The following is a 45,167-nucleotide window of genomic DNA, read 5'->3' as shown; positions in this document are numbered from 1 at the left end:
CTCTATTATCCCTAACGGGGAAGAATCTGAACTCTACACTAAATGTAGGGGGCTCCACGGGAATTCCGGAAGAGCCGAAGTTTGTTGCCTGTTTGGAAAAATTTATAAGAATGCCAGGCCGTTGATGACACTAAGATGGGTGGTATCATGCACAATCCCAATCAGATCGTTTTGATAGTAGATAAACGTATCTGCCTGGTTACCGCCGCCAGCATTGCTATAACCGAACGAATAATCATTGAAGTTACCATGGACGGTAATCGTATCTCCTTCTGCCCTGTTGAAATCGGTGATGGTCGCGAAGGAATTACCCAGGTGATAGGCTTTTGAAGAATTTCCCAATATAAAGTTATCAGCCCCATCACCCAATACAGTTTGACCCGGCAGTGACCCCGGATCGTCGCCAGTCAAGATGTCAAAATTGTCAAACCCGCTGCCGTTGCCTGCTTGATACCCTGTCAGGGTGTCATTTCCTTTACCGCCCACGAGTAAGTCGTTACCAGCCCCGCCCAACAGAGAATCTTGAGCGTATTCCCCAAAAAGCTCATCGTCGCCTACGCCGCCAACGAGTCTGTCATTACCGTGACCACCAAAAAGCTCATCATTGCCTGCGCCGCCATATAGTTCGTCATAGCCGTAGCCGCCGTACAGGACATCGTCTCCATCGAATTGATCCCAGTAAGTGCCCCCATAGATAGTGTCGTTGCCAATCCCGCCGTACAAGGTATCACTGCCATTGTTGCCGTGGATGAAGTCATTACCCTCGTCCCCGAATAAACGATCATCACCATCACCACCGCCCAGGATGTCATTGTCGGCCCCACCATAGAGAGAATCATTGCCGCCTAGACCAAAGAGAAAGTCAATGCCTGCCTGGCCATATATAGTTTCGTTGGCCTCACTACCCTCTATGTGATCAGCCCCCTCAGTCCCATAAATAATCGGGAAAAAAAGGTCTTTGAGAAACAAGTTTTTGTGATATTGAAAATTGGTTAGGCTGTCTAAGGAGGAGTTTGTCCGGTTATTCTCACTGGTATTGTTGTAATTAGCGACTTGGATTAAGGCCATGGGGGTTTTCCTGAATTGTGAAGACTGACAAGATTTGGACAGAGATGATTGGCTCTGGGTAAATGCTTTTTTCCATTCAGTGATTACTCATGGAGTCGAACCGGGTTTTATGCAAAAATTTTTTTTTTTGCAATTCATTTTTGATTGAACTTGTAGGAAGTCCTGGCTGATGGCACCTGGTATCGAGGGGCATCCACAAGGGAGTGCCCCTACGGGATGGTCTATTTTTACCGGACGTGATGCATTTGGATTTGTTATGCGAAATCCTGGCTGATGGCATTCGGTATCGAGGGGCATCCACAAGGGAGTGCCCCTACGGGATCGTCCATTTTTTACCGGACATGATGCATTCGGATTTGTTATAGGAAATCCTGGCTGATGGCATTCGGTATCGAGGGGCATCCACAAGGGAGTGCCCCTACGGGATGGTCTATGTTTTACAGATGGTTAATCGACTCTGATCTTTTTGGTGAGGATGGCCATGACTTCGTTGGGGCGTCCGGTGGGTAGGGGTTTGCTCCAGTCGTTGGGTTCGGCGTAGTTGAGTTTGTGGAGCAGGGTGATGGTGTTGCGGATAGCGGTGAGGCTGCCGAGGAGGATATGGCGGACGGGTTCGAATTGGTATTCGGGTAAGGGGGCTGGTTGTTGTTTGGGGGTGTTGGCGTTGTCGGGGTTTGATGATTGAAACATGGTTCTGGTTTCTTTACATAGGGGACAGGTGCCCCGCAATAAAGCAGCGGGGCGGGTGAAACCAGAACTAAAAAGGCCCTGCAACCCCACAAAATGTAGTGCAAATCGGGGTTGCTAGGGCATAATCATCCTAGCCCGCAGACTGGCATGATCAGTTTGGGGGTCAGTCGTCGGTAGGTGGTTCCAGCACCTGCCGACGACGCTGGGTCTATTTAGTTCTGTTGTGTGGTTGCGATGGGCTCACAACCTTTGGGAAAGCATAGGGACTTTTTGCTCAGAAAGCAAGTCCTAAAAACAAAGTTATATACATCAAGTTTTCTTGTTGCATATTAGGCCTACAATCATGTTTTTTATTGTTCTCTAACGAGACTGCGGGCGAGGAGGAATGTCACAAACTGCACGGTCAGCATCACTGACCTCGTCTTCTGGACCATGGCGCAGATAGCCATCGAGCCAGGCGCAGGCATCATCCACTAGCTCATAAATGGTGCGAGCGATACCTCGCTGTCCGTATTGCCAGCCACGCCCATCCCCAATAGATCAGCCTCGGCCTCCACCTCAATTTCAGTCATCAAGAGCTTAGCGGCTCCTCGCAATAACCCCCGCAAACTCTTGGCGTCGCTTAGGTTCAGCTGTTCTAGACTATCGCTGACTCGTTTTGCGATCGCCAGCAGCACATCACCAATATCCACATCGGCCATTTCCAGGTCTTCGCTCGACTCAAAGTAAACGACATAAAAGCCCTCCACCTCCAGGTCAGCCTTGAGCCGCAGCAGCTCAGTCGATTTTCCACAGCCAATGTGCCCAGTAAACAAGGTGCAAGTAGGCTGCTCCGGTGAAAAGAACGTAATCTGACTTTTCAACTCCTCGATGATTTCTTCTCCCCGCACCGCCGAAAAATCAATATAGAGATTTTTATCTTCCGGCTTACTTAAATCCAGCGTCCGGCTAGGATTCGTCATCTGAAAGAACTGGCGAATATCAATCACACCACGGAACCTTACTACAAAGGAAGCTACCAGCCAGTCTATAAAGACCTCGCCCAGTTTTCAGAGAATTACTATGAATTATTAAGCTTCAGGGACATCAGACCAACCACTATGCGGTTCCCCTCAGCATCTGATCACAACAGAACGAACTTCCCAGTGGAATCAACTCTCTTGCCCGAGGCAAAGAGACTGCCGACCCATCACCATAGATTCCCAGGTTAAAGTCGGCTACTCTGTCTAAAAGAAAATCTACCAGGCAGATCTATGCAATTCGGACTACCGCTCCACATGCTCCTATTCCCCGTATTCAGTTTTGCCATCAGCGCCATTGCCTTGTTTGCTATCGGCACCATTATCTTGCACTGGATATGGAATACTACTCTTAGCCATATCTTCTCAGTCAGAAGAATTTCCTATTGGGAAGCATTTAAGCTGATATTGTTTAGCAAAATCTTATTTGGTTTTGGCATTCTCCCCTTTGGTTTCTGATATCACCTGCCAACCTTCATGAATAGCTACATAATCTACCTAAGATAGCCAAGCTAACTACCTCTTCAAAAATATCATCCGTATAAATACTCAATAGATCGTACAAGTAAAGAATATCTAAGCGTATTTACGCATCTTTCCAAAATTAGGGCATTATCAATGCAAGGTTCTGTGTAACACGTTTACCAGAACTCATTGCCCCCAGGATTAACCATCAACAAGCCAGCGGCCAGAGATCTGACTGAGCCCCTTGCAATCTGCCCCCTTTCAAATTTTGCAAACCCCAAAGCCCCATGGCTCGTGATGGTATTAATGCCCTCTTCCGTCCTCATTGCCTAAAAACAATGGCTTCATTGACTAGCATTTTGTCAATGACCCAGAGATTTGATTGATTAGCTCATTCCCCATCACCGTTAAACAGTTGGGGAAGCTGTTTTCTAAACCACGTCCAAGTTGAAACCTGTAGTTTCTCCCACGGTAAAACGACCGTTCTGGACGTGGACAAGGTTTATATCTTTGTCACAGGAGGTTCCTATGGGATTCTTACCAGCATTTTTCGTCTTTTCAATTGTCTTTCTATCTTTTTCTAGAACAGTATTGACCCCACCAGAAACCCCTCAAGAAATAATTGATCCTGCTCAAAAATTATCCGCCGCTCTGCTGGAATATCAAATTTTGCAAGAGCTCAAGAAAGAAGCAGAACAACAGCAAACTCGACCTAAATCGAGTATCGTACAGTAGCAGATTGGATCGAGGACATAGCCCATGGGTAAGGCAGTAAGCTAAGCCATGGGTGCATCGAAAGTATCCTCAGGGGCATCCCAAACTTTCATCCGTAATCCATGGGGTAGGGATTGTTGTAACAGAAAAAATGGACTTAATCACCATTGTGCTGATTGCCATAGCAGCAATCACCCTATGCATCAATCTATGGACCTATTGGACAAACTCTCGCTATCACCTGTCTGATTTCATGGGAGCGTCGATTAACTTCCATGCAGGTAACTTTATTGTGGGCTTGCTAGCGGGCCTTGGCGTGGCTCTGCACTCAAGCTGGGCCTGGTGGTTAGGCCTGGTGATCTTAGTAACATGTTGGCTCGGCAGCCTGCCCCTAATGTGGCTTGCCGATTGTCTATGCCGACCATTCCGTCGGCCCCATCCCAAGCTCAAGCTGGACAAGTCAGTCCAGCCTTATCAAAAAGTCAAAAAGTAGTTCGAGTTTTTAAGGTATTAAGGTATTAAGTATTATTTAAAATCGAGTTTTTCTGTATAGCTCAAAAAAGTGTTGGGCAATATTTATAACATCAGAACTATCCTATAATTAGCACCTCTACACAATGGTTAATCACTATATCTAAAATAAGCTAATCCTTTATACTCCAAACGTTACCAACATTTTTCACAAGCTTCGCCGTTGTTCAAACTCTCATGGCTTGTGAAAATTCAACAGGTTGGCAACATCCTGACCCGGTTAAATCGGTCTATAAACAGTATTAAGGTTCTGAACAATATGAAACAATCTGCTCAAGGAAATTAAGTAATGATTGGTAGACTCTTCACTGGCACCATATTAGGATACATTTCGCTACTTGCTCTAACCGCATCTAGCCATGCATCCACCGAACCCGTTACTGTCGATGTCTATGGCTCATCCTACAGTGTTGAGCTAGATCATGAGGTCACTGATCGGGACCTTCGCAACCAACCATGGTGGGGCAACAAGGAACTCGCAAGCGAGCTATGTGAAGCTTTGGTCTATCAGGGCGATGAGATTGCCAGCATAGGATTTAATAAGCTTGAAATAAATGGTGAAGATTATATTGAAGCCTATCTCGTCATGCCCCTTACTACCTGCAGTGGACCGGTCGTGATTGCACCAGCAGACATCGGACAAATGACTGGAGGAACATTCTTTGTTATTTCCGGTAATGTTTGCTTAACTAACACGACAGATAGTCTCAGTGCCCAAGTCCAGAAAAATCAAACTTCACAGCCAATACTGCAGAATGTTAGTATGCTTAACTGTCATTATTTCAATGACTTCATTCTGTATTAAAATTTTAAGACATTAAGGTTTAAACCATCAGGCGATAATCTCCATGGATTTGTTCCATATGGATCAATTGTCAAATGATCAATAGGATTGTATTGGGCACTAAATTCATTGAGAAAAGTAGATGAATGCAACAAGAGTCGTCCGAGCTAAAATGCAGTTGATTCGAGCCTGTATACTCAAAACTTAGAAGCCAGAAGTCATGGCCTTACTAACTTCTGGCTTCTAAGTTCCCACCTAGTCAGGATTTCTCGGCTTGAATTGATACCCGAAGTTTAAGCGTGAGAATGATTTTCGTGTGAGTCCAGAGACCGATTGAAGGACAATGGCCCTTTTAAGGAGAATGGCTCATTAAAAAACAATGGAGCACTAATCGCCCAGCATAGAATCGGACAAAATACGATGCAGTAGACTGTCAATACCACAATCAATTCAGTTGTGGTGAAAACATCAGATTCCATAAGAATCGCCTCCTAAAAATATGCGTTGAAGAGGCACGTCCCTTCGGGAAGATATCCCTACTTTTTATCCCTTAATGTTCAGTTTTTCCTAAACACAAGGATGAACGTCATTCACAGCCCTATTATAGATCATCCATACCCTAAATAGCCCAGGATAGCGACCAAAATACCTACAATTCATAACAGAATCGAGCTAAATTGGTACGCTAACAATATTGATTTGGCAGACAGCAAACTTAAGTTACAGACCAACACAATTGAGGTAAAGTTTCTTGAATAGAACTATCAAAGAATTCGACCCCAACGACATTGACCTAATGATTCACTATTTTCTACAAATTAAGTGAAGAAAAGTGGCGGCAGCCCCACAAAATATAAGCTAAAAAATATCACTGGGTATCTGGATTTAAGGGAGCGATATGTTGGTTATTAGACCGTACATAACAGGTCTGGACAACGGCAAAATCATCAGCCACCTGACGACGTAAATCCATGGCGCTAACATTTACTTTGAGCCAGGGTTGACCATTGATCGATCGAATGGCATCGCCATTGTCAAATACAGAGTCGACAATCGCACCATAGGCTAAGGTCAAAACAACAGTTCCATTCTCATTACGACAGTTGAGGCCTTCTACATCGGGTTCAACCACAAGCCATTGCCTATGAGAATAGTAGCCACGATTACCCCGCACTCTGGCAGAATGAAAATCTCCATCGGTATCAAAAGCTGGGACGTCACTCATCTGAGCCTGAGCGGCGGTGGCCATGGAAAAGACACAGAGTAACGAGGCCAGGAACCCACGAGTCACAGTCAGAATACTCCTAAAGTCAGCACAAGTCAGGATACCATTGTCCACTGACTGAAATTCAGTCGGTGGACAATGGATGGATGGGGGCAGCCGTAGTCTTTTCACCCAAATCTAGCCAGCCATATCAAACAGTAAGATTTCAGTATCATCCGACTGTCCTTGAATCATTAGAGCCTCAGCAGCTTTAACAGCGACGCCATCACCCGCCTTGAGGGATTGACCATTGAGAGCCATGCCACCACGCACGACTTGTATCCAAACAATTCGGTCGGATTGAAGTGTATAGTCAATCTGCTCATCTATCGTCAACCGAGCTGCGTAGAGATTGACATCTTGGTGAATGGTAATCGACCCATCTCGACCATCGCGGGAACCGACCAGGCGTAATTTTCCCTGATTCTCTTCGGGACTGAAGTAAGTTTGTTCATACCCAGGTTCGATGCCCTGTTTTTCAGGCAATATCCATATCTGGAGAAAGTGAACGGGATTCTCTCTAGAGGCGTTGTACTCACTGTGGCTAATGCCGGTACCGGCAGACATGCGCTGCACATCTCCAGGACGAATGATGGAGCCATTGCCAATGCTGTCCTTGTGTTCTAAGGCACCATCAATAACGTAGGAAATGATTTCCATATCGCGGTGGCTATGGGTAGGGAATCCCTGGCCTGGAGCTACCTTGTCTTCGTTGATGACGCGTAGATGACCAAACCCCATATGAGCTGGGTCGTAATAACTGCCAAAGGAAAAGGTATGGCGACTATCAAGCCACCCAAAGTTGGCATTACCTCTTTCTGATCCGGAGCGAATGGTGATCATAGGGTTTACCTCCCGCTAGTTCTATTGGATGGAAGTGATTTAGAACTGACTTAATTAATTATGGATTGAATCCTAAAAATAGACAATAATCAATTTAGTGGACATATTGTCTACTTTTAGTTGACAATAATAAACAAGCGTCATCCCCAAGATCATGGATAAATTTGCAGCCATTCATGCATTTGTACAGGTAGTTGAGGCCAATGGTTTTGCCGCAGCAGCACGGGATATGGGGATGTCACGTTCAGCCGTCAACAAATTAGTGATTACGTTAGAAACGGAACTGGGGGCACGATTGCTACAGCGCAGTACCCGGAAAGTGACCCCAACGGCCACGGGCACGGCTTTTTATGATCGCTGTTTGGGGATTTTGACGGACCTGGAAGAAGCGGAACTAGCTGTCTCCCGAGCCCAAGCAGAGCCGGTCGGAATCTTACGGGTCAATGCCCCCATGACCTTTGGAACGATGCATTTGGGGCCGGTGCTGGCAGACTTTATGGCGCAATATCCTGGGATAAAGGTACAGCTGACGTTAGAGGATCGGTTTATCGATCCCTTAGCGGAGGGATTTGACCTTACCGTACGGATTTCTCAACCAAAACCATCGTCCCAGCTGGTGGTACATGAGCTGGCAAAACTACAGTGTTTACTATGTGCTGCACCCAACTATTTATGGCATCACGGGATTCCAAGGACAGTCAAGGATGTAGATAACCATAGCTGTTTAGTCTATGGTGAGCTGTCAGGTCGCCACGAGTGGGTACTCGCTAAGGCTAATGGCGAGCGCAGGGTGACGATAAGTGACGCGACCATGTGCTCTAACAATGGTGAAGTGCTGAGGGATGCTGCCATCCGGGGTCTGGGAATAGTGTTGTTGCCTCGGTTTATCGTTCAGACGAGTATAGAGCGCTGGAAATTGCAAGAAATAGCCCTGGATTATCAACCTCAACCGTTATCTCTATGGGCGATGTATCCGACGAACCGGCATCTGTCTACTAAAGTGCAGCTACTAACTGCATTTTTACAAGAGCGTTTTGGCACTTTGTTTAGTTCATAAGCTTATGTCATGTTTCTTGGCGTAAAAATCATTGCCTCACAAACATCCCATAATCATAAAAAACAGATAAACCCAGCATAGTCCAGATACAAATCACCGAATAAAAGGAACATTTTCCACCATTAAGAAACATTAATAGATTAAGTTATCTTGTTCTCTTTACAGAAATCCCATCAACCTATGAGATTTCAAAAAAAGGATCTTTGTAGCACTAGTTACTATTACGTAGAAATTCTAACCTTTAGCCAGGGACATGAAACAAGACTGCTGGCTATCTAGACATATATCGTTGGCCATAGGTCCTATTTTCTCCTGAATGCCTTCGTCGAGAATGTCGCTCAGCTTATCCAAACTGATTAGTTTGGATAGGTTTGCCATGGGCTATCAGGTTGTTATTTGAGCAAAATCACAGTTATTCTCTTGTCACTTCATGTCAACAGATAATATCGTCCCCCCAGGTTCTCTACAGCCCACTAGTATCGCCTTTGTCGATAGCAATGTGGCCCAGGCAGACGACCTACTGCAAAGCCTGCAGACCGATAAAGTTTTCTTGTTGAATGATCGCTCCAGTGGACTTAAGCAGATCACTCAGACCTTAGCTGCATACACCGACCTAGAAAGCGTTCATATCTTCTCCCATGGCAGCCAGGGAGCCCTTCAGTTAGGGAACAGCATCTTCAGCCAGACAAATCTAAATGACTACAAAGCGGAGTTAGAACGCTGGCAATCCGCATTCTCCCAAGATGGCGACCTGCTGTTCTACGGCTGTAATCTTGCCGCCGCCGATGGATTTGATTTTGTCCAACAGATTGGCCAGCTCACCCAGGCCGATGTCGCCGCCTCTAACGACATCACTGGACATACCAGCCTAGATGGCGACTGGGACCTGGAGATAACCACCGGCTCTATTGAAGCAGCCATCGCCGTGGATCAAGCCACTCAAGTCGCTTACCGAGGACAATTAGATCTGATCCTGGGTACGGCGGGCAATGATGGATTGCTAGAAGGGACTGCCGGGGATGACACCTTAAATGGCCTGGGCGGCATCGATTTGCTTCAAGGTAATGGGGGTGCCGATCTCTTTATCCTGGGCGATGACACTGGCGGCTTCTATGACCAGGACTTTTTTAATGACTATGCCGACATCCTGGACTTTACGATAGGAGAAGATACCATTCAGCTTAGCGGTGTGGCAAATGACTACACCTTCCAGTCCGTGGGCTCCAACACTTGGATCTATAAGGGAGACTCGGGCAACGCTGAACTGGTCGCCGATATCTTTAATACGGATGGGGCCGATATCACCAGCAGCATTGACTTCGTAGAGGATAGTACGCCCACACCACCAAATCCGCCTACGCCCACACCCGGCAACACGATTGTGGGCACCACAGGTAATGATGGATTGCTAGAGGGCACTGCCGGGGATGACACTTTAAATGGACTGGGCGGCATTGATTTACTCCAGGGCAATGGCGGGGCTGATGTCTTTATCCTGGGCGATGAAACCGGCGGCTTCTATGACCAGGGCTTTTTCAATGACTATGCCGACATCCTGGACTTTACGGTAGGAGAAGATACCATTCGGCTCAGTGGTGTGGCTGATGACTACACCTTCCAGGTCGTGGGTTCCAACACCTGGATCTACAGGGGAGACGCAGGCGACGCTGAACTGGTCGCCGATGTCTTTAATACGAACGGGGCCGATATCACCAGCAGCATTGACTTCCTGGGGGATACCCCACCCACACCAAACCCAGGGGAATTTTCCCTGGAGTTTTCCACAGTTACCGTGGATGAGGGAGCGGCCTCTATTGATTTAACTGTCAATCGGCTTGGTAGCACCGAAGGCGTGGCTAGTGTGGACTATGAGACATCTAGTCAAACAGCCGTTGCCCTGGAAGACTTTATTCCGATTGTCGGCACCCTAACGTTTGGCGATGGGCAAGAGTCTATGACCATTCGGATTCCCATTATCAATGATGGGGCTGTGGAAGTGGATGAAACCTTTGCCGTGCAGCTCAGCAACCCCACCAATGGAGCAACGCTCGGTACCCAGCGTACCGTTATCGCCATTGAGGACAATGATCAAGTTGTTGAGGCAGGCACCCTCACCTTTACCGGCCCCATGGCCATGGTTAGTGAATCAACCGGTCTCGCCAGTATTAAGGTGGTACGTGTGGGCGGCAGTACGGGCACAGTTACCGTGGACTACACCACAGCCAACGATGGAGCCAATGCGGGTGAAGACTACACAGCTACCTCTGGCACCCTCACCTTTGAAGAAGGGGTAACGGAACAATTTATCACCGTCCCCATCCTCAACGACACCACCACAGAAAATAGAGAAGTCTTTTTACTGTACCTCGATAACCCAGTAGGGGGTGCTGTGATTGGTACTGAATCGATCATGGTGGCCATCAACGATGATGATGTTGCTCCGCCGCCACCCCCAGCCGATCCTGAATATCGCTATGTCCGATTTGTTGCCAACTCTGAGGTGAATGGCAACCCCTGGACCAGCCTGGCGGAGTTAAATCTCCTGGATGGCAATGATAATCTTATCAGCCAGGCAAACTGGACCCTTGAATCGGTCAACAGTGAGGAATTAGTGGTCAGTAACCGTCCTGCCACTAATGCGTTTGATGGGAATCCCAACACCTTCTGGCATACTGAATGGGCACCGCCTGGAAACGACAACGATCCTCGCCATCCCCATGAAATTGTCATTGATTTAGAAGCTGAATACGACATCAGCGGATTTAGCTATTTACCCCGCCAGGATGCCTCCCCAAATGGTCAGGTGGCTGACTATGCCTTCTATGTCAGCAACAACGGCATTGACTGGGGATCTCCTGTTGCCGTCGGACTCTTACAAAACATCAAGTCGGAACAAATTATTCGGTTTGAAGATTTCAATCCCGGCAATTTGATTCCCGGTTTAGTGGGGCACTGGAAACTAAATGAAACTGTGGCAAGTTCGCCCGTTGTGGATTCATCCGGTATTAGTAGCAACGGTACGGCCAACAATTTTACCGGCATTAATGGCCCCTATAATGCCGCTCCCATTTTCGACGGCGACAACCCACGCAGTTGGGACTTTGATGGGGCAGATGACTATATCAGCATTGCCAGTGATCCTGACCTGGATCTGAGCGATGGAGCCTTTACCCAATCTGTGTGGATTAACTCCGACAGTACTGACAATGGCTATCACGGCATTATCGGCAAACAAAATCCGGGTAGTTCCGTCAATCGCTACCCTGGCATCTGGGTCTATGACCAAAACAAAATCCATGCTGGTTTTGGCGATGGCACTAATTGGAATAATTTCACCACGGGCAATGTGTTGAAACCCAATGCCTGGAACCATGTTGTTACCAGCTTTGATGGCACCACCTATAAAGCCATTGTCAATGGGGAAGAGGTCTTTTCCACGGATGCTTTTGCCGGACGTAAGCCCTTGGCCCTAGACAGTTTTGACATTGGGCGAGTGGATAACTATTTTGATGGCCAGATTGATGATGTGCGGATTTACGATCGCGGCCTGAGCGATAGTGAAATTCAAAGTCTGTACCAGGTGCAACCGGATGCCGCTCAGGTGGGTTCCTGGGGTGAGGTGATTGAGTTTCCCAATATTCCGGTTTCCGCAGCCACACTACCCAATGGCAAGATTGTTACCTGGTCATCCTGGGATCGATTCCAATTTTCTCCCAGTCGATTTGCCCGTAGCTACACCTCTGTCTTTGACACGAATACTCAACAAGTCGATGAGTTTTTGGTCACTAATACCAATCACGACATGTTCTGCCCTGGCACCGTCATGTTGCCCGATGGACGCGTCTTGGTAAACGGTGGTGGTGGTGTTGTGCAATCCACCAGCGTGTATGACTTTAGAACCAATACCTGGTCCCTGGTGGATAGCATGGAGGCGAGGCGCTGGTATAACGTTTCGGTCACCATGGGAGATGGCAGTGTCTTTACCCTGGGCGGTAACCGCGCCGATGGTCGCAAAGGGCCAGGGGAACTCTGGTCGGAAGATACTGGCTGGCGGACATTGACCGGTGCCCCCATCGACCCCATCAGTAGTGCTGGCGGTCGCGCTGATGAACATCCTCAAATGTTCTTAGCGCCCAATGGCAATGTGTTTATTGCCGGTCCGAGTACGACCATGTACTGGTATGACGTCACGGGCAATGGCTCCTATACAGAGGCTGGTCTGCGGGGGGATGATACTTACTCCCAGAATGGTCTCACAGTGATGTATGACCAGGGTAAGTTACTGCGAGCTGGTGGTCAGAGTCAATATTCAGGGGGCATTGTTACCGATGTGGCCTATGACATTGACATTAACAATGACAACCAAGTCACCGTCGATAAGCAAGACCCAATGAACTATAAGCGGTCCTATGCCACTGGTGTAGTGATGGCGGATGGTCAGGTGTTTGTGGTGGGCGGTAGCGAGAAAGCGGTGGCCTTTAGTGATGACCAGGCGGTTTACCGACCTGAAATCTGGAACCCTGATACTGGGGAATGGACCCTGTTGGCGCAGCAACAAGTAGCTCGCACCTATCACTCTGTCGCATTGTTACAGCCTGATGGTCGTGTGTTCGTCGGTGGCGGTGGTCTCTGTGGTACTTGCTCCACTAACCATTCTGATGCCGAGATCTATACTCCGGCCTATCTGTATAACGATAATGGCACTCTGGCTGACCGTCCTGTGATTGGTGGCGGACCAGACCAGGCGGGCTATGGACAAAACATCGACATCACTATCGATAATGGCATGCCGATCACCGAATTTAACCTGGTGCGGTTGTCTTCTGTCACCCACAGTGTCAATACAGACCAGCGCTTCTTATCGGTGGACTTTACGGCCAATGGGGATGGCAGTTATGAACTAACGACTCCGGAAAATGGCAATGTGGCTCCTCCGGGATACTACATGTTGTTTGCCATGAATGATCAAGGTATTCCCAGTGAAGCCAAGATGATTCAGATTGGCTAAATGATACAAGTTGTTGCCTGGGGAACACCTTGTTAATGACTTAGATGCGATCGCAACTCCCTGATCTAGAGCAGTTGCGATCGCTTTTGCTTAACCTCATCAATATTCCATAACCATAAAAAACACGTAAACCCCAGCGATTTCAGATACAAACTACTGCATAAAACAAAAGCCTTGCACGATTAAGACAAATCAACACATTGAATTATCTTGTTCTCTTTACAGAACCCCTATCGATACATGAGATTACCAAAAAAGATATTTGTAGTACTAGTGACTATTACGTAGAAACCCTAATCTTTACCCAGGGACATGAATATAGACTGCTGGTCATCTAAACCTATATTGCTGACCATAGTCTTATTTTCTCCTGATCGCCCTCGTCGAGAACGTCGATCAGATCATCTAAACCCATGGGTTTAGATAGGTTTACTGTGGGCTATCAGGCTGTTTTTTAAGCAATATCACAGTTATTCTCTTGTCACTTCATGTCAACAGATAATATTATCCCCCAAGGTTCTCTACAGTCCACCAATATTGCCTTTGTCGATAGCAATGTGGCCCAGGCGGATGAATTACTGACAAGTCTGCAGACTGACAAAGTTTTCTTGTTGAATGATCAATCCAGTGGACTTGATCAGATCACTCAGGTCTTAGCAGCATACAGCAACCTAGAAAGCGTCCATATCTTCTCCCATGGCAGTCAGGGACAACTCCAACTAGGAAACAGCATTTTTAGCCAAACTAACCTCAATGACTATGAAGCGGAGTTAGAAAGCTGGAAAACGGCCTTCTCCCAGGAAGGTGATCTGTTATTCTACGGCTGTAATCTTGCCGCTGCCGATGGATTCGGCTTTATAGAACAGATTAGTCAGCTTACCCAGGCCGATGTCGCCGCCTCTGATAATATCACCGGTCATACCGGAGACTGGCAATTAGAGAAAGCCACCGGTTCGATTGAAGCAGGAATAGCCGTAAGCCAGGCGACTCAAGTCTCTTACCAGGGACAATTGAATCTGATCCTCGGGACAGCGGGCAATGATGGAGTACTGGAGGGTACCGCCGGAGACGATACATTAAATGGGTTGGGGGGTATTGATCAGCTCCAGGGCAATGACGGGGCCGATCTCTTTATCCTCGGCGATGACACCGGTGGCTTCTATGATCAGGAGTTTTTCAGTGACTATGTCGACATCCTGGACTTTACCTCAGGGGAAGATACCATTCAGCTCAGCGGCGTCTTAGGTGACTATAGCTTCCAGGCAGTGGGCAACAGCACCTGGATCTATAAGGGAGACATCAGCAATGCTGAACTGGTAGCCGATGTCTTTAACACCGGTGGGGCAGACATCACCAGCAGCATTGACTTTGTCGGTGGCGGCACGCCGCCCCCACCGCCGCCGCCCCCCACGCCCACCCCTGGCAATGACATTGTGGGCACTCCTGGCAACGATGGCATCCTGGAAGGCACCACCGGAGATGACACCTTAAATGGTTTAGGGGGTATTGATCAGCTCCAGGGCAACAGCGGAGCTGATCTCTTTATCCTCGGCGATGAAGCCGGGGGCTTTTATGACCAGAACTTTTTCAATGACTATGCTGATATCCTCGACTTTTCGATTGGGGAAGATACGATTCAGCTCAATGGCACAATTGATGACTATAGCTTCCAGACGGTGGGCACCAGTACCTGGATCTATAAGGGAGACATCAGCAATGCTGAACTAGTGGCCGATGTCTTTAATACGGATGGGACAGATATCACCGGCAGTATTGAATTTCTGGGTGATGGACCTAACCCTCCAGTTGCCGGACAATTTGCGTTTTCCGCAACCGAATACACCGTCGATGAGCAGACGTCATCCATGCAGATTCGTGTCGATCGGCTTGGTGGCACCGATGGAGTAGTCAGCGTCGATTATGCCACGGTGGACGGCACCACCACACAGTTGGAAGACTATGTCCCGGTGGTTGGTAAGCTGACGTTCGGCGATGGTCAGGCATCCATGTTGATCACGATTCCGATCATCCAGGACCCTTATGCAGAAAGTGACGAGACCTTCAACATTCGCCTGAGTAACCCAACGGGCGGGGCGACAATCGAGACAGCTGAAACCACGGTCACAATTGTCGATGATGACACTCAAGCTCCGGCTGGACTACTGCGCTTCGGACGGCCCATGTACATGACAACAGAAGGAAATCCTTCTGTTGCCGTGACGGTGCTGCGTGATGGTGGTGCCAACGGAGAAATAACTGTCGATTACTTCACCGACGATGACGGAGCGACTGCAGGACAGGACTACACTGCGGTTTCGGGCAAGCTGACGTTTGCCGATGGTGAAACCGAAAAGACAATTGTTGTTCCTATTCTGGAGGATCAGACTGTTGAGGATGACGAGCGCTTCTGGTTGTATCTGGATAATCCTACCGGCGGCGCATCCACGGTGGTCAGCGGCGCTCAGCTGATCATCATGGATAACGAACCGCGACCGGGCAGTGGCAATGGGCTCTACGGAGAGTACTACAACAATTTAAATTTCACCGACCTGACCCGCGTTTCCATTGACGAGAATATTGCATTTGACTTTGGTAACAGTGGCCCAGCAGGCATCGCTCCGGACACCTTTTCCATTCGCTGGACCGGTGAAGTTGAGACCCTCTATTCGGAAGAATATGTGTTTCAGACAACTAGTGATGACGGCATTCGGCTGTGGGTTAATGACCAGCTGCTGATTAACAACTGGACCGACCATGGCCCCACTGTGGATACTGGCTCCATCGTGCTGGAAGCTGGGCAACGCTACGATATTCGCGTCGATTACTACGAAAATGGTGGTAATGCCACCGTGGATCTCAAATGGAGCAGTGATTCGCAAGAGCTGGAACTGATTCCTCGATCTCAGCTGTATTCCAATTCTCGATTTGAGCGGGGCGACAGCGAATACTTACTGACACCCACTCAGATGACCTGGCAGGAGGCTCAGCAGTATGCTCAGCGTCTAGGAGGCAACCTCGTCACCATTAACGATGCGGCAGAAGAAGACTGGCTGCAGTCAAGGTTTGGCAAGGATGAGAGATTTTGGACAGGCCTAAATGACGTTAAGTCTGAAGGCAGCTTCGTTTGGGCCAGTGGCGCAGACGTCACCTACACAAATTTTGCTCCGGGCGAACCGAATAATTCTGGCGGTAACCAAGACTTCGTCACGATGAACTTCGGTGCGAATGACCAGTGGGATGACGACGGTCTGAACAGCGCTTACTTCGGCATCATTGAAGTCACTGGCGACAATCTGCCGTCGCAGAATGCGATCTTCGGTAACTGGAGCGGCGTGATCGGCATGCCCAACATTGCCGTGGCGGCGGCCCAGCTACCCGATGGAGAGATTGTCACCTGGTCTTCCTGGGATCGTTTCAAATTTGGTGGCAATAATCCCAGAACCTTTACTTCTGTCTTTAATACGGCATCTCGAGAAGTTGAAGAGTTTCTGATCACCAATACTCAGCATGACATGTTCTGTCCTGGTACAGTAATGCTGCCCGATGGCCGGATTATGGTCAACGGCGGTGGTAGCACCGTGACCTCAACCAGCATCTACGACTTTAAAACCGACACCTGGACCCGCGTAGAAAACATGAACATGCGGCGTTGGTACAATACCTCGCTAACGTTAGATGACGGCAGCGTACTGACATGGGGAGGCAATGCCCCTGATAGCCATGCTGGCAATGCAGAAATTTGGCGGGAAGGAGAAGGTTGGACCACCGTTGACGGCATGAATATCAATATTTACCAGGGCACGGGTGATCAAACTTCCTGGCACCCACAAATGTTCCAGGCACCGAATGGCAAGGTCTTTATCGCTGGCCCCGGACCTGAAATGTACTGGGCTGACCTGGACGATGTCGGCAGCGTGTTGGAATCAGCCGGACAACGACCTGATGGTTATTCTCAGCATGGGTCTTTTGTCATGTACGACGTGGGCAAGATCTTGAAATTTGGTGGTGCCGACCGGGAAGCCAACAGCGGCACAGTCACCAACAAGGCTTACATCATTGACATCACGGGCGATACACCAATCGTCACCGAAACTGGCGAGATGAACTATGACCGCAAGTTCCTCAACGGTGTTGTTTTGCCCGACGGTCGAGTTATGGCTGTGGGTGGCAACACATCTGGCAAGAAATTCAGTGATGAAGGCACTGTCTATGCCGGTGAAGTCTGGGATCCGAGTACGGGCGAATGGTCTGTGATGGATTCCATGGATATTCCGCGAAACTATCACTCTGTTGCGTTGTTGCAGTCTGACGGAACTGTCTTCGCAGCCGGTGGTGGATTGACTGGAGGAGGGGCCGCCGATCACCCGGATGCGCAGGTCTTTAGCCCAGGCTATTTGTTTAATGACGATGGCTCTCTGGCTGACCGCCCCGATATTGCAACCGTGGATAAAGCTGACTATGGAGATACGATCAATCTGGAGGTGACGGATGATCAGGATATCGTCCGGTTCAATCTCATCCGGATGTCCACAGTCACTCACTCTATCAACACGGATCAACGGTTGATCTCCTTGGAATTCAGTGATCTGGGGAATGACGAGTATGCATTGCAGATGCCGGAGAGCGGTTACATTGCCCCTCCGGGATACTACATGCTGTATGCATTGAATGCTGATGGCACGCCAAGTGAAGCAGCAGTCATCAATCTCAGATAGAGTAACGTTGCTCTAAACCATGTCCACGTCCAGCACGGTTGTTTTGACCTATATGAACTGCCAGGGTTGAACGTGGACATGGTTTGCTATACGACGCTGTCAGTCTTTTACCGAAAAAGGTTTGTTTGACTGGAACGTTGTTCACGACTTGCGATCGCATTGATTTACTTGACGTTCCCCCACCCGATGCAGCTACCTATCGGTTTGATTCTGTTGCTGTCAAGGAACCTAAGTTTGAAATTGATGGAGTATTTTTACCACCGGAACACAGTGATATCAAAAAAGAGATGGACCAGCGATAGGTTTCGTCTGGTTCTAAAGCAGGGTTGTCACCGGGTAGGCGAAAGCCAACAACAGACTTAGTATAGGCTGCAATTATAATTTCGTTAAGAAAGGACATCTACCCCTTAGCCAACCGCTCACAGACAACCTCTTCCATCTCTTCGTAGAGAAACTGCAATTTAAGGCCAGACTCCACATCAAACGCTCGACCGCTCAGCTCCATCAGCTCACCCACCCGGTTAGCAATCACCTCACTGGAGTCATACAGGGTATCAGGGGCCACCCCTCCCCGGCGTCCAGCTTCTAGAAATGTGGCTTCTAAATCTTCACGCAAATAGGCCGGATCAATAATGCCATTGGGAAAGCTCACCGCCAAATAGGCCCGGCACTCTAACTCCATGCGATCGACACTGTCACCCAGCATCACCGAGTAACCATCTTGATTTACGGTGGTCGCCACTTCAGGCGTATCTTCAGCCGGAATCACCTGTGCGATCGCAGGCACAACGCCCACAGTCAAGGTACCGAGAATGGAAAACAAAAATGGCTTCAGTTTCATCATGAAACGGGTGGTTAGGAGAGCATGCCAGGATTAGGACCTAACCAGATACTATATCTTTACACTGATGTAACCACGGGTTTTGCCTGGTTTTTAGCGTGTTCTTTAGATTTCTTTAATGTATTACATCGTTCATGCAAATCACTCCACCCCAAAGTCCAGAAACCCCAATTCATCCAATTTTTGATCGCCCCTGGTATCGTCGTTTTGAAGCCTGGTTAGGTAACGCCTCTCCCCTGGGAAACGCGCCCATATTTCCCACTGACATATTCCCATGGGCCACCAGCCTAGAAAAAAATTGGACCATGATTCGTCAGGAACTGGACCAGGTATTGGCAGATGTGAATGATCTGCCCAGCTTCCAAGACATCATGCCTCGCCAAAACCGCATTAGCCCCGATAACAAGTGGAAAACCTATTACTTTTGCGCCTTTGGCTTTGTGGCTACTAACAATTGCCAGCAGTGTCCCCGCACATGGGAGTTGCTCAAGGATATTCCAGGGCTAAAGGTGGCCTTCTTTTCTATCCTGGCACCGGGAAAACATATCCCTGAGCATCGCGGTAAACACAAAGGCCTGATTCGCTATCATCTGGGATTAAGGGTGCCTGAACCCAAGGAAAAATGTCGAATTCGGGTGGACAACACTATCACCCACTGGGAAGAGGGCAAAAGTCTGATTTTTGATGACACTTACTACCACGAGGTGTGGAATGAGACCGACGGCTATCGGGTGGTCCTGTTTCTCGATATTGAGCGACCTTTTACATTTCCGCTGTCGTGGGTGAATGCTGCGGTTTCACAGATGCTGACGCTGTCACCCCAGGTGAAGCAGGCGAAGGAAAACTACGAAAATTTTGATTCGTAGGGACGTTCTATGGAACGCCCCTACGGACCTTACCACCAGCGTACGGCCAGCATCGACGCCTCAGGAATGTCATCTTCGGCTGGCCACTCAACGGGCTTATAGGTACCAAAGATGTGGTCCCACCAGTCTAAGCCCAGACCAAAGTTGTGCTCCCACATGCCGTACTTATGATGCACATAGTGAACGGGCATTTTCATCCAAAAGCACTTGCGGGGATTTTCGTGCTGGAGCTGGTGGGCATAGGCGGAAAAGGCGGCATAAAATAACGCACCGCTGGCCCAGCCTAGACCGACGATGAGGGAAAAGATAAAGGGAATGGCCATTGCGATCGCGCTGCCCAATACATAGTCCCGAAACTCCCAAAGCACCCCCTGGCCTTCATTACGACGATGGTGATCGCGATGGCGCTGCCCCACCTTGGGAGATACATGCATCAGCCGATGTAGCCAGTATTCAACAAAACTAGCAAACACAAAGGCCGCGACAAAGCTAATGGCAAACACAACGGGCTGGGGCATCGGTAACTCCACTAAGGGTATAAAGCATGGGAAAAAATAGGTAAGCCCACTGCTTCATTCTATTATTGTGAAATATTTTTAAGTTTACAAGACGGATTGTGAAGTAACTTATGGCTCAGCCGGTCTTATCTGTGTTTGCAATGGCCGCCCAATGGCAGCAACGGGCATTTACACGTCAGTTACCTCAGGCAAAATCTATCCAGGCTCGATTCCTTAAAACACTGATCAAAGAACAGCAGAGCACAGCCTTAGGACAGGGGCTCAATCTAAATCGGATCAGCAGCATTGATGAGTTTCGGCAACAGGTCCCTCAATGGAGTTACGACGATTATGCCCCCTACTTTGAGCGGGCCACCGCTGGCGAAGCTAAAGTCGTATCGCCCCGGTCCGTTCAGGTTTTCAACATGAGTAGCGGCTCTACCGGTAGCCGTAAACTCGTTCCCATTACCAAACGAGTCCAGCAAACCCGAGCCTATGCCAACCAGGTAGCCATGGGCTATGCGTTTGAACAGGCCCAGGCCCAGGGGCACTCTGTCGGTCAGTTACTATTGACCACACTGATTACGCCCCTGGGCCAGACCGAAAAGGGACATATCACCTATGGTCACGTCAGTGGCAATCAGCTTAGAAGTACTCCATCGTTTGTATTCAAGCAACTATTTGTCCAGCCCTATGACGCCCTGCTAATTAAGGATACCGCCGCCCGTAACTATGTCTGTCTACTGTTTGGTCTGCGGCAGGAACGCCTAGCTTACCTGGCAGCAAATTTTCCTTTGATTATGCTGCAGTTATGTACCTATCTAGAACGATTTGGCCCAGCTCTAGTGGATGATATGGGTCGGGGGACAATTTCCCAGGACATCCCCCTGGAACCGGCCCTACGGCAGAAACTACAGTCTCGGCTCTCTCCTCAACCGCAGCGGGCCAAACAGCTCCAAATGCTATTAGAGCGCCATGGTCGTTTGTTGCCTCGCCATGTGTGGCCTCATTTGGCCTTTTTGATTACCGCCCAGGGGGGACCGTCCGACTTTTACTTTGAGCGTTTTGGCGAATACTTCGGCGACACACCTATTTTTGGAGGGACTTATTCATCGTCAGAAGCCGTCTTTGGGAGTTGTTGTAACCTCGGTCACGATGGGGCAATTTTAGCTCTAAAGACAAATTTCTTTGAGTTTATTGCCCCTGATCAGTGGGAAAAAGACAATCCGAGAACGTTGTTGCCCCATCAGTTAGAAATCGGGGAATACTATCGAGTCCTCGTCACCAATTACTCGGGTTTCTGTCGTTACGACATTGGCGATGTGTTGCAGGTGATCGACATGCGTCACGGCGTGCCTGTAATTATCTTTCGTTATCGCCAGGGAGGAACTCTCTCAGCCATTTCGGAGAAGACAACTGAATACCATGTATCTCAGGCGGTAGCACCACTACAGAACAACTTATCAATTGAGGATTTTTGTGTCACGCTTTCAGAGTCGCTTGTAGATCCCTACTACGTTCTCAATATTGAGCTAACAGAGTCGGCCAAGCTACCTGATCCGAAAGAGTTCTTGCAAGCTTTTGACGACAAAATGCAACAGGCGAATGAGTCCTATGGCTTTAAGCGACAGAAAAATGACATCATAGCGCCAAGGCTAAATATCTTAGCGCCGGGCAGCTTTAAGCAACTGCGACAGCGCAGGTTAAAACCTGGCATTTCTGATGATGCCCAGGTAAAATTGCCCCATATTAGTTGCGATCGCACCCTGCTAGACGGCATCACTATTACCCAACAGATACAATAATCCCTGCATATTGACAACAATCTGCCAAACACATTATTTGGCAGATTGTCCTACCCATAGGAAAAGACATTACTCGCCAATGGCTCTAAACAACAAAGCTAGCATCAAAAACTTAGCCAACAGCAATAGGCAAGGCCTGATTATCTTCTAAAGGCCTCTGGCCTGAGGCTGTTGTCACCGCTACAGATGGCTGATATTCGGGCACAAGCTCTTTCAAAAGGTTACGAACAGCAGCTAGATCATTTAATGAGGCATGATAAATCAGATCCTTTAGCATCGGCTCCAGGATTTCCCATGGCAGAAAATATTCCTGACTACAGAAGATTTTAGGATGTGTAGTTGACTGAGCATTTTCACTATCAATCAACAACTCTTCATAGAGTTTCTCCCCTGGCCGTAGTCCCGTAATCTTAATGGCAATATCTTTGTCGGGGATGAGGCCATTGAGGTGGATCATGCGAGCGGCCAAGTCATAAATTTTAACCGGCTCGCCCATATCCAAAAGAAATACTTCTCCGCCCTCAGACATGGCCCCGGCCTGAATGACCAATCGAGCCGCCTCAGGAATAGACATAAAGAAGCGCGTTACCTCTGGATGTGTGAGCGTAATTGGCCCCCCTTGTGCAATTTGCTGACGGAAGCGGGGCACCACCGAGCCACTGCTCCCTAAGACATTGCCGAATCTGACAATCGAAAACCGAGTACGAACTTGAAACTGATCAGACAGTGCCTGAATCGTTAGCTCAGCCACCCGCTTAGTTGTTCCCATAATGTTGGTAGGACGGACCGCTTTATCAGTCGAAATGAGTACGAACTGTCTCACCCCAGCATCGACTGCACTTTGAGCAGCTGACAGCGTTCCTAAAACATTATTCTCAACACCTTTAGCGATATTCGATTCGAGTAAAGGCACATGCTTATAAGCGGCAGAATGATAGAGCGTATCCACACCATAATTCTGCAGCAGTGCTCGAAGATAGTTTCTATCAGTAACACTCCCTAAGCAGGGAACAAACATGACGTCTGGATAGGCTTCCGACAGCTCTTGATGAATTTGATAAAGGGCAAATTCATTTAGCTCATATAAGATCAAGCTCTTTGGCTGTTGCTGAATAATCTGACGACACAGCTCAGAGCCAATGGACCCACCAGCCCCCGTTACTAACACAACCTGATTTCGAATCTGCTTTTGTAACAGACCCACATTTGGGGATACTTCTTCTCGCCCTAACAGTGCCGTAACGTCAATGTCATGGAGTTCATTGATGGCGACCTGACCTGAAAATATCCGATCTAAACTGGGTACCGTCTTTACTGGAAAGCCCCGTTGTGACAAGTCCTCAAAAATTTTACAACGAACACTCTGGGAGGCAGAGGGGATTGCTAACGCAACAACATCAAAGTAGTCATTGTCCCAAAGGTAGGGGAGCTGTTGTAACGAATAAACCTTACGTCCTTCAATTTGAGTGTAGCGTTGTAGGTCAATATCATCATCGACAAACCCAACTACCTTATATAAATGGCTGCCAAAAAGAGCTTGCAAAAGCGCAACCCCAGCCGAACCGGCCCCATAAATTAGTAAACGCTTTGGACAGTCCTCGGATAATGCGCGACGCTTCTGCGTCATAACTCCTGCACGAACGAACCAACGCAATCCCAGTCGGACAATAACCAACAGAACCACACAAAATAATGCGTCAATAATCAAAACTGACTTGCCAAGTATCCAGTCACTAAAGAAATATGACAGCGTCAATAACATGCTTGTGCTGATGGCTACAACCTTAGCTAAGTCTCTAACTAAAAACAGATTGGAATGCCTTAATGAAATTCGATACAGCCCACTCAATTGAAAAACATAGTATTGAAATATCGGCAATGTAGCGGTTTGCCAAATATTTTCCGAGATGAATGGGAAAGGAAAATATGATTCGAGACGAGTTGCGATCGCTAAATACAAGGCAATAACCAGCGTGACTATATCAATAGTCATCAGCAAAAGCTTTCGCACTTGACGATCACCCTTAAGCGACAAACTGAGCCAAAAAGCGGAGTGGGAATTTAAATCGCTCATTTTTATAATGACATTGTCAACAGCAAGCGAAAGGAAATCTGCCCAAACAGTCTTATCTGCCCGTACAAATATGCCTGAGATATTCAGAAAAAAACTGAACGACTCAACGCCTAGAAAAAAATTAAGGAAAAATCAGAATGGCAGATTTTCTCTCCTAACCAACTTCTCTTACTATTTAATGTTAAAGCTACAAGCGATTGTCCTTAAAGGGGTTAGATTCGAACACGAAATCCATCTATGAACCAACTATAGTGTTCTTTAGACATCAAACAATCAATTATCGAATCGTAAAGTTGAAACCTCTATAATAAAAACAAAACTTACTAAATATAGCAGTAAACTGGTCAAGACATCCGATAAATTTGCGAAATCGAAGATTTTCTAGCTATTTGGTGTTTCTATTGAATAGGCATCAGAGTTATCGGTATGTCCTAGCCTAGTAGCCCCCATCTTGCTATATAAAGCGTACATAGCTGAATCCTAACAAGAATTCAGCTATTCCCCCATAGCCTTTATGTGAGCTTTACAAAACTATCTGGCTAAATCCAACGCATCCTTAAATACTGACTTAGTCGATGATGCAAGCAACACAACCATTTTAGATAAGGTCCTCAAGGTAAGCTATGAGCAACCGGGACAGGGGTGGGTGATATCGCTATATGTAAATGTATCAAAGTACACCGTTTGTTCATAGACCAAATACTAAGTGCATAGAAATACTTACTAAATGTACGCTACCTAACTTAAGAATTTAAATCTTGAACAAAGACTAATTGCTTTTGGTTGACTGGGACGGTCAGTTCAAGATAGGAAGATTAGAACATATACAGATACAATGATTAATATTTGGGCGTACAACTTTGGCATAAGCCATTATCAGGAGTTCGTAACTGTCACTGTTAAGTCAGTGGTTTTAGCCTGACGATATCTAAGGTTTTAAAATCGTAAGATGTTCAAGTTATATATAAGCTATAAAGATCTATCACGACAAACGTTTTAGTGCTTTTTAAAGGTCCATTACACAACAGATACTATTAGATATAGCTTTATAACTTTCCATGCATATTTTAGTGATTCCGTCTTGGTATCGTGCCTCTAAGAAAGATACCCAGGGGAGTTTTTTTCGTGAGCAGGCATTGGCCCTTTTCAAGCATGGTCACCAGGTAGGTATCATCCATTCCCAGCATCGCTCTATGCGTCAATGGCAGAGTGTTGTATCGGGCCGGTATGGATTTGAGCACGAAGACGATGGCGGCATTCCTACCTTGAGAATGCATAGCATGACTTGGTTCCCTAGGCAGATTCCCTATCTTAATTATCTTCTCTGGGTCCATGATGGCTTAAAGCTCTATAGGCGTTATGTAAACACCTATGGTAAGCCTGATGTAATCCATGCGCATGCCATGATTTATGGAGGGCTGTTGGCCTGGAACATCCAGACTCGCTACAAGGTTCCCTTTGTTGTTACAGAGCATGGTACAGCCTATGCCCGTGGACTGTTTGCCCCATGGGAGATTCGTTTAGCGTCTAAGGCTGTCGCTGATGCAGATTGTCGCCTAGCAGTGAGCGAAGCATTTTGTGATGAGATTTCAACGTTTTTAGGTAGTCATTGGCAGGCTTGTCCCAATGTTGTGCCTGTAGCCTTCACCCACTATCCGTTGGCTCCCCAAAAAAAGGCTGATGAGCCATTTGTTTTTATTAAAGTTGCGTATCTCTCCAACAAGCGCAAACGTATTCATCTTTTAATTACTGCATTTTCCCAGGCATTTAAGGATGATCCAAACACCTATCTAAAAATTGGCGGTGATGGTACGGAGCGAGCCAATTTGGCAGCCTTAGCCAACGATCTGGGTGTGGCTGATCGGGTGATTTTTTTGGGCGCATTGGAGCGTCATGAAGTGCGAGACCATGTAGCTGAATCGGACACACTTGTGCTAGCTAGTCAGTATGAAACCTTTGGTGTCGTAATTATTGAGGCCCTGGCCTTGGGCAAACCTGTGATTGCCACTCGCTGTGGTGGCCCCAATCGAGTGGTCCGGCCCCAGGATGGATTATTAATCCCGCCAGATGATGTGGAGGCCATGGCTCAAGCAATGCGTTATATCAAAACAAACAGACATCAATATGATGCCCAAGAGATTCGTCAGGCATGTATTGACCGCTATGGTGAAACCGCTATTGCAGAGCAATTAGAGGCCTTTTATGACCAGACAATCAGTAGAGCTGATGGCAAGCAGGAACTAGCTCAAAATTATGCATAAGCTTGGTCTAAAACGACTGATTCAGAATTCTGTTGGGACCCTGATTCGGCAGCTGGGTGCTGGAGTTCTGCAGCTTTTTACAGTTATTGTTATTGCTCGATCATTAGGGCCCGAGGGCAATGGTCAGTTTGCGATCGCACTCCTCCTCCCCACCATATTGTACCAATTCCTGGCAATGGGTATGCCTACGGCTAATGCTCACTTTATCAGTAGCAACAATGTATCTGTCCGTACCGCCTTTGACACCAGTGTCAGATGGTTCACGTTTTTAGTCCCAGTGGGTCTTGCCATCGGCGCTCTATCCATATGGCTAGCTGGGAGCCAATGGTTCCCAGGTGTTGCCAGCAACACCCTCTGGTTAGCCCTAGCTATTTATCCCATATTATTGCTACAAGTATTTTTGGTGTCCATCTTTCAGGGACTCCAAAACTTTAAGGCATATAACATCGTTCTCCTGTTGCAGCCCGCCATTGCCCTGGTGCTTTCCCTTGCCCTAGTAGCCATTGGCCTGGGAAATGTCACCGCCATGATGGCCGCTTACCTGGTGGGGGCACTGGTCGCCCTGGCAGCCTCCTACCTGATGCTCTATCACCAATTATATCGAACAGCATCAATTGACAGCGAGATTCAATCCTATGGCCAACGGATTATTCGCTATGCGCTTAAGTCTCATTTAGGCATTGCCCTGGCGTTTTTTAATTACCGGGTGGATGTCTATCTTCTTAATCTATTAGGAGATACAGCAGGTACCGGTCTCTATGTGATTGCCACACAAATGGTGGAAAAACTGTGGTTGCTCTCCGCTGCGGTTGGTGTGGTCATGTTACCCCTGCTATCCCAGCTGGCCTCCGAAGAGGAGAAAAGACGTAAGCTGACTCCTTTGATGTATATCTTTGTCCTCAGCCTTACAGGCTTGGCTGGCATTGCCACAGGCATCTTAGCGGTACCGATCATATCTATGCTGTTTGGAGCTGACTACGCTGACTCTGCCCTGGTTATGCAGCTGCTATTGCCAGGGGTGGTCGCCTGGAGTGGAGCCCGTGTTCTGGCCCATGACATTGCGGCTCGTGGCAAACCAGAGCTCAACATCTACATGAACCTTGGAGTACTGTTAATCAACGTTATTGGCAATATCCTATTAATTCCCAAATATGGAATGAGTGGGGCTGCCGTGGCCACCACGGTCGCCTATATTCTCTTTTCCGTCCAAATGACTTTTGTCTATACCAAGGTTGCTAAAACCAATTGGAAAAGTGTCCTAGTCGACTTCATTGCCTTCAACAAAGAGAAGATAGGTAGTTTACTATCATAGATATCAAGTTTTTACCTTAGATTTGAACAACATCAGATAATCCTGCCTCCTGGAAATCACTAGTCTAAAAATTATTAGACAATGTACTTATATCTCAAATTTATATTTCAACGGCCTCTCTCTTACCATGGGCAACATCCTATCTAAACTGGATAAAGAAAAGATATTTGTACTCCTAGTTTTAATAGGGTTATCTTCTGGTTCGTCATTTTTTATTGTCTCAAGTGCGCTCAAGCCATCCCAGAGCCTCCCCGTCATAGCCACCATGATTCTGCCCATGGCCCTGGCAGTCAGGTGTTTTCTCTATGACCGGTTGATGTTTTTGACAGTGCTCTATGTCTTGCTTGCCTTTGTTTACAACATCATTAACTCAGGCAAAGACCAATGGATCGATCTCTATTACATCTTGATGATCATCCATTCCTATATTGCGGCCAAGATCAGCGTCAATCTCATTGAAAAAAAGGAAACGTTTCCCTTTTTAGCACCCTTAATTGCCCTGAGCGTGGTGCTACTGCTCTATATCTATGAGTTAGGAACAGGCACTGTCCTAAATCTAGGGTCAACGGGTGTACCGAGTTCAATGTTCAACAATCCGAACGATCTCGCTACTTATCTCCTCGTCTTTACCCCTCTACTAATTTATTGTATCAAAACTTTATTTCCAGGATTCCTATCCACCACACTGATGTCCTCCTTCATCACCCTGTGGATTCTATCCTTAGGATCAAGGATTTGTATTCTAGTTTTACCAGTTCTTCTTCTATTAAAATTTCTTTACTCTGGCAATATTGTGCTGCTGTTTGTCACCATTGCAGTGCTCTGGTTTGGGGGGCTATTTCTCAGTCAAATGGACTGGGAAACCATCCTGGACAATCTCAGTTACGCAGACAACCCTTTCATTTCTAGAACCGCTGAACGACTTCACTTATTTTTGTTCGATACTGGCGGTGATAACTCCCTATCGTACCGACTTGAGAGCTATCAATATGCGTTTGGTCATATCCACACTACTGTCCTGGGAAGTGGCACCAAAAATTATGGGTCTTTTTACTATGACGGGTTTGGAAATGACGCTCTCCTAGCAATCAATCCCCATAGTTTCATCATTGAAAATATGATTGCGTTTGGTTGGTTAGGCACGCTCCTAATCGGCCTTTTATTAGGCTATATTTTCGTAGTTTTTATAACTAATAGAAAGTATGCTTACTATGGTGTCAGTACATTCATTGCATTTGCCTTGGCCAGCAATGTGCCATCAACAATTGTGAGGATCCCAATTTTATTTTTTCCTCTATTTTTCTTTGCCCATTTATGTAGATCAAGTACGATGGAACTGGATTAAATTCAAACGATCCAGCAACATAACTCTTTGGCAGAAAAAAATTTAGGCAAGAATATTAGCTATGTTAAAGAAAGAAATATTGAGAAAGTTAAAAAGAAAGGCAATATTGCTGAACTATATGACCTTTAAAAAGGTCATCAAAATTGAAGATAATGATATTAAGATTCCGACAATTTCAGACCTAAGTTGCACTCTAACAGAAGCTTGGATGATTGGGCTCTTAAAACATCTTTTAAGAAAAAAGCAAGGGGCTTTCTTTGATGTTGGCATAAATCTTGGGCAAACCTTGATAAAGGTAAAAGGGGTTGAACTCAAAAGAAAGTATATCGGTTTTGAACCAAATCCAACTTGTGTCTTTTATGTGAAAAAACTTATAGAAAAGAATCAGTTCGAAGATTGCACCATTGTTCCAGTTGGACTCTTTACTGAAGATAAGATGCTTTCATTGGAATGCTTGACTGATTCCGAGTTTGATTCTTCGGCTTCCTTAATTGAAAATTTTCGTTCAGGCCAAACGATTTATCGTAGAATTCTCGTTCCTTGTTTTCGCTTCGAGAACATAAGGGATACAGTGAATTCTGATAACGTTGGCATCGTCAAAATAGATGTTGAAGGTGCAGAATTAGAAGTTGTTAAAAGCTTATATCAATTACTTAAGACTCAGCAGCCCATTGTTTTGCTAGAGATTTTGCCGGTTTACTCAACTGAAAACACAATGAGAAAAGAGAGGCAAGAAGAATTAGAGAGGATATTTAATGAACTAAATTATTCATTTTTTAGAGTAGAGAAAGACAAGAATACCTTTGTCGGATTGAAAAAAATTGAAAATATTGGAATTCACTCTGACTTAAATCAATGCGATTATGTATTTATGCCAAACGAATTGGTTTCAGAAATTCAAAATATTGCAAGAGAATAATCTCTTACGATGGACTAACATCAAGCCTATATTTTCTTAAGGTAAGACTATTTCAAATGCTGCAGAGACAACTTATTTAAGATTTCTAGGAGACGCTTTTAAAAATTAACCATGCTAATTTTACTGATCAGTTCCATGAAGGGTTTGGGCGGCACCGAGCGATCCACCCAAACATTATCAGAACTTTTAACAGGCAAAGGTCATGAGGTTCATCTTCTGGGTGCTCATGGGCCACTTTGTGATGATATTGAGAACCTAGGGGTTAAGTATTTTGATGTGGAAACCCATGCTAATAGTGTGGGAGGTAATATTCAGTTTCTCAACAAGTTGGTTGAGTTATTAAAAACCTATCCCTATGACTGTGTTCATCTGCAAATGGCCAGACCAGTTCCCATAGCAGTTTTGGCAAAACAACTTGCAGGCTCCAAAACAAAAATCATCTGGCATTCTCGTGGTGTCCATGCTTCTACCTATCAATATGTACCCCGCTTGTTTAGCAGCCTGGGTGTACGGGCCATTGGCAATTGCAAGGCTGAACAAGAAAAGCTAGTGCGCTATGGTTTTCGATCCGACCGGGTAGGGTTTCTGTACAATCCTTGTCGGATTGAGCATGTCCGTGGATCGAGATCTCAATTTCGAGAGCAGTACGGCTTTCAAGACAAAGACATCGTCATTGGGTCCCTATCCCGTCTAAACCCTGCCAGAGGTGTCCACTATGCCATCAACTATTTTGATGAGCTTTGTCAAAAACATTCCCAGTTGGATCGCACCTATCTGTTAATTGCTGGTGATGGAGAAGAACGCAAAAACCTTGAAAAACTTGCGGCCAAGACTAGCGTCGCCAACCGGATCAAATTCATAGGTGGTATTAAAGACACTCAAAATTTCTACGCGGGCATCGATTTATTTTGGAACCCTGTCGCTTTTAAAAAAGAAGAGTCTGCAGGTACCGGAAATACAGTCATAGAAGCAGCCTTTCAGAGGGTGCCCATGGTTTCCCATGATTGGGGTGGAGTCACCGAAATTGTAATTGACGGGATCACGGGAGGCGTTGCTCCCGTTGGAGGGTCAACAGAGTTTGTTGAAAAAACAGTTAACTTATTAACGGATAAAGAGTTTCAAAACAGCGTTGTCGAAAAAGCTTTTGGCCATGTGTCTAAACTAGTCGGCAGTGCAGCCTGTGTGGAAAAAGTTGAGCACTACTACCTAAAGCTCTAGATCTCTATGAAAAAGATTCTTCTTGTTGCCCCCTTTGTCTCATTACCAGGGGAACCTTGCTTTAATCGCTTCTTGTATTTATGCTATCTCTGGTCGACAAACTATGACGTCACACTAGTAACCAGTGCTTTTTGCCATCCCACGAAAACAAAAAGAGAGCGAGGCAGCAAGGATTTTCAAGATCTACCCTTTAAACTCACTCTGCTAGATGAGCCTGGCTATAAAAGTAATGTCTCATTCAGCCGGATTTATAGCCATGATCGATTCCATAAAAACTTTGAGTCCTGGTTATATCAAGAACTTGAATCAAACTCAAAATTTGATATTGTCTACTCAGCTTTTCCTCTGATTGCTACCAATATCACACTTGGCAAAGTCAAAAAGAAGTTTGGATTTAAATTCATTATTGATGTACAGGATGTGTGGCCAGACTCGATTTTCGCTGCACTTCCTTTACTCAAAGAGTTTGACTTTTTACTTGCACCACTGCGAGAAAAAGCTCATCGTGCCTACGGATATGCGGATGGTATTGTGGCGGTTTCAAAAACCTACCTGGATATGGCTCAAGCACGTAATCCTCACACTCCAGGGTTTGTTGCATATCTAGGATCTGACTATCAGCTAATCGAGTCCATTCATCCCAAACCCTTAGATAACTCGATAATCAGGTTCGTATATATCGGTACACTCAGTCACAGCTACGATATACAAACTGTCATTAAGGGATTTGGGCAAGTTCGAGCTCAGTTTCCCAATGCAGAATTACACATTGTCGGGGATGGACCTGAGCGGCATCAGCTAGAAACAAAATCAGGTGACGGCGTATTTTTCCATGGCTATATGGCCTATGAAGACATGGCTGCTTTTGTCAAAGCATGCCATATTGCAATCAATCCAATTGTTGGCAATGCTCTCCAATCCATTACAAATAAGCTATCTGACTATATGGCATTTGGCTTACCGATAATAAGTAGTCAGAAAAACATAGAAGCTATAGAACTAATTAAAGCTAGAAATGGCTATCTATATGAAGCAGGTTCTGCAGAAAGTTTTGCAGAAATTGCTAGCAAGACAATAGTAGAGAATCCGCATCAGATTAACAATAAACACAAACCTGATGATATCGATGCTTTATTTGATAGGAGAGTAACCTATCCCAAGATTACAGATTTTATTGAAAGCGTGTAATTCTTAGTCAAATAAATACTATTTAGACTGGGACTTTAGACACTCTTTAAATACCGTTTTTTGTCCACCATTAGACTTAATATATAAATGGAAAAACGTTATGATATCTACACGGAAAGCGTTGTGTTATTTTGTAAAGCAGTTAGTAGATCGAACAATAGCCGCTATTTCTATTGTAATATTATCTCCTGTCTTTATTGTTATTAGTATACTCGTATACTTCTCTATGGGAAGCCCCGTCATCTTTACCCAAGATAGACCTGGACAAAACAATAGGATTTTTAAGTTCTATAAATATAGAACCATGACCAACGAACGAGATGCTAGGGGGATACTACTTCCAGATTCAAGACGCTTGACAGGCATTGGACAGTTCCTACGTAAAACAAGCCTCGACGAGTTACCTCAGCTTTTTAATGTCGTTAAAGGCGACATGAGTTTTATTGGCCCCCGTCCTCTACTAGTAGAATATCTACCGCTGTACTCCCAAGAACAAGCTCGTCGCCATGACGTTCCACCTGGCATAAGTGGTTGGGTCCAAGTCAATGGACGCAATTCTCTCGATTGGGAGGAAAAATTCAAACTTGATATTTGGTATGTAGATAACTGGAACCTATGGTTGGACATTAAGATTCTCATTCTTACCTTTGTCAAAGTTCTTAAGAGAGATGGAATCTCCCATAAAGGCCATGCAACAATGGACCGATTTAAGGGATCAACATCTTAAAATATGAATATAGAATCAATAGGAAAAAATTCTTATCATGAGAATTTACCTGTATGGATGTAGTGGTCATGCGAAGGTCATTTTTGACATTTTACGTTGTTGTAATCGAGAGGTAGCTGCGTTTTTTGACGATGCTCCTCCCGAAAATAGTTCTCACCTACATGATGTACCTATTTTTAACACAAGCCAGCTATCCAACATCGATCCTTTGCAAAGTCGTTGGATAGTGGCTATTGGCAATAATTCAGATCGAAAAAATATTGTTCAAAACCTAGCTTCTAAAGGATATACGTTTACAACAGCAGTACATCCATCGGCTCAAATCGCTAAAGAAGTTAAGATTGGAGCAGGAACGGTTGTAATGGCTAACACGGTTATAAATATTGATTCTGTTATTGGCCAACATGCCATTATCAATACAGGCGCAATTATTGATCATGACTGCCAAATTTCAGATTACGTACATATTGCTCCCTCCTGTTCGCTATGCGGCAATGTTTGCATCAAGGAAGGGAGTCTTTTAGGCGTAGGTACTAAGATTATTCCCAGTGTAGAAGTGGGAAGATGGACGATCTGTGGTGCTGGCTCAGTTGTCGTAAAATCAATGCCCTCCCACTGTGTTGCCTATGGAGTTCCAGCAACCCCCAGAAAATAAACCCTAGGAGACGACTGCCAGGACTCAAAGGGTAGATAGATTCATAGAGCATCTCAATAAAAGGTTTTTGATGTTCTCCAAATAGAGAGAGAAGCGATACAAAAATACTTCACTATTTCAATCGTCAAATAAGAGCTCGCCTCGCTATACAAGCCTAGTAAAAAGGGAATGTCAATGGATAAGCAAGAAAGTTCGATTCTTTTTCTGGGAAAGGAAGACGACTGGCATGTTAATAAAGCATTAGAGTTTTGTCAGCTAAATTTCACTGACGTTGTTGCTAGTGTTGGCAAATGGGGAGATCCTCTACCGGAAAGCATTCATTCTTGGCAAGGCGACTATATCATTAGCTATTTATCTCGATGGATTGTTCCAAAACATCTGCTAGAAAGAGCATGTGTTGCAGCAATTAATTTCCATCCAGCGCCCCCAGAATATCCTGGCATAGGCTGCAATAACTTTGCATTGTATGAAGAAGCTAAAGAATATGGTGTCACTTGCCATCATATGGCTCCTAGTGTCGACACAGGAAAAATCATAGCTGTTAAGCGTTTTCCATTATTAGCATCAGATACTGTTTCAACACTTCTTTCTAGGACATATGACTATCAGCAGATTTTATTTTATGAGATTTTAAATCATATTTTCAAAGGAGAGAAGATCCCAACTTCTGAAGAACAATGGACAAGAAAACCCTTTAGTCGAAAAGAGTTCAATAAGCTAAGCAAAATAGAGCTTGATATGCCAAAGGAAGAAATTTCAAAAAGAGTTAGAGCAACTAACTTTGGAATTTGGAAGCCTACGTTGGAAATACAAGGCTTTACGTTTGAATTAAAAAATTAAAGGCCATTTAAAGGATGCCTAATTTAATTATGAACTTACTATTTACTAGCGCTGGCAGAAGGGTCTCCCTCATTAGAAACTTTAAAACCTCTATGGAAAAGCTGAATATTAGAGGCAATATTATTACAGCAGATCGAAAAAAAGATGCTTCTGCATGCTTTGTATCTGATTATTCGGAGCAAGTCCCCCCAGTCAGTGATCCAACCTACATTGATGTCCTCTTAAAGATATGTCGTGACTATGAAATAACGTTATTAATTCCTCTGATTGATCCAGAACTAAGTCTACTATCTAGACATTCTAAACCCTTTGAGGATATAGGAATTAAGCTGCTAGTATCAAGTCCAGAAGTCAATAAAATCTGTATCAACAAACGGGTTACCTATGATTTCTTCAAATCTAATCATATTTCTACTCCACAACTATATTCTTTAGAGGAACTATCCAAAGAAAACAATAGGATTTCTTATCCTCTAATCATTAAGCCTGCTAACGGAAGCTGTAGCATCAATGTAAATAAAGTCCATAACTTCAAAGAACTGATTTTTTTTCTACATCACACTCAAAATCCTATTATTCAAGAATATATTTCAGGCGAAGAATATACTTTGGATATCTTAGTTGATTTTGAAGGAAAGGCCAAGGTTGTGGTTCCCAGACTTCGCATGGAAACCAGAGCCGGTGAGAGTAGCAAAGGCATAACAGTTAAAAATTCGGCTTTAATTGAAGCGGGTAAAAAAGTCGCCGAGTCACTCCCAGGAGCCATAGGTTGCATTACAGCTCAATGCTTTCTTACTAAGGAAGGTGACATAAAATTTATAGAAATCAATCCTCGTTTTGGGGGAGGATTTCCACTTTCCTATCATGCAGGTGCAGATTTTCCCGGATGGATTCTGGCTATGGCTCAAGGGCAAGAACTTCAGGTATCAATTGATGAATGGAAAGATGGAATAGTCATGCTACGATTTGACGATGCCATATTTACAACTAAGAATAAGATTTAAGAAATAGTCTATTTTTATGGTTTTTATATTGATTTTTATCCTCTAAAATCATCAAATAGAATAAGGATAAGGTTTGGCAGTTAAAGCTTAAAATAGCTAGCTTTCTATCCATAATTTTTAACCTTTACCTTAAGGGTGATTTATTCATTACCAGCAGAGTTTAACACCAGAGTGGCTGACTATGAAATTTTTAATTTTCGATCTGGATGACACTCTCTTTTCTGAAAAAGAATTTGTGTTAAGCGGGTTTCAAGCTGTTGAGAAATGGCTGTCTGATTCTTGTCAGATCTCTGGCTTTTACGAAGTCGCACTCAATCTTTTCGAAAGCGGTGTTCGAGGTAATACGTTTAACCTAACGTTACTTAAATTAGGTATTGCGGAAGATAAAAGCTTAATTCAAAACATGATTGAAGTTTATCGAAATCATAAGCCACGTCTTCATCTCCATGAAGATGCTCAATGGTCAATTAAGCGTTATCAAGATAAATCTCTTGGTCTGATTACAGACGGATTCCTGCAAGTGCAGAAAAATAAGGTTGAGGCGTTAGGCCTTAACACATATCTTGAAAATATTATTTATACAGATACTTATGGTAGAAAGAACTGGAAACCTAGCCCTTTGCCATATCTAGAGATGATGAGGATGAAGGATTGTCCAGGATCAGACTTAACTTACGTTGGTGATAATCCTAAAAAAGATTTCATAACGGCTAGGCAACTTGGTTGGCAAACGGTTCATCTTTGTCGTCCTGATGGAGAGTATTCTGGAGTAAGCGTTGACAAAACTCACCAGGCTGATGTTCAGATTGAGTCTCTCTATGAGTTGAGTAAACTTCTTTGATTTCGACATCTCTGATATCTTCTAAATTTTGATCCTTCCCTATTCGTCCCATGAAGCCTCACATCTTGCTTTCTCCGCCCCATATGGGTGACAAAGAGTTTGCTTTTGTCAAAGAAGCCTTTGACACTAATTGGTTGGCTCCTGTTGGCCCCCATATCAATGCCTTTGAAGAAGAATTTTGCCAAATAACTGGGGCGAAAGCAGCGGCAGCAGTGTCTTCTGGGACGGCTGCATTACACTTAGCACTGCGACTTTTAGACATCGGATCAGGTGATGATGTTATTTGCTCTTCTTTGACATTTATCGCCACGGCCAATCCCATTCTCTATCAAGGAGCAAAACCTGTCTTTATAGATAGTGAGTCGACATCCTGGAATATGGACCCTCAGCTTGTGGTCGACACATTAAACCAAAGAGCCAAGGCTGGCAACTTACCAAAGGCGGTTATTCTTGTCCATTTATATGGTCAATGTGCAGACATTGACCCGATTCTTGAGGTTTGCCAAAAGTATGACATTCCTCTAATTGAAGATGCCGCCGAAGCTTTGGGCGCATCCTACAAAGGGAAAGCACCGGGAATTCTGGGACAGTTTGGGATCTATTCTTTTAATGGAAATAAAATTATCACCACATCCGGCGGTGGCATGTTGGTCAGCGACAACCCTGATGCCATCACCAAGGCTCGTTTTCTAGCTACTCAGGCTCGAGATCCGGCCCCACATTACCAGCATTCTGAAGTTGGTTATAACTATCGATTGAGCAATGTCTTGGCCGGTATGGGGCGAGGGCAGCTCCAGGTTCTAAAGGATCGGGTTGCAGCCAGACGACAAAATTTTGAGTTTTATCGCTCAGCCCTCGAACATCTTCCAGGGATAACATTTATGCCTGAGGCCTCCTATGGCCAATCCACTCGTTGGCTAACCTGCCTAACGGTCGATCCACAGGCTACGGGGATCGATCGCGACCAAATTCGATTGGCGTTAGCAAAGGAAAACATTGAGTCCCGACCTGTTTGGAAACCAATGCATTTACAACCTGTCTTTACGGATTGCGAATACATTGGTGGCGATATCTCAGCCCAGTTATTCCAGCATGGTTTATGTCTTCCATCTGGGTCTGCTATGACCAAATCAGATTTGGAACGGGTTACCCAAGCGATTTTAGAGCTCTACTAAAATAAGCTAAGAGCCAGGTTTAGCGCACCAAGCGGCTGTGAGCAGGGCCTATATGATTCATAGAGCAATTACTACATCTCATTTTTCGCTCCTCTGCTAAGTAATAAACGTGATTTTCATTCCCTATAAAAACCAAGATAATGTCTTCAATCAGCATATCAATTGTTATTCCTGTTTATAACGGTGGGCAAGACTTTAAAAGATGCTTAGCTAGCATTCAACAGAGCGTTCGCCCTCCTGATGAGTTAATTGTCGTCTCCGATGGAGATACGGATGGGTCCTGGCATGTGGCCGAAACGTTTGGAGCAAACGTACAGCGATTACCAACTCCAGGGGGACCCGCTCGCGCTAGAAATCTAGGGTCTCAAGCAGCTGATGGAGACATTCTATTTTTCATGGATGCGGATGTTACAATTCATCCCCAAACCCTGGGCCTGATAGCAGATGCATTTAAGCATCGACCAGATTTAACCGCCTTAATTGGTTCCTATGACGATGAACCGGGTGCTAGCAACTTTTTATCCCAGTATAAAAATTTATTCCATCACTATACTCATCAGACATCTTCAGAGATAGCGTCTACATTTTGGGGAGCCTGTGGTGCCATCAGACGTCCAGTATTTCTATCGTTAGGGGGGTTTGATGAGCGTTATCGCAAGCCATGTATTGAAGATATTGAACTAGGATATCGTCTAAAGAAAGCGGGGTATTCGATTCGTCTGTGCAAAGATATCTATGTCAAACACCTAAAACGTTGGGAGTTTAAATCACTGCTAAGGGCGGAGATTTTTTATCGGGCACTGCCATGGACAGAGTTATTATTACGCGATCGCAACTTCAATGCCGATTTAAACCTCAGCCACACTAATCGGCTTAGCGTAGTATTGACCTTTTTATTAATAGGCAGTCTGATAGCTAGTCCTATATTTCCATGGCTTATCGTTTTCACCAGTGGTTTTGCCCTGGGATTAGTGTTAATCAACCTAGACGTTTATCAATTTTTTTATAACAAACGCGGTTTAATATTTACCCTGAGAGTCATCCCCTGGCACTGGTTTTATTTTCTCTACGGGGGAGCTACCTTTGCCTATGCAACAGTCAAACACTACCTGACTAAGTTGCGTCCACTTAATTCCCAAGCAACCTAGCGCCTCTAGATTTTATCCAAGTCTCAGTCACAGCATTGATGAACGGCTGCATCCTCGAATTCGCACGTCCAACCTGCTCGAACGTTTGTTTGAAGAGTTTTGACGAAAATCTGATGAGATTGGTGCGTCCCAAAATGAGCAAAGCTGTCCGACGGTCTTTTTTCTCGTTGTTCAACGTGACCATGCTAAACATGCCCGCTCAAGCATGACGAAAAACTAAAGAGACCAACGGTATTGGGATTAAACCTAGCACCACTGTATGCCGTTGTTAACCAGAGTCACCATCTGACTCAAACAGGCCAATCCATAACACCTTTTAATAACGTCTCGACACCATTACCTCTCGATTCGAATTGCCATTCAATTCTGGCGAAACAGATTTCTCTTTAAATTGTTTTCTAGCAATCTTTACTTTAAGCCAGGACAAAAGCTCTGATATCTCAACACCATTGACAACAAGGCCTAACATTTTCTCAGATTTCTGAGATTGTGCCATCAGACTCTGAGCATAGATAGAGTCTTGACCATGGGAAAGACCAGCACGTACGACCAACAACATGCCATCGACTAACGCTCCCCCCCCCGCAGCACTACCACTAAGACTTAAGGCAGGAGTATCGAGGATAACATAGTCATAGTCTCCCTTTAATCGCTCCAACAGAATTTTCATGGCCTGAGATTCAAGAATAGCTTCTGAATAATTGGCAAATCCTGTACCCGCAAGGAAAACATTGAGATTAGGTACGGCCTCAATAATACATTCCTCAGAAGTTGCTTGACCCATCAGCACATTAAGTAGCCCTGGACAATTATCGGGTTCTAAAATCCAAGGCTGAAAAATGGACTGCTGCATCGGCTGCTGAATATTTGCATCAATCAACAGCACCCTTTTACCTGTACGTGAAAGCGCCATGGCCAAATTGCTAGCAACTGTTGATTTTCCTTCTAAAGGAACAGAGCTGGTTACAGCTATTACTTCAGCCATATGTCCCGAACCCAATGTTGCTAAGTTAGCGGCCAACATGTAATACGATTCACTGAACAAAGACTTTGTTTCTAAACCACCAAATACCAAACGAGGAACAGTTACTGTCTCGGTATCTTTTCGCAGGGGATTAAACCTCAAAGTCTTCTGATGGGATGGGATTACCCCTAATATTGACAGCCCAAAGATAGCCCTTGCTTCAGCAACACCTCGAACGGAACGATCGCTGACTTCTAGCAGAAAGATCAGGGCCAGAGCCAATAACCCACCCAACATAATGCCGCTCATAACAAACAATTGCTGGTCAGGCTCAACTGGACCTCCCAAGGATTCAGCTTGCTGAATAACCTGAACATTACCAACATTCTGGTTTTCAGCTACGCGCACCTCCTGCAAGCGCTGCAATAGCAAAGAATAAGTCGATTGGGCTGCCTCTAATTGACGCTCTAACTCTCGCTGGCTCTGCTCTAGACGTGGTAAGTCACTCGCTCGCTCTAAGTAATCGGCTTCTGTACCTTGTAGGGTGATGGCCCGATCCTCAAGGCCACGTAAACGAGAATCAAGGCGAACGTAGTCGCTAATGAGTTCCATTTCAACTGAACCAATCTGCAAATTAAGATTGGTGGGACCAGTTTGAGAACCAACAACATTACTGATGCGTTCGTTTAATAGTGCCTCTAAATTTGCTTTTTGGGTCTCCAAATCAACAATGATAGGATGCTGATCCTGAAATCTGACCCGCTCAGTCGCCAGCTGAGTCTCAACTTGCTGATAAGATTCCAACACTTGCTGAACTCCCCTAGACTGACTAACAGCAGTTGCTAACAAAGACACTTGAGGACTAATCCCCCCTAAGCGTTCAGCCATCGAATTTAGCTGAGCTTGAATATCAGACAACTCAGATACAACGTCAGTCATCCTATTTTGTAACCCGTCTAAAGAGGAGACCATCGTGCGCGCTTCTGCATCTAGAGAAATCACTTGGTTCTCTTCTTTAAATTTTCGCAATGCCGCTTCGGTCCGACGCGCCTCTTGCTCAGCAGCCGGCAACTGGTTTTCGATAAACACTCTAGCAGCTGCTGCTTCAGCCCGATTAGATAACAAATGCTCCTCTAGATAGACCGCCATGATCGCATCGACCGCAAGCCTAGCCTTTTCAGAATCCGAAGACCGATATTGCACTTCAAGAATGTCGGTATCCCGCTTGAGGTCAATCTGCAAGTTCTCTAAAAACCAATTGGGGTCATATGGATCACCTTCTTCTTCTTCCCAGCCTAATCGCTCAATTGTTTTTCGAATAATAGGGACTGTGCGCATAATCCCAATCTCAGTAGTGATGGGATTTTCCGCTCTATCCAAAGATTCCAACTGCCCCAATTCAGCGCCTAGACCGGTTAACGCTGACGTAGAGTCTCGACTTTTGAACCGAAGCTTTCCTTCAGCCTCATAGATAGGCGTCTGGCGTAAACCATAGACACTGACAGCAGCAACGGTACTGACAAAAACAACAGACGCTGGCAACCAACGTCGCTTCAACATGTGCCAGTACTGAACAATACTGATGTTTGAGCCTACTGGTTGCATAAATTTGTCCTATAAAACTTTATAAATTTCGGTTTTACACATACGAAAAAGAGCAATGTTCGCAATCCGACTCATTAATCCAATAGATTAAGGAGCAGCCGAATGGGCGATAGAATGACTCCTAAAGGTGCCAGGGCTCCCCCAACATCATCTGCTAATGCCGTGCTGGCCGATCTCCCAACTAGAACAACATCGTTATTGCGCAATGATGGGTTGCCGTCTTCATTAATACCTTGATCAAAGCCCACAGCGATCTTTCGTTGGGACACAGTACCATCTGGGTTGAGACGGACCAACTCAACCTCGTCAGTCCTCGCTCGACGTGGGTCAAAACCCCCAGCTGCTAATAAGGCCTGGTTGAGAGGTGCATTTGGAGGAACATTAACCGCACCAGGATTTGGCACCTCTCCCACTACAGTCACGCGAATACTATCAGGTGAAAAGTTTGCAGCCGATAGTTGAGTTAACTCTTCCGGAGTCAGCGTCGCTGCAGTTGGTACATAGATAGCATCACCATGACGCAACGTAATGTCGTTTTGGATGTTTCCAGTTGTCAAAACATCCCAAAAATCAATCTGAATCACCTGCTCATCTGGTGAAGCTTGAAACCGATGAATCTCAACATGACGGACATTTGCTTGGTCAGTAATGCCGCCGGACAGCTGAATCGCGTCAACCACCGTGGGCCATTCATTACTACCATCAGTCAATGAAATTTCGTAAGCACCGGGTCGATTAACCTCACCAGACACACCCACTTTAATCGGACGTGGAGCGACCAGATCAATGGAGATTAAGGGAGTTCTTAAGTAGTTGGAGTAGCTAAATTCTAGTCTCTGTTTAGCTGCCTCAAGGGTGAGTCCGGCAATGGACAACTTACCAATTAGGGGAAGATTTACAGAGCCATCCACCAAAATTTGTTTTTCACCGTCGTACTCCGGAACATTAAAAAAACTCAGGTGCAAGCGATCTCCAGAACCGAGGACATATTGACTATCATCGGAAAGCGCAGCAGGCAAAGTGGGCAACGCTGAAACACTCGACTCAAAAGCTTCTTGAGCTTGCACTTCTACTGAGAAGAGGCTTGATAGAAATATTCCAAAGTAAATAAATATAGGAACAACTTTCATATCACTAAATAACAATGGGAAAATTAAATATTAAAGAGATTTCAGAGATCTCAAATTATTTTCTTAATCTCACACTGCTAAATAAGCAGGCTTAAATTAGATAAATTAAGTCTGAAAAAACCACCATTAACGATCATTTAAGATCTGGGTAACGCTTCACTGCTCCTTAAAATGATGACATCATCGGCAGATCATTTGGAATTTAAGTTGAAACGAGCTGCCAATCCCAATAAGATTTAGGCCTGGACCAACCCAAACAGAATTCTAGCAAACACCCGTAAAACCATTGTGACTTTCAGGACAAATAGTTCTACCTAAATCAGTGAATACACCCTATTGCAATATTAGCCCTAACCTAATTAGGTTGTTTGAAGAAACTGTAGTGATCTTTACTTTAGGGACATTTTCATCATCAAAGCTTTACATAGTACATATCTCTCGCGAAAGTTAATCACAAAAGGATAATCTATCACCCACAAGCCCTAGTCATATCCTATAAGGCTTGCCTCAAACCAACGGGCACTTTTGTACTGCTTGTGGACTGTCACTGCTGGTGGATAAGCCCCATCTAAAATGGTGTATATTGAATCGAAAAGTGTAGGCCACTGTCCTGTAAGCCATCATCCTCCGTATCTAAGTCCACAAGGGGGATACCCCAGTCCAGTCGGGCAGAAAAATTATCGCTTTGCTGCCACAGAAGGCCAAAACCAGTTCCGACTAAGGTGTCGACCCCAGGGTTATTGCCGTTGTGGTTCCACACTGTCCCCACATCGATAAAGGGAGTCACCTGTAGCACCCCATCCAATTCAGGAACCCTAGCAACAGGCCAGCGTAACTCCGCTGACAGCAGCGCACCGTTATCTCGCCTCAGGGCATCCTGTCGATAACCGCGTACACTTTGACCACCACCCAGGCTAAATTCTTCTTGTGATAGGAGGTCATCTGCAGCCAGCTGCACATCTCCTCGCAAAAAGAAGAGCCGATTGTCTTTACCCAACCGCTTCACCCACTGTCCTTGACCTCGCCAGGAAAAAAACTGGCTGTCAGGAGCATCTCCTTCATTGATGGTGGCATCTAATAGATCAAGGCCGACATTAAACTGCGATCGCAACGCTAACACATGACTCTGACTCCGCTGGGTCCACTCCTGAGAAAACCGCAACGCACTGATGCGAGTGCGACCGTTCTCATCAGCGCCAGGGGATAGGGGAAACGGGCCAATATCATCCAACCCTAAACGAGTTTGACTCGACTGATGGGACAGGGTCAACCCCAGGGCAGCTGCCTGGGTAGGGGTTTCAATCAATGGATGTCGATATCCCAATTCGTAGTAGGCACTGTCAGATGAGATATCTAGCACCGCAAAATCCGAATTGATCACCCGGCTATCAGAGTAGCCAGCAGCGAAACGTAGGGTGTCATTATTGGGACTGACCGGCAGCGTGTAACTAAAGTCCACACCGTCACTACCCTCGGTATGTTTGTAGTCCAATCGAATGCGATCGCCTATGCCAAATAGGTTGCCTTCATCTACACCAATGGTTACCTGAGTCCCACCAATATTGGGAGAGCGACTATTAGCTAAGCTCGTATTCACAGCAAAGGAATCAGCCTCCAGTACCTCAATCACCAAAAGGCTCGTTCCCTGCTGCACACCAGCCTGTAAGTCAGCAGACACCGTCTCAATTAGCGGATCTAGCTGTAATCGTTGCAACCCCGCTAAAAGCTTTTCCACATTGAGGGGAGGCTGGGCCACCAAGCCAACACGACTCCGAATATAAGCGGGATCTAACCGCCGCGTACCATTGACAACAATATCTTCTAACGTTCCTTCTATAACTTGGATGGTCACCGTGTCATCCACCACCGTCTGCGGAGGGATCAGTGCGCCCGAGGTCAGATAGCCCGCCTCCACATATCTATCCGTAATTGCCGAACGCAGCTGCAAAAGATCATTAAAGCTCACCTGGCTATCACGGTATGGATCAAGCAAATCTGCAAAATCCGCCGCATCAAAAACGGTACTCCCAATAACTTTTATCTCAGCCACATAAAATGTAGCATCGCCCTCACCCAGACCATCCTCCAAGGGGGGCGGTTCATCAGGAGACAGCAGCTCATCCACTGGTGGTAATGGTGGCAGGAGCTCGTCTGGTAGAGTTTCCTCAGGGAAAGTATCTGGGGGAATTGGCTCTGGCAATGTACGTTCAGGCAGAGTAGTCCCTGGTGGGATCGAAGGTACTTGAGCCAGAAGAGCATTGACAGGTCTCTGACTCATGGCCGGGTAGAAGAGCAACCAACTACATTGCCCCAAGCCGAACAGTACTTTAGCTACTAAATATTTGTTTAAATATTTCTCTACAATAAATGCCATAATCCAAAGGAAACGCTGTCTGAGCAAAATGGGAACCTGCTAGCTGCCTCAGGATGCCCCAGTCGCCTAGCTAAGATTCATGCCCTTCAACATATGATCTTTTGTGTGCGCGGTCCAGGTTAACAGAGAAATTACGGGGTTACGCCTAGCATCTTGTGCTTTCTTAAGAAAATACAGAGAAATCATTGGATTGCGCCGAACCTCATTCCACCTGCTTAGG

General features: G+C 45.6%; 34 protein-coding genes and 2 pseudogenes. 24 read left to right on the top strand and 12 right to left on the bottom strand.

What is annotated here, in order from left to right:
- Positions 1–102 precede the first annotated feature (102 nt).
- The 3 genes from IXB50_RS09625 to IXB50_RS09615 form a co-directional block, all read right to left on the bottom strand.
- Positions 103–1,068, bottom strand: a complete 966-nt coding sequence (locus tag IXB50_RS09625) for a calcium-binding protein (protein WP_215608743.1) — start codon at positions 1,066–1,068, stop codon at positions 103–105.
- 447 nt (positions 1,069–1,515) lie between these two features.
- Positions 1,516–1,848 carry a hypothetical protein gene (locus IXB50_RS09620; protein WP_326520763.1) on the bottom strand — a complete coding sequence of 111 codons (333 nt, stop codon included), beginning with the start codon at positions 1,846–1,848 and terminating at the stop codon, positions 1,516–1,518.
- Positions 1,849–2,231: 383 nt separating this feature from the next.
- A complete protein-coding gene (locus IXB50_RS09615; protein WP_215608742.1) occupies positions 2,232–2,747 on the bottom strand; it encodes a P-loop NTPase family protein in 516 nt (171 codons plus the stop codon).
- Positions 2,748–3,011: 264 nt separating this feature from the next.
- Here IXB50_RS09615 and IXB50_RS09610 point away from each other — a divergent pair, with 264 nt between their 5' ends.
- The 4 genes from IXB50_RS09610 to IXB50_RS09595 all read left to right on the top strand — a co-directional run bounded on the left by IXB50_RS09610 (position 3,012) and on the right by IXB50_RS09595 (position 5,292).
- Positions 3,012–3,236 (top strand): hypothetical protein, encoded by a 225-nt coding sequence (locus IXB50_RS09610; protein ID WP_215608741.1) that lies wholly within the window; start codon positions 3,012–3,014, stop codon positions 3,234–3,236.
- Positions 3,237–3,770: 534 nt separating this feature from the next.
- Positions 3,771–3,977 carry a hypothetical protein gene (locus tag IXB50_RS09605; protein ID WP_215608740.1) on the top strand — a complete coding sequence of 69 codons (207 nt, stop codon included), beginning with the start codon at positions 3,771–3,773 and terminating at the stop codon, positions 3,975–3,977.
- Between the two features lie 52 nt (positions 3,978–4,029).
- Positions 4,030–4,449 (top strand): hypothetical protein, encoded by a 420-nt coding sequence (locus IXB50_RS09600; RefSeq protein WP_215608739.1) that lies wholly within the window; start codon positions 4,030–4,032, stop codon positions 4,447–4,449.
- Between the two features lie 327 nt (positions 4,450–4,776).
- A complete protein-coding gene (locus IXB50_RS09595; protein ID WP_215608738.1) occupies positions 4,777–5,292 on the top strand; it encodes a hypothetical protein in 516 nt (171 codons plus the stop codon).
- Positions 5,293–6,139: 847 nt separating this feature from the next.
- Here IXB50_RS09595 and IXB50_RS09590 read toward each other — a convergent pair.
- Positions 6,140–6,562, bottom strand: coding sequence for a hypothetical protein (locus IXB50_RS09590; protein WP_215608737.1), 423 nt, complete (start codon positions 6,560–6,562; stop codon positions 6,140–6,142).
- Between the two features lie 111 nt (positions 6,563–6,673).
- Positions 6,674–7,378, bottom strand: coding sequence for a pirin family protein (locus IXB50_RS09585; RefSeq protein WP_215608736.1), 705 nt, complete (start codon positions 7,376–7,378; stop codon positions 6,674–6,676).
- A gap of 154 nt (positions 7,379–7,532) precedes the next feature.
- Here IXB50_RS09585 and IXB50_RS09580 point away from each other — a divergent pair, with 154 nt between their 5' ends.
- A complete protein-coding gene (locus IXB50_RS09580) occupies positions 7,533–8,435 on the top strand; it encodes a LysR family transcriptional regulator (RefSeq protein WP_215608735.1) in 903 nt (300 codons plus the stop codon).
- Between the two features lie 234 nt (positions 8,436–8,669).
- Here IXB50_RS09580 and IXB50_RS09575 read toward each other — a convergent pair whose 3' ends face one another.
- A complete protein-coding gene (locus tag IXB50_RS09575; protein WP_215608734.1) occupies positions 8,670–8,813 on the bottom strand; it encodes a hypothetical protein in 144 nt (47 codons plus the stop codon).
- 52 nt (positions 8,814–8,865) lie between these two features.
- Between IXB50_RS09575 and IXB50_RS09570 the strand changes: the two genes are divergently transcribed.
- The 3 genes and pseudogenes from IXB50_RS09570 to IXB50_RS22050 form a co-directional block, all read left to right on the top strand.
- A complete protein-coding gene (locus tag IXB50_RS09570; RefSeq protein ID WP_215608733.1) occupies positions 8,866–13,443 on the top strand; it encodes a DUF4347 domain-containing protein in 4,578 nt (1,525 codons plus the stop codon).
- Positions 13,444–13,931: 488 nt separating this feature from the next.
- Complete coding sequence (locus IXB50_RS09565) at positions 13,932–18,158, top strand: DUF4347 domain-containing protein (RefSeq protein WP_215608732.1); 4,227 nt, start codon at positions 13,932–13,934, stop codon at positions 18,156–18,158.
- Positions 18,159–18,283: 125 nt separating this feature from the next.
- Positions 18,284–18,427 (top strand): annotated as a pseudogene (locus IXB50_RS22050) (DUF2887 domain-containing protein); the annotation flags it as partial.
- A gap of 131 nt (positions 18,428–18,558) precedes the next feature.
- On the opposite strand, the gene IXB50_RS09550 reads toward IXB50_RS22050, so the two are convergent.
- Positions 18,559–19,002 (bottom strand): hypothetical protein, encoded by a 444-nt coding sequence (locus tag IXB50_RS09550; protein ID WP_215608730.1) that lies wholly within the window; start codon positions 19,000–19,002, stop codon positions 18,559–18,561.
- A gap of 131 nt (positions 19,003–19,133) precedes the next feature.
- On the opposite strand from IXB50_RS09550, the gene IXB50_RS09545 reads away from it, so the two are divergent.
- A complete protein-coding gene (locus IXB50_RS09545; RefSeq protein WP_215608729.1) occupies positions 19,134–19,865 on the top strand; it encodes an aspartyl/asparaginyl beta-hydroxylase domain-containing protein in 732 nt (243 codons plus the stop codon).
- Between the two features lie 29 nt (positions 19,866–19,894).
- On the opposite strand, the gene IXB50_RS09540 is transcribed toward IXB50_RS09545, so the two are convergent.
- Positions 19,895–20,383: a sterol desaturase family protein gene (locus IXB50_RS09540; protein WP_215608728.1), complete on the bottom strand. Its 489-nt coding sequence runs from the start codon at positions 20,381–20,383 to the stop codon at positions 19,895–19,897.
- A gap of 110 nt (positions 20,384–20,493) precedes the next feature.
- Between IXB50_RS09540 and IXB50_RS09535 the strand changes: the two genes are divergently transcribed.
- Positions 20,494–22,167 (top strand): GH3 auxin-responsive promoter family protein, encoded by a 1,674-nt coding sequence (locus IXB50_RS09535; protein WP_215608727.1) that lies wholly within the window; start codon positions 20,494–20,496, stop codon positions 22,165–22,167.
- A 112-nt stretch (positions 22,168–22,279) separates the two neighbouring features.
- Here the strand turns inward: IXB50_RS09535 and IXB50_RS09530 are convergent, their stop codons facing one another.
- A complete protein-coding gene (locus IXB50_RS09530; RefSeq protein WP_215608726.1) occupies positions 22,280–24,160 on the bottom strand; it encodes a polysaccharide biosynthesis protein in 1,881 nt (626 codons plus the stop codon).
- A 1,139-nt stretch (positions 24,161–25,299) separates the two neighbouring features.
- On the opposite strand from IXB50_RS09530, the gene IXB50_RS09525 reads away from it, so the two are divergent.
- From IXB50_RS09525 to IXB50_RS22940, 14 genes and pseudogenes are all read left to right on the top strand, one after another.
- Positions 25,300–26,502, top strand: coding sequence for a glycosyltransferase (locus IXB50_RS09525; protein ID WP_215608725.1), 1,203 nt, complete (start codon positions 25,300–25,302; stop codon positions 26,500–26,502).
- Positions 26,495–27,814, top strand: coding sequence for an oligosaccharide flippase family protein (locus tag IXB50_RS09520; RefSeq protein WP_215608724.1), 1,320 nt, complete (start codon positions 26,495–26,497; stop codon positions 27,812–27,814). The genes IXB50_RS09525 and IXB50_RS09520 overlap by 8 nt, the downstream gene beginning before the upstream one ends.
- A 127-nt stretch (positions 27,815–27,941) precedes the next feature.
- On the top strand, positions 27,942–29,159 hold the full coding sequence (locus IXB50_RS09515; protein WP_215608723.1) for a hypothetical protein: 1,218 nt from the start codon (positions 27,942–27,944) through the stop codon (positions 29,157–29,159).
- A gap of 61 nt (positions 29,160–29,220) precedes the next feature.
- Positions 29,221–30,078, top strand: coding sequence for an FkbM family methyltransferase (locus tag IXB50_RS09510; protein ID WP_215608722.1), 858 nt, complete (start codon positions 29,221–29,223; stop codon positions 30,076–30,078).
- Between the two features lie 111 nt (positions 30,079–30,189).
- Positions 30,190–31,296: a glycosyltransferase family 4 protein gene (locus tag IXB50_RS09505; RefSeq protein WP_215608721.1), complete on the top strand. Its 1,107-nt coding sequence runs from the start codon at positions 30,190–30,192 to the stop codon at positions 31,294–31,296.
- 6 nt (positions 31,297–31,302) lie between these two features.
- A complete protein-coding gene (locus tag IXB50_RS09500; RefSeq protein ID WP_215608720.1) occupies positions 31,303–32,484 on the top strand; it encodes a glycosyltransferase in 1,182 nt (393 codons plus the stop codon).
- 100 nt (positions 32,485–32,584) lie between these two features.
- Positions 32,585–33,211, top strand: a complete 627-nt coding sequence (locus IXB50_RS09495; RefSeq protein WP_215608719.1) for a sugar transferase — start codon at positions 32,585–32,587, stop codon at positions 33,209–33,211.
- A 37-nt stretch (positions 33,212–33,248) separates the two neighbouring features.
- Positions 33,249–33,866, top strand: a complete 618-nt coding sequence (locus IXB50_RS09490) for an acetyltransferase (RefSeq protein ID WP_216867632.1) — start codon at positions 33,249–33,251, stop codon at positions 33,864–33,866.
- A gap of 174 nt (positions 33,867–34,040) precedes the next feature.
- A complete protein-coding gene (locus IXB50_RS09485) occupies positions 34,041–34,706 on the top strand; it encodes a formyltransferase family protein (RefSeq protein WP_215608718.1) in 666 nt (221 codons plus the stop codon).
- A gap of 29 nt (positions 34,707–34,735) precedes the next feature.
- Positions 34,736–35,710 carry an ATP-grasp domain-containing protein gene (locus IXB50_RS09480; protein ID WP_215608747.1) on the top strand — a complete coding sequence of 325 codons (975 nt, stop codon included), beginning with the start codon at positions 34,736–34,738 and terminating at the stop codon, positions 35,708–35,710.
- Positions 35,711–35,891: 181 nt separating this feature from the next.
- Positions 35,892–36,551, top strand: a complete 660-nt coding sequence (locus tag IXB50_RS09475) for an HAD family hydrolase (RefSeq protein ID WP_215608717.1) — start codon at positions 35,892–35,894, stop codon at positions 36,549–36,551.
- A 50-nt stretch (positions 36,552–36,601) separates the two neighbouring features.
- Positions 36,602–37,726, top strand: a complete 1,125-nt coding sequence (locus IXB50_RS09470; RefSeq protein WP_215608716.1) for a DegT/DnrJ/EryC1/StrS family aminotransferase — start codon at positions 36,602–36,604, stop codon at positions 37,724–37,726.
- Between the two features lie 140 nt (positions 37,727–37,866).
- Positions 37,867–38,874 carry a glycosyltransferase gene (locus IXB50_RS09465; protein WP_215608715.1) on the top strand — a complete coding sequence of 336 codons (1,008 nt, stop codon included), beginning with the start codon at positions 37,867–37,869 and terminating at the stop codon, positions 38,872–38,874.
- Between the two features lie 43 nt (positions 38,875–38,917).
- Positions 38,918–39,094: pseudogene (locus tag IXB50_RS22940) on the top strand (IS256 family transposase); the annotation flags it as partial.
- A 96-nt stretch (positions 39,095–39,190) separates the two neighbouring features.
- Here the strand turns inward: IXB50_RS22940 and IXB50_RS09460 are convergent.
- The 3 genes from IXB50_RS09460 to IXB50_RS09450 all read right to left on the bottom strand — a co-directional run bounded on the left by IXB50_RS09460 (position 39,191) and on the right by IXB50_RS09450 (position 44,851).
- Entirely contained in the window at positions 39,191–41,443 is a 2,253-nt protein-coding gene (locus IXB50_RS09460) for a GumC family protein (protein WP_215608714.1), read from the bottom strand.
- A 74-nt stretch (positions 41,444–41,517) separates the two neighbouring features.
- Positions 41,518–42,573, bottom strand: a complete 1,056-nt coding sequence (locus IXB50_RS09455) for an SLBB domain-containing protein (protein WP_215608713.1) — start codon at positions 42,571–42,573, stop codon at positions 41,518–41,520.
- A gap of 568 nt (positions 42,574–43,141) precedes the next feature.
- Positions 43,142–44,851 (bottom strand): ShlB/FhaC/HecB family hemolysin secretion/activation protein, encoded by a 1,710-nt coding sequence (locus tag IXB50_RS09450; protein WP_246564327.1) that lies wholly within the window; start codon positions 44,849–44,851, stop codon positions 43,142–43,144.
- Positions 44,852–45,167: the final 316 nt, after the last annotated feature.

Source organism: Leptothoe spongobia TAU-MAC 1115 (genome assembly GCF_018739885.1).
Lineage (GTDB): Bacteria > Cyanobacteriota > Cyanobacteriia > Phormidesmidales > Phormidesmidaceae > Leptothoe > Leptothoe spongobia.
The sequence above is the reverse complement of the archived record's forward strand: the minus strand, read 5'-3'. Positions and strand labels throughout refer to the sequence as shown.

Excerpts from the sequence above, each read along its gene's own strand:
- IXB50_RS09625 (WP_215608743.1), bottom strand. The coding sequence starts at position 1,068 with ATGGCCTTAATCCAAGTCGCTAATTACAACAATACCAGTGAGAATAAC.
- IXB50_RS09610 (WP_215608741.1), top strand. The coding sequence starts at position 3,012 with ATGCAATTCGGACTACCGCTCCACATGCTCCTATTCCCCGTATTCAGT.
- IXB50_RS09605 (WP_215608740.1), top strand. The coding sequence starts at position 3,771 with ATGGGATTCTTACCAGCATTTTTCGTCTTTTCAATTGTCTTTCTATCT.
- IXB50_RS09595 (WP_215608738.1), top strand. The coding sequence starts at position 4,777 with ATGATTGGTAGACTCTTCACTGGCACCATATTAGGATACATTTCGCTA.
- IXB50_RS09585 (WP_215608736.1), bottom strand. The coding sequence starts at position 7,378 with ATGATCACCATTCGCTCCGGATCAGAAAGAGGTAATGCCAACTTTGGG.
- IXB50_RS09580 (WP_215608735.1), top strand. The coding sequence starts at position 7,533 with ATGGATAAATTTGCAGCCATTCATGCATTTGTACAGGTAGTTGAGGCC.
- IXB50_RS09575 (WP_215608734.1), bottom strand. The coding sequence starts at position 8,813 with ATGGCAAACCTATCCAAACTAATCAGTTTGGATAAGCTGAGCGACATT.
- IXB50_RS09570 (WP_215608733.1), top strand. The coding sequence starts at position 8,866 with ATGTCAACAGATAATATCGTCCCCCCAGGTTCTCTACAGCCCACTAGT.
- IXB50_RS09565 (WP_215608732.1), top strand. The coding sequence starts at position 13,932 with ATGTCAACAGATAATATTATCCCCCAAGGTTCTCTACAGTCCACCAAT.
- IXB50_RS09550 (WP_215608730.1), bottom strand. The coding sequence starts at position 19,002 with ATGATGAAACTGAAGCCATTTTTGTTTTCCATTCTCGGTACCTTGACT.
- IXB50_RS09545 (WP_215608729.1), top strand. The coding sequence starts at position 19,134 with ATGCAAATCACTCCACCCCAAAGTCCAGAAACCCCAATTCATCCAATT.
- IXB50_RS09540 (WP_215608728.1), bottom strand. The coding sequence starts at position 20,383 with ATGCCCCAGCCCGTTGTGTTTGCCATTAGCTTTGTCGCGGCCTTTGTG.
- IXB50_RS09535 (WP_215608727.1), top strand. The coding sequence starts at position 20,494 with ATGGCTCAGCCGGTCTTATCTGTGTTTGCAATGGCCGCCCAATGGCAG.
- IXB50_RS09530 (WP_215608726.1), bottom strand. The coding sequence starts at position 24,160 with ATGACTATTGATATAGTCACGCTGGTTATTGCCTTGTATTTAGCGATC.
- IXB50_RS09525 (WP_215608725.1), top strand. The coding sequence starts at position 25,300 with ATGCATATTTTAGTGATTCCGTCTTGGTATCGTGCCTCTAAGAAAGAT.
- IXB50_RS09520 (WP_215608724.1), top strand. The coding sequence starts at position 26,495 with ATGCATAAGCTTGGTCTAAAACGACTGATTCAGAATTCTGTTGGGACC.
- IXB50_RS09515 (WP_215608723.1), top strand. The coding sequence starts at position 27,942 with ATGGGCAACATCCTATCTAAACTGGATAAAGAAAAGATATTTGTACTC.
- IXB50_RS09510 (WP_215608722.1), top strand. The coding sequence starts at position 29,221 with ATGTTAAAGAAAGAAATATTGAGAAAGTTAAAAAGAAAGGCAATATTG.
- IXB50_RS09505 (WP_215608721.1), top strand. The coding sequence starts at position 30,190 with ATGCTAATTTTACTGATCAGTTCCATGAAGGGTTTGGGCGGCACCGAG.
- IXB50_RS09500 (WP_215608720.1), top strand. The coding sequence starts at position 31,303 with ATGAAAAAGATTCTTCTTGTTGCCCCCTTTGTCTCATTACCAGGGGAA.
- IXB50_RS09495 (WP_215608719.1), top strand. The coding sequence starts at position 32,585 with ATGATATCTACACGGAAAGCGTTGTGTTATTTTGTAAAGCAGTTAGTA.
- IXB50_RS09490 (WP_216867632.1), top strand. The coding sequence starts at position 33,249 with ATGAGAATTTACCTGTATGGATGTAGTGGTCATGCGAAGGTCATTTTT.
- IXB50_RS09485 (WP_215608718.1), top strand. The coding sequence starts at position 34,041 with ATGGATAAGCAAGAAAGTTCGATTCTTTTTCTGGGAAAGGAAGACGAC.
- IXB50_RS09480 (WP_215608747.1), top strand. The coding sequence starts at position 34,736 with ATGAACTTACTATTTACTAGCGCTGGCAGAAGGGTCTCCCTCATTAGA.
- IXB50_RS09475 (WP_215608717.1), top strand. The coding sequence starts at position 35,892 with ATGAAATTTTTAATTTTCGATCTGGATGACACTCTCTTTTCTGAAAAA.
- IXB50_RS09470 (WP_215608716.1), top strand. The coding sequence starts at position 36,602 with ATGAAGCCTCACATCTTGCTTTCTCCGCCCCATATGGGTGACAAAGAG.
- IXB50_RS09465 (WP_215608715.1), top strand. The coding sequence starts at position 37,867 with ATGTCTTCAATCAGCATATCAATTGTTATTCCTGTTTATAACGGTGGG.
- IXB50_RS09460 (WP_215608714.1), bottom strand. The coding sequence starts at position 41,443 with ATGCAACCAGTAGGCTCAAACATCAGTATTGTTCAGTACTGGCACATG.
- IXB50_RS09455 (WP_215608713.1), bottom strand. The coding sequence starts at position 42,573 with ATGAAAGTTGTTCCTATATTTATTTACTTTGGAATATTTCTATCAAGC.
- IXB50_RS09450 (WP_246564327.1), bottom strand. The coding sequence starts at position 44,851 with ATGAGTCAGAGACCTGTCAATGCTCTTCTGGCTCAAGTACCTTCGATC.